The sequence below is a fragment of the Nonomuraea ceibae genome (assembly GCF_019396325.1).
Classification (GTDB): Bacteria; Actinomycetota; Actinomycetes; order Streptosporangiales; family Streptosporangiaceae; genus Nonomuraea; species Nonomuraea ceibae.
Genome location: NZ_JAHKRO010000064.1, coordinates 1 through 54,643, shown reverse-complemented (window position 1 = coordinate 54,643; position 54,643 = coordinate 1). Strand labels below are relative to the sequence as shown.

At 73.9% G+C, this 54,643-nt stretch carries 52 protein-coding genes; 27 read left to right on the top strand and 25 right to left on the bottom strand.

The genetic code is table 11. From position 1 onward, the window contains the following. The coding region (locus tag KME80_RS31360; RefSeq protein WP_219510070.1) for a hypothetical protein at positions 1-309 on the top strand (309 nt) is incomplete at its 5' end. Positions 310-323: 14 nt separating this feature from the next. Here the strand turns inward: KME80_RS31360 and KME80_RS31355 are convergent. Further along, the gene (locus tag KME80_RS31355) at positions 324-1,883 is read right to left on the bottom strand and encodes a carbohydrate binding domain-containing protein (protein WP_219510069.1); all 1,560 of its coding nucleotides are present in this window, start codon (positions 1,881-1,883) and stop codon (positions 324-326) included. Positions 1,884-2,203: 320 nt separating this feature from the next. On the opposite strand from KME80_RS31355, the gene KME80_RS31350 reads away from it, so the two are divergent. Together KME80_RS31350 and KME80_RS31340 are read left to right on the top strand one after the other, a co-directional pair. After that, positions 2,204-3,457, top strand: coding sequence for a serine hydrolase domain-containing protein (locus KME80_RS31350; protein WP_219510068.1), 1,254 nt, complete (start codon positions 2,204-2,206; stop codon positions 3,455-3,457). Positions 3,458-4,108: 651 nt separating this feature from the next. Further along, positions 4,109-4,519 carry a hypothetical protein gene (locus tag KME80_RS31340; RefSeq protein WP_219510067.1) on the top strand — a complete coding sequence of 137 codons (411 nt, stop codon included), beginning with the start codon at positions 4,109-4,111 and terminating at the stop codon, positions 4,517-4,519. A gap of 5 nt (positions 4,520-4,524) precedes the next feature. On the opposite strand, the gene KME80_RS31335 is transcribed toward KME80_RS31340, so the two are convergent. Next, positions 4,525-5,319 (bottom strand): glucose 1-dehydrogenase, encoded by a 795-nt coding sequence (locus KME80_RS31335; RefSeq protein WP_219510066.1) that lies wholly within the window; start codon positions 5,317-5,319, stop codon positions 4,525-4,527. Between the two features lie 113 nt (positions 5,320-5,432). Between KME80_RS31335 and KME80_RS31330 the strand changes: the two genes are divergently transcribed. Further along, complete coding sequence (locus tag KME80_RS31330) at positions 5,433-6,086, top strand: TetR/AcrR family transcriptional regulator (RefSeq protein WP_219510064.1); 654 nt, start codon at positions 5,433-5,435, stop codon at positions 6,084-6,086. 227 nt (positions 6,087-6,313) lie between these two features. Continuing rightward, positions 6,314-7,699, top strand: a complete 1,386-nt coding sequence (locus KME80_RS31325) for an MFS transporter (RefSeq protein WP_219510062.1) — start codon at positions 6,314-6,316, stop codon at positions 7,697-7,699. Positions 7,700-7,714: 15 nt separating this feature from the next. On the opposite strand, the gene KME80_RS31320 is transcribed toward KME80_RS31325, so the two are convergent. Further along, on the bottom strand, positions 7,715-8,692 hold the full coding sequence (locus tag KME80_RS31320; protein ID WP_219510060.1) for an aldo/keto reductase: 978 nt from the start codon (positions 8,690-8,692) through the stop codon (positions 7,715-7,717). A gap of 17 nt (positions 8,693-8,709) precedes the next feature. Between KME80_RS31320 and KME80_RS31315 the strand changes: the two genes are divergently transcribed. Further along, positions 8,710-9,423, top strand: coding sequence for an AMP-binding enzyme (locus KME80_RS31315; RefSeq protein WP_219510059.1), 714 nt, complete (start codon positions 8,710-8,712; stop codon positions 9,421-9,423). On the opposite strand, the gene KME80_RS31310 is transcribed toward KME80_RS31315, so the two are convergent. Beyond that, the gene (locus KME80_RS31310) at positions 9,365-11,071 is read right to left on the bottom strand and encodes a GNAT family N-acetyltransferase (protein ID WP_219510058.1); all 1,707 of its coding nucleotides are present in this window, start codon (positions 11,069-11,071) and stop codon (positions 9,365-9,367) included. The two genes, KME80_RS31315 and KME80_RS31310, sit on opposite strands and share 59 nt — an antisense overlap. A 73-nt stretch (positions 11,072-11,144) precedes the next feature. On the opposite strand from KME80_RS31310, the gene KME80_RS31305 reads away from it, so the two are divergent. Beyond that, entirely contained in the window at positions 11,145-12,158 is a 1,014-nt protein-coding gene (locus KME80_RS31305; protein WP_219510057.1) for a hypothetical protein, read from the top strand. A 154-nt stretch (positions 12,159-12,312) separates the two neighbouring features. On the opposite strand, the gene KME80_RS31300 is transcribed toward KME80_RS31305, so the two are convergent. Further along, positions 12,313-14,118: an ATP-binding cassette domain-containing protein gene (locus KME80_RS31300; protein ID WP_246646065.1), complete on the bottom strand. Its 1,806-nt coding sequence runs from the start codon at positions 14,116-14,118 to the stop codon at positions 12,313-12,315. Between the two features lie 177 nt (positions 14,119-14,295). On the opposite strand from KME80_RS31300, the gene KME80_RS31290 reads away from it, so the two are divergent. Continuing rightward, a complete protein-coding gene (locus KME80_RS31290; protein WP_219510056.1) occupies positions 14,296-15,153 on the top strand; it encodes a tetratricopeptide repeat protein in 858 nt (285 codons plus the stop codon). A gap of 9 nt (positions 15,154-15,162) precedes the next feature. Here the strand turns inward: KME80_RS31290 and KME80_RS31285 are convergent, their stop codons facing one another. Beyond that, positions 15,163-16,326, bottom strand: coding sequence for an acetate/propionate family kinase (locus KME80_RS31285; protein WP_219510055.1), 1,164 nt, complete (start codon positions 16,324-16,326; stop codon positions 15,163-15,165). A gap of 115 nt (positions 16,327-16,441) precedes the next feature. Here KME80_RS31285 and KME80_RS31280 point away from each other — a divergent pair, with 115 nt between their 5' ends. The 5 genes from KME80_RS31280 to KME80_RS31260 are packed head-to-tail and all read left to right on the top strand — an operon-like array spanning position 16,442 to position 21,313. Then, a complete protein-coding gene (locus tag KME80_RS31280; protein ID WP_219510053.1) occupies positions 16,442-17,221 on the top strand; it encodes an alpha/beta fold hydrolase in 780 nt (259 codons plus the stop codon). Positions 17,222-17,256: 35 nt separating this feature from the next. Continuing rightward, positions 17,257-17,745 (top strand): (2Fe-2S)-binding protein, encoded by a 489-nt coding sequence (locus tag KME80_RS31275; RefSeq protein WP_219510051.1) that lies wholly within the window; start codon positions 17,257-17,259, stop codon positions 17,743-17,745. Then, positions 17,742-18,713: an FAD binding domain-containing protein gene (locus tag KME80_RS31270; protein ID WP_219510050.1), complete on the top strand. Its 972-nt coding sequence runs from the start codon at positions 17,742-17,744 to the stop codon at positions 18,711-18,713. The genes KME80_RS31275 and KME80_RS31270 overlap by 4 nt, the downstream gene beginning before the upstream one ends. Next, positions 18,710-20,734, top strand: coding sequence for a xanthine dehydrogenase family protein molybdopterin-binding subunit (locus KME80_RS31265; RefSeq protein ID WP_219510049.1), 2,025 nt, complete (start codon positions 18,710-18,712; stop codon positions 20,732-20,734). The genes KME80_RS31270 and KME80_RS31265 overlap by 4 nt, the downstream gene beginning before the upstream one ends. A 57-nt stretch (positions 20,735-20,791) precedes the next feature. Further along, entirely contained in the window at positions 20,792-21,313 is a 522-nt protein-coding gene (locus tag KME80_RS31260; RefSeq protein WP_219510048.1) for a DUF6328 family protein, read from the top strand. Here the strand turns inward: KME80_RS31260 and KME80_RS31255 are convergent. The 6 genes from KME80_RS31255 to KME80_RS31230 are packed head-to-tail and all read right to left on the bottom strand — an operon-like array spanning position 21,280 to position 27,322. After that, a complete protein-coding gene (locus KME80_RS31255) occupies positions 21,280-21,630 on the bottom strand; it encodes a cation:proton antiporter (protein WP_219510047.1) in 351 nt (116 codons plus the stop codon). The genes KME80_RS31260 and KME80_RS31255 overlap by 34 nt on opposite strands. Then, positions 21,627-21,887 carry an MrpF/PhaF family protein gene (locus KME80_RS31250; RefSeq protein ID WP_219510046.1) on the bottom strand — a complete coding sequence of 87 codons (261 nt, stop codon included), beginning with the start codon at positions 21,885-21,887 and terminating at the stop codon, positions 21,627-21,629. The genes KME80_RS31255 and KME80_RS31250 overlap by 4 nt, the downstream gene beginning before the upstream one ends. Beyond that, positions 21,884-22,423, bottom strand: a complete 540-nt coding sequence (locus tag KME80_RS31245) for a Na+/H+ antiporter subunit E (RefSeq protein WP_308125999.1) — start codon at positions 22,421-22,423, stop codon at positions 21,884-21,886. The genes KME80_RS31250 and KME80_RS31245 overlap by 4 nt, the downstream gene beginning before the upstream one ends. Continuing rightward, positions 22,420-23,970, bottom strand: coding sequence for a Na+/H+ antiporter subunit D (locus KME80_RS31240; protein WP_219510045.1), 1,551 nt, complete (start codon positions 23,968-23,970; stop codon positions 22,420-22,422). Before KME80_RS31240 ends, KME80_RS31245 begins: the two co-directional genes overlap by 4 nt. Continuing rightward, the gene (locus KME80_RS31235; protein WP_219510043.1) at positions 23,970-24,539 is read right to left on the bottom strand and encodes a Na(+)/H(+) antiporter subunit C; all 570 of its coding nucleotides are present in this window, start codon (positions 24,537-24,539) and stop codon (positions 23,970-23,972) included. The genes KME80_RS31240 and KME80_RS31235 overlap by 1 nt, the downstream gene beginning before the upstream one ends. Next, entirely contained in the window at positions 24,536-27,322 is a 2,787-nt protein-coding gene (locus tag KME80_RS31230) for a Na+/H+ antiporter subunit A (protein WP_219510042.1), read from the bottom strand. The genes KME80_RS31235 and KME80_RS31230 overlap by 4 nt, the downstream gene beginning before the upstream one ends. Before the next feature lie 162 nt (positions 27,323-27,484). Between KME80_RS31230 and KME80_RS31225 the strand changes: the two genes are divergently transcribed. Further along, complete coding sequence (locus KME80_RS31225; protein WP_219510041.1) at positions 27,485-27,853, top strand: hypothetical protein; 369 nt, start codon at positions 27,485-27,487, stop codon at positions 27,851-27,853. A 50-nt stretch (positions 27,854-27,903) separates the two neighbouring features. Here KME80_RS31225 and KME80_RS31220 read toward each other — a convergent pair whose 3' ends face one another. Then, positions 27,904-28,332 (bottom strand): hypothetical protein, encoded by a 429-nt coding sequence (locus tag KME80_RS31220; protein ID WP_219510040.1) that lies wholly within the window; start codon positions 28,330-28,332, stop codon positions 27,904-27,906. A 230-nt stretch (positions 28,333-28,562) separates the two neighbouring features. Between KME80_RS31220 and KME80_RS52125 the strand changes: the two genes are divergently transcribed. Next, on the top strand, positions 28,563-30,935 hold the full coding sequence (locus KME80_RS52125; protein WP_281427251.1) for an SNF2-related protein: 2,373 nt from the start codon (positions 28,563-28,565) through the stop codon (positions 30,933-30,935). Here the strand turns inward: KME80_RS52125 and KME80_RS31210 are convergent. From KME80_RS31210 to KME80_RS31200, 3 genes are read right to left on the bottom strand one after another with little or no spacing between them, the layout of a single operon-like run. After that, positions 30,916-31,737, bottom strand: coding sequence for a PIG-L family deacetylase (locus tag KME80_RS31210; RefSeq protein ID WP_219510039.1), 822 nt, complete (start codon positions 31,735-31,737; stop codon positions 30,916-30,918). The genes KME80_RS52125 and KME80_RS31210 overlap by 20 nt on opposite strands. A gap of 10 nt (positions 31,738-31,747) precedes the next feature. Further along, complete coding sequence (locus tag KME80_RS31205; RefSeq protein WP_246646064.1) at positions 31,748-32,851, bottom strand: glycerophosphodiester phosphodiesterase; 1,104 nt, start codon at positions 32,849-32,851, stop codon at positions 31,748-31,750. A gap of 10 nt (positions 32,852-32,861) precedes the next feature. Continuing rightward, positions 32,862-34,082 carry an MFS transporter gene (locus KME80_RS31200; RefSeq protein WP_219510038.1) on the bottom strand — a complete coding sequence of 407 codons (1,221 nt, stop codon included), beginning with the start codon at positions 34,080-34,082 and terminating at the stop codon, positions 32,862-32,864. Between the two features lie 63 nt (positions 34,083-34,145). Here KME80_RS31200 and KME80_RS31195 point away from each other — a divergent pair, with 63 nt between their 5' ends. Both KME80_RS31195 and KME80_RS50860 read left to right on the top strand, forming a co-directional pair. Continuing rightward, complete coding sequence (locus KME80_RS31195) at positions 34,146-35,102, top strand: LysR family transcriptional regulator (protein ID WP_308125998.1); 957 nt, start codon at positions 34,146-34,148, stop codon at positions 35,100-35,102. 73 nt (positions 35,103-35,175) lie between these two features. Then, complete coding sequence (locus KME80_RS50860; protein ID WP_246646063.1) at positions 35,176-35,976, top strand: NUDIX hydrolase; 801 nt, start codon at positions 35,176-35,178, stop codon at positions 35,974-35,976. A 51-nt stretch (positions 35,977-36,027) separates the two neighbouring features. On the opposite strand, the gene KME80_RS31185 is transcribed toward KME80_RS50860, so the two are convergent. From KME80_RS31185 to KME80_RS31170, 4 genes are read right to left on the bottom strand one after another with little or no spacing between them, the layout of a single operon-like run. After that, complete coding sequence (locus tag KME80_RS31185; protein ID WP_219510037.1) at positions 36,028-37,545, bottom strand: acyl-CoA synthetase; 1,518 nt, start codon at positions 37,543-37,545, stop codon at positions 36,028-36,030. Between the two features lie 48 nt (positions 37,546-37,593). Beyond that, entirely contained in the window at positions 37,594-38,109 is a 516-nt protein-coding gene (locus KME80_RS31180; RefSeq protein ID WP_219510036.1) for a GNAT family N-acetyltransferase, read from the bottom strand. A gap of 39 nt (positions 38,110-38,148) precedes the next feature. Continuing rightward, positions 38,149-39,330, bottom strand: a complete 1,182-nt coding sequence (locus KME80_RS31175) for a hypothetical protein (RefSeq protein ID WP_219510035.1) — start codon at positions 39,328-39,330, stop codon at positions 38,149-38,151. A 45-nt stretch (positions 39,331-39,375) separates the two neighbouring features. Then, positions 39,376-40,410 carry a helix-turn-helix domain-containing protein gene (locus tag KME80_RS31170; protein ID WP_219510033.1) on the bottom strand — a complete coding sequence of 345 codons (1,035 nt, stop codon included), beginning with the start codon at positions 40,408-40,410 and terminating at the stop codon, positions 39,376-39,378. Positions 40,411-40,683: 273 nt separating this feature from the next. Here KME80_RS31170 and KME80_RS31165 point away from each other — a divergent pair, with 273 nt between their 5' ends. Beyond that, a complete protein-coding gene (locus tag KME80_RS31165) occupies positions 40,684-40,914 on the top strand; it encodes a hypothetical protein (RefSeq protein WP_219510032.1) in 231 nt (76 codons plus the stop codon). Positions 40,915-40,920: 6 nt separating this feature from the next. Here the strand turns inward: KME80_RS31165 and KME80_RS31160 are convergent, their stop codons facing one another. From KME80_RS31160 to KME80_RS31140, 5 genes are all read right to left on the bottom strand, one after another. Continuing rightward, positions 40,921-41,895 carry an LLM class flavin-dependent oxidoreductase gene (locus tag KME80_RS31160; protein ID WP_219510030.1) on the bottom strand — a complete coding sequence of 325 codons (975 nt, stop codon included), beginning with the start codon at positions 41,893-41,895 and terminating at the stop codon, positions 40,921-40,923. A 34-nt stretch (positions 41,896-41,929) separates the two neighbouring features. After that, positions 41,930-42,955, bottom strand: coding sequence for a hypothetical protein (locus KME80_RS31155; RefSeq protein WP_219510029.1), 1,026 nt, complete (start codon positions 42,953-42,955; stop codon positions 41,930-41,932). Then, entirely contained in the window at positions 42,952-43,419 is a 468-nt protein-coding gene (locus KME80_RS31150) for a SigE family RNA polymerase sigma factor (protein WP_219510073.1), read from the bottom strand. The genes KME80_RS31155 and KME80_RS31150 overlap by 4 nt, the downstream gene beginning before the upstream one ends. A 66-nt stretch (positions 43,420-43,485) precedes the next feature. Further along, on the bottom strand, positions 43,486-44,451 hold the full coding sequence (locus KME80_RS31145) for an adenylate/guanylate cyclase domain-containing protein (protein WP_308125997.1): 966 nt from the start codon (positions 44,449-44,451) through the stop codon (positions 43,486-43,488). A gap of 23 nt (positions 44,452-44,474) precedes the next feature. Then, positions 44,475-45,227, bottom strand: a complete 753-nt coding sequence (locus tag KME80_RS31140) for a FadR/GntR family transcriptional regulator (RefSeq protein ID WP_219510028.1) — start codon at positions 45,225-45,227, stop codon at positions 44,475-44,477. 86 nt (positions 45,228-45,313) lie between these two features. Between KME80_RS31140 and KME80_RS31135 the strand changes: the two genes are divergently transcribed. From KME80_RS31135 to KME80_RS31095, 9 genes are read left to right on the top strand one after another with little or no spacing between them, the layout of a single operon-like run. Next, on the top strand, positions 45,314-46,828 hold the full coding sequence (locus KME80_RS31135) for an ABC transporter substrate-binding protein (RefSeq protein WP_219510027.1): 1,515 nt from the start codon (positions 45,314-45,316) through the stop codon (positions 46,826-46,828). Beyond that, positions 46,825-47,772 (top strand): ABC transporter permease, encoded by a 948-nt coding sequence (locus tag KME80_RS31130; RefSeq protein ID WP_219510026.1) that lies wholly within the window; start codon positions 46,825-46,827, stop codon positions 47,770-47,772. The genes KME80_RS31135 and KME80_RS31130 overlap by 4 nt, the downstream gene beginning before the upstream one ends. Next, positions 47,769-48,602 (top strand): ABC transporter permease, encoded by an 834-nt coding sequence (locus tag KME80_RS31125; RefSeq protein ID WP_219510025.1) that lies wholly within the window; start codon positions 47,769-47,771, stop codon positions 48,600-48,602. The genes KME80_RS31130 and KME80_RS31125 overlap by 4 nt, the downstream gene beginning before the upstream one ends. Further along, positions 48,589-49,509, top strand: a complete 921-nt coding sequence (locus KME80_RS31120) for an ABC transporter ATP-binding protein (RefSeq protein ID WP_219510024.1) — start codon at positions 48,589-48,591, stop codon at positions 49,507-49,509. Before KME80_RS31125 ends, KME80_RS31120 begins: the two co-directional genes overlap by 14 nt. Further along, positions 49,472-50,272 carry an ATP-binding cassette domain-containing protein gene (locus KME80_RS31115; protein WP_219510022.1) on the top strand — a complete coding sequence of 267 codons (801 nt, stop codon included), beginning with the start codon at positions 49,472-49,474 and terminating at the stop codon, positions 50,270-50,272. The genes KME80_RS31120 and KME80_RS31115 overlap by 38 nt, the downstream gene beginning before the upstream one ends. Then, the gene (locus KME80_RS31110) at positions 50,269-51,450 is read left to right on the top strand and encodes a M20 family metallopeptidase (RefSeq protein ID WP_246646062.1); all 1,182 of its coding nucleotides are present in this window, start codon (positions 50,269-50,271) and stop codon (positions 51,448-51,450) included. Before KME80_RS31115 ends, KME80_RS31110 begins: the two co-directional genes overlap by 4 nt. Continuing rightward, positions 51,447-52,493, top strand: a complete 1,047-nt coding sequence (locus KME80_RS31105) for a P1 family peptidase (protein WP_219510020.1) — start codon at positions 51,447-51,449, stop codon at positions 52,491-52,493. The genes KME80_RS31110 and KME80_RS31105 overlap by 4 nt, the downstream gene beginning before the upstream one ends. 22 nt (positions 52,494-52,515) lie before the next feature. Beyond that, positions 52,516-53,946 (top strand): aldehyde dehydrogenase family protein, encoded by a 1,431-nt coding sequence (locus KME80_RS31100; RefSeq protein WP_219510018.1) that lies wholly within the window; start codon positions 52,516-52,518, stop codon positions 53,944-53,946. Positions 53,947-53,994: 48 nt separating this feature from the next. Next, complete coding sequence (locus tag KME80_RS31095; RefSeq protein WP_219510017.1) at positions 53,995-54,594, top strand: YHS domain protein; 600 nt, start codon at positions 53,995-53,997, stop codon at positions 54,592-54,594. The last annotated feature ends 49 nt before the right edge of the window (positions 54,595-54,643 follow it).

Here is a 54,643-nt window from a genome sequence, read left to right as displayed (position 1 = left end):
GCGCTGGCCGCCGCCGCGCTCACGGCCGGGACCGGGCGGCCCCGGCCGGCGTCGGCGGGCCGCGCCGGGGCGCTCGCGGCCCTCGCCACGGTCGCGGGCGGGGCCGCCGGGTGCGTGATCGGCCTGGCGGTCGCCTGGCCGTGGACGGCCTCCAACAGCTGGGACCCGCTGCCGAGGGCGCCGTTCGACACCCCGTGGGCGCTGATCGCCGCCCTGGTCGCGGGCCTGCCGGTGCTCACCGCGACCCTCACCGCCCTGCTCCCGTCAGCCCGCCGGGCCCCCGCGGACGACGCGGGGGCCCGGCTCTGACATGCGCAGGCCGCTCAGCGGCCCTGGAGTGACTTCACGTTGTCGCCGAAGGTCCAGCCCTTGGAGCCGTCCCAGTTGATGGACCAGGTCATCAGGCCCTTGAGCTGGCCGTTGAAGCTGTTCCACGCCTGCGACACGAGCGAGGGCGACATGTGGCCGCCGCCCGCGCCCGGCTGGGCGGGAAGGCCCGGGACCTGCTTGTCGTACGGGACCCGGATCGTGGTGCCCTGGATGACGAGGCCGTCGTTGAGGCACTTGGTCTGGGCCACGAAGCCCTGGACGGTGCCGGCCGAGTAGGAGTCGCCGGAGCAGCCGTACATGCTGCCGTTGTAGTACTGCATGTTCAGCCACCACAGGCGGCCGTTGTCGGCGTACTTCTTGATGATCGGCAGGTACGCGCCCCAGATGGAGCCGTAGACGACGCTGCCGCCGGTGACGTACGCCGTCTCCGGGGCCATGGTGAGGCCGAAGTTCGACGGCATCTGGGCGAGCACGCCGTCGATGATGCGGATGAGGTTGGCCTGCGAGGCGGACAGCTGGTTGATGTTGCCGCTTCCGGCGAGGCCGGTCTCGATGTCGATGTCGATGCCGTCGAAGTTGTAGCGCTTGAGGATCGGCACGATCGTCTGGACGAAGCGGTCGGCGACGGTGCTGGAGCTGAGGTCGATGCCGGCGGTGGCGCCGCCGATGGACATCAGGATCGTCGCCCCGGCCGCCTTGGCCGCGCACATCTCCTCAGGCGTGGCGACCTTGACGGTGCTGTCCATGCCGTCCTCCCACAGCACGGTGCCGTCGGAGCGGATCACGGGGAACGCCGCGTTGTAGACGTTGTAGCCGTGCTGGCGGATGCGCGCGTCGGTGATGGGGGTCCAGCCGAATGGCGGGTGCACGCCGTTGGAGGCGCCGTCCCAGTTCTCCCAGTAGCCCTGCAGGACCTTGCCGGCCGGCTTGCCCTTGACGGCGCAGGTGCTGCCCGTCGGGGTGACGGTCGGGCTGACCGTGGGGCTCACGGTGGGGCTCACCGTGGCGGTGGGCGTCACCGTGGGGGAGACCGTGACCGTGGGGGTCGGCGTCGGGGACGTCGGCGGGTCGCCGGGGCCGTCGAAGACGAGGTCGTCGGCGTGGTACGTGCCCTGCCCGTACCAGCCGTGCAGGTAGATCTCGGCGGTGGTCTGGCTCGCGCCCGTGGTGAACGGGATCGTGAGCTGGGTGTACGCCGACGGCGAGGAGGCCCAGATGGCCCGGCCGCCGGTCACGCCGAGGTAGACGTAGTTGCCGCGGACCCAGGCGGAGATCGTGTAGTCGGAGTTCGGCCGGACCGTCAGCGTCTGGCTGCACCGGGCGATGTCGGAGTTGCCGGCCGCCCCGGCGAGGGCCTTGCCGCCGGACCTGACCGGGGTGTCGACCACCGATCCGAGGCCGCCGGTGCAGTTCCAGGGGGACAGGGAGCCGGACTCGAAGCCGGGGTTGGCCAGCAGGTTGGCGGCGCTCGCCGAGGTCTGGGTGACGATGACGCCCAGGAAGGCGAGCAGTAACGAGGCGGCCAAGATGAGCGGGCGCGGTGTTCGCGTCATGGGGACTACCCTTCTGTGGCCCGGGGGTCCGGGCTCGTACGGGCGCGGCGCAAGGCCGGGGTGCCGCGACGGTTGGGGGGTGCGCGTCACTCCCATTATTGTAAAGAATCTTATCTATTGTCTATGGCGTCCCAGGTGGCAACCCGATCACTCCCTGTGGCATCGTGCCCGGATGACCCTACGCACCGTCGAGGACGCCGTTTTGCGGGCCGGGTCTGGGGGATCGCGCTGATGGCCGTACGGGAGAAGCTGACAGGGTTGACAGCGGATGTCCGAAAAATCGGGACACGGACGCCCGATATCCGTTAGAAATTCCCTTTGTGACCACGCTCAGCAGACGCCGCCTCCTCCAGTCCGGCGCACTCGCCGTCCCCGCCCTCGCCCTCGGCGCCGCCCCCGCGCGGGCCGGGACGGCCGCCCTGCCGGCGACCGGCGTGGTGCCCGCGCAGCTGGCCGGCTTCGACGCGGCGATGAAGAAGTTCATCGCCGAACGCGACATCAGCTGCGCGCAGCTCGCCGTGGCGAAGAACGGCAAGATCCTCCTGGCCCGCGGCTACGGCAGCTACACCTACGGCCGCTACGTCAGGCTCGTGCAGCCGACCTCGCTGTTCCGGATCGCCAGCCTCAGCAAGAGCATCACCGCCGCCGCGATCGCCCGGCTCGCCCAGGACGGCAAGCTGTCCCTCGGCGACACCGTGACCGACCTGCTGGGCCTGTCCGCCGACGCCGACCCGCGCCTGGCGGACGTGACGCTGTGGCGGCTCATGCAGCACACCGGCGGCTGGGACCGGGACGCCACCCTCGACCAGCTCTGGGCCGACCACACCATCTCGGCCGCGCTCGACGTGCCGCTGCCGGTCGGGCACGCGGAGATCATGCGGTACGCCACGGCCAGGAAGCTCGACTTCACGCCCGGCTCCCGCTACGCCTACAGCAACTACGGCTACATGCTGCTCGGCCGCATCATCGCCAAGGTCTCCGGCATGAGCTACGAGTCGTACGTCAGGCAGCGGATCCTGGCGCCGGCCGGGATCACCCGCATGCTGCTCGGCCGGTCGGCGTCCGGCCAGCAGTACGCCGCCGAGGTGCGCTACCAGTCGGTCTACACCCGCAAGAGCGTGCTCGACGACGGCGGCGCGACGGTCCCGTACCCGTACGGCGGCTTCAACATGGCCAACCAGGACGCCAACGGCGGCTGGCTGGGCTCGGCCGTCGACCTGGTCAAGTGGGGCTTCGCCTTCGACCGGGCCGGGCCGGTGCTGAACGCCACCTCGATCGGCCGGGTCTTCGCCAAGCCGGAGATCGGCGTCGGGTCCGGGGGCTCCTGGTACGGGCTCGGCTGGCAGGTCCGCGAGAACAACGTGGGCGGCCTCAACACCTGGCACACCGGCTCGATGCCGGGCACGTTCGGCTTCCTGGCCAGGATCCAGCACGGGGTGAGCTACTGCGCGCTGTTCAACCGCAGGCAGGAGGGCGACGCGCCGTCGTTCGGCGCGATCGACGGGATCCTGGGCACGGCGACGGGCGGCGTGTCCTCCTGGCCGACGACCGACCTGACCCCGCGCTACTTCTAGCCGGCGACGCGGTAGTGCAGGCCGGTGGCCTGCGGGGCTCGTCCAGCATCCCCGCCGCCAGGCACTGGCGGGCCACGTCGGCGCCGATGACGTTGACGTACCGGTCCCGGCGGCCCGCCGGGCCTCGGCCACGGCGGTGCGGAGGTCGCCGACGAACGTGACGCCCGGGACCGGCGCCGAGGGCGGGCGGTGGGTGAGGACGAACTGCGGCCCGTCCCACCCGCCGCCGAACGCCTTGCCCTCCCGCTCGGGATCGCCCCGGTGCGGGTCGTCCCCGCCGAACGAGCGCCTGCCCGCCAGGATCGCCCCGACCCGGCCCACGAGCCTGTCCGCCATCGGGTCGGGACCGAGGTACGGGGTCAGCCAGGACATGTCGCCGCCCGGGCCGGTGATGAAGCCGTCGAGCGACATGGTCGCCGAATAGAGCATCTTCGCCATGATCTGCCTCCTCGGGACACAGACCGGCGGACGGACGAAAATTCATCGCGCCCGCGTACTTGTCCGATGATTCGGGCATGCGGCGAGGGCCGGATCCGGCAAGATGATCAGCCGGTGGTCCCCGGACGGCGGGGACGGTTGAGAAGGGCTGGCCGAATGCGCGGGTCGACGACGATCCTCCTTGCCGCGGCACTGTCGATCGGAGGGGGCCTGGTGACTCCCGCGTACGCGGCCGCCTCCGCCGCCACTCCGGAGCGGGTGTGCGGTTCCGGGTTCGCCCGGGTCGCGCACGGCAAGCAGGCCGTGCGGACGCCCTCCAAGCGGGTCCTCGGGTACGTCTACCTGCTGTACAACCGCAGGACCGGCTACAACTGCGTCACCACGTTCAAGTCCTCGAACCTCGGCGTCCGCACCTTCGTCATGGCCACGATCACGACGCAGACGCGCGGCGCCAACGGGCGCGCGAGCGGCGAGAACGAGGGCCGGAGCGTCAAGCACTACCTGGGGCCGGTGAAGACCTACGGCAAGGGCCGGTGCGTCAGCTACATGGGGTCGATCCAGGATGACGGGCCCCGTGCCGCCGTGGGCAAGTCGCGCTGGAAGTCCTGGGGCAGGTGCGGCTGAACCGCTCATCGGCGCAGGGGGGACGGAGACGCGTGCTGAAGGGCGGGGCCGAGCAGGAGCCCGCCGTCGATGACGTACTCCGAACCGGTGATGAACGACGCGTCCGATGACGTGAGGAAGAGGAGCAGGCTGGTGACGTCGGCCGGCTCTCCGAGGCGGGGGACGGCGAACGGCTCGGGCGAGTAGAAGTCGGCGATCGCCACGGTGGCGCCGGCCGCCGGCTCCTGGATGAAGGGGGTCGCGATCACGCCGGGGTGGATGGCGTTCACCCGGATGCGGTCGCGGCCGAGTTCGAGTGCCGCCGTCCGGGTGAGACCTCGTACCGCCCACTTGCCGGCGACGTACGGCGCGTAGTGAGCCGTGCCGCCCAGGCCCATGGTCGAGCCGATGTTGACGATGGCTCCCCCCGCCGCGCGGCGCAGAGCCGGGGCGGCGGCCTTGATGCCGAGGAAGGTCCCGGTGAGGTTGATGCCGAGGATGCGTGACCAGGTGGCCTGGTCCGTGTCCTCGATCGGCGCCGGCGGGTTCTGTACGCCGGCGTTGTTGACGAGCACGTTCAGGGCGCCGAAGGCGCTTTCGGCGGCCAGCACGGCGGCGGACCACGAGCTCTCGTCGGTGACGTCGAGGCGGGTGAAGTGAGCACGGGGCCCGAGCTCGTCGGCGAGGGCGGCGCCCCGATCGGCGTCGATGTCGCCGATCACCACGTTCGCCCCCTCCGCGTGGAAGGCGCGTACGTGGCTCGAGCCCTGGCCGCCGGTCCCGCCGGTCACGAGCACGGTCTGGTTGTCGAAGCGGTTCATCGGATGTTCCTTCGGTACGAGGGAGGGATGGTGAGCTGAGTGGCTCACCACACTGCTTGACAGTAGATCGGCGGCAATGGTGAGTCAAGCCACTCGTCTTGTATGCTCGGCCCATGAGCAAGGTCGTGACGACGTACCACCAGCGCGTCGCCCAGGAGAAGCGCGCGCTGATCGTGACGGCCGCGACCGAGCTGTTCCTCGAGCTGGGCTACGACCGGACGTCGCTGGCGCGGATCGCGGAGCGCTCGGGCGTTTCGCGGGCCACCCTGTTCAAGCAGTTCCCGACCAAGGCCGCGCTGTTCGACGCCATCGTCACCGAGTCCTGGGCCACCGCTGACGAGCAGGATCCTCCGCCGGCAGGCGACATCGTCGCCGGGCTCGGCGCCATCGGCCGCCGCTACGCCGAGCTGCTGAGCCGCCCCCAGATGACCGACCTGTTCCGCATCGTCATCGCCGAGCTGCCGCGCTTTCCCGAGCTCGCCAATGCGCAGTTCTCGCACGGGAAGCTGCCCTACTTCGAGTCCGTACGCGGCTACCTCCTGGCCGAGCACGAGGCGGGCACGGTGCGGATCGAGGACGTGGAGCTCGCGGCCACCCAGTTCCTGGGCATGATCTCCAACTACGTCTTCTGGCCGGCACTCCTCGTGCCGGGCTGGAAGGTGAGCGCCGAACGCGTCGCTCAGGTGGTCGACGAGGCCGTCCGCACCGTCGCCGCCCGCTACGCCCTGCCCGGATCGGGGACGCGCGCCCGTGGTGGCCGGTCCTGAGGTGCGGCGTCCGGCGTGCCGCGGCGCCTCCCGCGCGGGGAGCTCAGGTCAGCGCAGGTAGCCGGCGCCGTTGAGGTCGAGGATGGCGCACCGGCCCACTCGGCCTCCGGGGAGGCCGGGCGGTCCGCTCATTCCCAGGACGTTACCAGCGGGACGCTCTTGTCATTTAGGTCACACTCCTCTAGAACGGGATTTTAGAAATACCTTCCAATCGTGAGGAGGGCCCGTTGGCCGAGGTCGTTGCGGAGAAGCGCCGGCGCCTGGGAGCGCCACTCAGCCGGGGAATCAGTGCCACCGATCTCGCGCCCTTCGGCTGGGCGCCCCTGGTCGTCCTGTTCCTCGTCGGCCTGGTGGACCGGATCGAGGCCAGCCTGCTGTCCGGCGTGCTGCCCCTGCTCCAGGCGGAATGGGGGATCAGCGACACCGCCGCCGGGTCCATCCCGACCGCCGCCGCGCTGGCCGCCGCCGCCGTGGCGCTGCCCGCCGGGTACCTGTCCGACCGGTTCAACCGGACCCGGATCATCGCCGTCGTCGTGTTCTGCTGGAGCCTGGCCACGCTGGGGTCCGGTCTCGCCACCGGGTTCGCCATCTTCTTCGCGATGCGGGTGTTCCTCGCGGCGGCGGAGAACATCGACAACCCCGCCTCCGGAAGCCTGCTCGCCGACTACTATCCGCCGCTGACCAGGGCCAAGGCGTACGGGCTCGTCCGCATCACCACCTACCTGGGCGGCATCGGCACCGCGCTGGGCGGCATCCTCGGCCAGGCCGTGGGCTGGCGGGCCACGTTCATGATCATGGCGATCCCGGGGGCGCTGACGGCGCTGCTCGTGTGGTGGCTCAGGGAGCCGCCGCGCGGCTTCCTCGACCGGGTGATCGCCCTGCGCTCCGACCAGCCGCAGCCCGTGCCCGAGGCCACCGGGCCGGGCCAGGTCACCGCGCTGTCCGACCGGCTGAGCGAGCGGCTGCGGTTCGGCAGGCAGTTCCGCCTGATGCTGAAGATCCCCACCCTCACCCTGGTCTGCGTCGGCCTGATGTCGCTCACCCTCGGCCTGGCCGGGATCGCGTTCTGGATGCCGACCCTCATGGTCAGGAACCTCGGCGTCGCCGCCGGCACCGCCGCCTCACTGGCCGGCCTGATCAGCGTCGCCGGCGTCGTCGGCGGCACGCTCATCGGCGCCTACTTCGGCCGGCGCATGCACGCCACCCGCAAGGGCGGCCGGCTCCTCGTCGGCGGCACCGGCATCACGCTCGGCGCGCTCACCCAGGCCGCCGCGATCTCCATGGACTCGCTGCCGCTGTTCGTGACGCTGCTGCTGACCTCGTCGCTGCTGTCGGCCACCGCCATCCCGAACATGACGGCCTCGCTCGCCGACGTGGTCGGCGCCGATTCGCGCGGGCTCGGCTTCGCCGTGCTGCAGCTGTTCATCACGGCCGGCGCCGCGTTCGGGCCGCTGCTGGTCGGCGTCTCGTCCGACAGCAGCGGCTCCCTCCTGACCGCCATGTACGTGCTGATCGTCCCGATGGTGCTCGGCGGCCTGCTCTGCCTGGCCGCGCGCGGCTTCTTCGAACGCGACGCCCAGCGCGTGCTCGACGCCGCCCGCGACTCCGCCTGACCAGCCACAGCTCGGCTACCAGCGCCCGTGCACCTGCGGGCGGATCAGCTCGTCGTAGACGTCCCGTACGGCCCCCAGCGTGCTCTCCGGCAGCGGCGGGAGAGCCGCGGCGGCCGCGTTGGCCGCCGCCTGGGCCGGGTTGCGGGCGCCCGGGATGACGACGGACACGCCCGGCTGGTCGAGGATCCAGCGCAGCGCGAACTGCGCCGTCGTCGCCCCCTCCGGCACCAGCGGGGCCAGCCGGCGCACCGCCTCCAGCCCGGTCTCGAACCCGACACCCGAGAACGTCTCGCCCACGTCGAACGCCTCCCCGTGCCGGTTGAAGCTGCGGTGGTCGTCCGGCGCGAACGTGGTCTTCTCGTCGTAGCGGCCCGACAGCAGCCCGCTGGCCAGCGGGACCCGGGCGATGATCCCCACGCCCGCCTCCCGCGCCGCGGGCAGCACGCGCTCCAGCGGCTTGAGCCGGAACGCGTTCAGGATGATCTGCACGCTCGCCACGCCGGGACGGGCGATCGCGGTCAGCGCCTCCTCGCACGTCTCCACGCTCACCCCGTAGGCGGCGATCCGCTCCTCGGCCACCAGCGTGTCGAGCGCGTCGAACACCGCGTCGTCGGAGAACACCGCCGTCGGCGGGCAGTGCAACTGCACCAGGTCGATCGTGTCGACGCCCAGGTTGCGGCGGGAGCGGTCGTTCCAGGCGCGGAAGTTGTCCAGCACGTAGTTCGACGGCACCTGCTCCACCCGGCGGCCCATCTTGGTGGCCACGGTCAGCTCCGGGCGTCCCTGGGCGAAGCGGCCGACGATCCGCTCGCTGCGGCCGTCGCCGTACACGTCGGCCGTGTCGACGAACGTCACGCCCGCCTCCGTGGCGGCAGCCAGCGTCGCGAGCGCCTCGTCCTCGCTCACCTGACCCCAGTCGGCGCCGAGCTGCCAGGCGCCCAGCCCGACCACGCCGACCTGGCGGCCGGTGCGTCCCAATACGCGGTGTTCCATGGGGGTAACCCTGTCATATGACAGTCGAAGAGGAGTTACGACGCCACCCGGCGGTGGCCGACTGCGCCGTCGTCAGCGTCAGGACCGGCTCCGGAGGGCCGAAACTGATCGCGTACGTGGTGCCGGACGGCGAGGTCACCGGCGAGGAGCTGCGGGCCTACCTGGTGGAGCGGCTGCCGGGGCGGCGGCTGCCGCGGTTCGTCACGCTGGTGCGGGCGCTGCCGCGCACGGCCGACGGGCGGGTCGACCACCGCGCGCTGCCGTTGCCGGTGCGCGCCACGGCCACGCCCTCCGGAGGGAAGGGCGGCGACTGGCAGCCCTCGACCGGCGTCGCGATGGCCATCTCCGCCGCGGTCTCCGCGGTCGCCGCCTACCTGCTGACGGACGTGCTGTGGCCGTACTCCACGGACCTGTCGGCCGTGCCGCCGCCGTGGGCGGGCCTGTTCGCGGTGCTCTACCTGTTCGAGTGCGCGGCGTTCGGGCTCGGCGTGGCCTTCCTGCTGTCGGGGCGCACGCTGCTGGCGCGGCTGGACAGGCCGCCAGGGGTGAGCGCGGCGGCGCACCTGGCGATCACGTGGCTGCTGGCCGCCTGGTGGCCGCAGGACAACTTCTACCGGCTCGCCGCCAAGACCGACTGGCCCCTGCAGGCCGCGCTCGTGTACGGGTTCAACGTCACCCTGATGATCGCCGCGGCCGTGGTCGTCGCCTTCGTGGCCGCCCGACCTCGGTGAACGCGAGCGCCTCGTTGGCGGCCCGTACGGCGGCCTCGGCCCGGTCGAGGGCGTCCGCCGTGCGGGCGGCCAGGGCGACGCCCAGGTACGGCCACGGCTCCATCGCGGCCACCGGGATCGTCGGCAGGAACGTCACGCCGAGCCCCCGGCACTCCCGCGCGACCTCGTCCAGATGCCCGCGCAGCGCCGCCGGGGGCAGCCGCGCGCCCAGCGGCAGCCGGTCCAGCGCCCGGACCAGATGCCGCCCGCCGCGCAGCGCGTCGAGCCGGGCTCGCAGGGTGTGGGCGGCCGCCGGGCCGGTCAGGCGCAGGTTGATCTCCGTCGGAGCCAGGCGTCCCGCCGGGTCGGTCACGAAGTCGACGTCGTACCAGCCCCGGTAGCCGTGCTCCGCGAGCGCCCGGCCCACCGCCGTGCCGAACCGGGCGGCCGTGGTCGCCAGCTCTGCGGGCAGCACGCCGGGGCCGGTGGTGACGCCCTGGTAGCGGGGGCCCTCGACCCGCATCAAGCCGGTCCCCACCGGGTGGACCGCGCCGTGGTCGTCGACGACGGCGTCGAACGTCGGGTCGCGGTACGGCCCGGAGCCGGGCACGTACTCCTCCACCAGCACGCCGGCGCGGGCCCACCGCCGCCCGGCCCGGCGCGTGCCGCCGTCGAGGATCAGCGTGCCGGAGCCGCCGACGCCGTACTCGGTCTTCAGCACCAGCGGCACGCCCGAGGCCAGCTCCCGGCGCAGCTCCCGGCGGGAGCCGACCGGCCGCTGCGCCGGCACGACGATCCCCGGATGGTCCGGCGCCAGCGCGCGGAAGAGCTCGTGCGCGCCGCGCTTGGACTCGAACCGGGCGATCGCGGCCAGCACCCGGCCCGGCGTGGGGACGATCCGGGCGAACTGCTCGGTACGGCCCCACGGCAGCACCGGCCCCGGCGCCGACGCCAGCCGCCGCGCCAGCGCGGGCCGCCTCCCGATCGCCGCCGACACCGCGCCGTCCGGGGCGATGCCGTCGTGCACCTCGACCTCGCCCCAGCCGAGCTCGTCCGCCAGCCCGTCGATCCACGCCCGGTCCACCGGCACCGGCAGCACCACGGCCTCCGGCAGCGGCCCAGCGAACACCGCCATGCACGCGTAGTGGTCCGGCCCCGGCGGCGCGCCGTTGAACTCCGCCACGTTCCCCACGTGCACCGCCGGCCGCCCGCCGGTCCACGCCGCCACCCACGACGGCTCCGGCGCCGGCGGCCATGCCACCAGCCGCGCCACCAGCCGCGCCGGACCGCACTCCACCGCGCCCATCGCCGTGTAGAACCCCACCGCGTGCGGGTCGGCCTCGATCACCAGCCGCGCGAACCCGGCCCGGCCCGCCTCCCGCAGCGCGTGCCCGTACAGCGCCCGGCCCACGCCGCCGCCGATCGCCGACGGCTTCACGAACAGCATGCCCAGCACCCCGTCCGGCGGCTCCCCGTCGACCGTGACGAACCCCAGCACCCGGCCGTCCCGCTCGGCCACCGTCACCCGGCGCGCCGCCACCTCCTCCGGCAGCAGCCGCAACTCCTCCCGGAACGTCTCCTCATACCCCCAGTACGCCTTCGACCGCACCGCCAGCTCGCTCAGCCACCCGGCCTCCTCCGCGCGCGCCGCCCTCAGCCGTAACGCCATGCCAGCATGCTGTCAGCGGGTCAACATGGGGAAAACCCGGATGCGGGGCGGAAGACGCCTCTAGTATCGCTGCGTGGGTGATCGAGCACACTTCGTGATCAAATGGCACGGCTCCTGGAGCCTGCGCTACTCCCCGTGGGCCGGCTACGACCTGGAGCTGGAGCTGCTGCCCGGCCCCGCCGCCGGCCTCGCCCACGCCGAACGCCAGCGGGCCGACACCACCTTCATGAACGAGATCCTGTGCACCGGGGCCGCGCTCGTCGACGTGGACGAGCAGCGGCTGCTGTGGTTCTCGCCGTGCCGCGCCGACCCGTCCTACCGGTGGGCGGCGCTGCGCGTGCTGGCCACCACCTGGGCGGGCTGGCGGGTCGAATGGGCCTACGACGGCCTGGCCGACCTGGTCCGCGCCGTCGGCGAGGACCCCGCCGGGGTGGCCGCGCCCCGGTCGATGCCGGTGCCGCCCGGCGTGCGCACGCCCGAGGAGCTCGCGGCCAGGATGCCGATGCTCTGGCTCGACCCCGCCGTCCACCCGCCCGGGAGCCCGCTGCCCGCCTCCCTGCCCACCTGGCCCGACACGCTTCGGCGGGCCGCGCCGGGCGAGCCCGTGTGCCTGGTCACCGTCGCCCGCGCCGGGACCGTGCGCGGCTACCCGGTCAGCCCGCCCGTCGATGCCGTCATCGGCCACGGGCCCGCCTCCCTCGACACGTACGCGGCCTGGGAGCCCGTCCCCGCGTGGCCGGACGCGCCGACGGCGGGGATCCACCTCGACGCCGACACGCGCACGGCGGGCGTGTGGACGACCCGTGACCTCGCCCAGGTCCTCCCCGACGCGCCGCGGCTGTGGCCCGGCTGGCGCTGGGAGCCCTGGCAGGACCGGCACGCCGAGCACCTGCGCCGCTGTGCCCCCGCCGTCACCTTCCCCGGGCCTTCGCTGCGGACCGGCCTGCTCACGCTCGCCGCCGCCTTCCACGAGCACCGCCACGGCGGCCCCGCCACCCGCGGGATCAGCGCCCTGCTCGGCCTCACCGCCTCCGTGATGCTGGACGAGCGCGCCGTCCTGCGCGCCATCGACGACCTGCGCGCCTGACCGGACTGTCGGGGGCCGCCGCTAGGGTCCCCGCCATGTGGAAGGACCTGCTCAAGACCATCAAGACCGGTGACACGGCCGCCGGCTCCACCCGCTTCGCCCAGGAGGCGCGCAGGCTGCACCGGCTGCTCACGGGGTGACGGCGGACCGCTCGTCAGGAGAGTGACACCAGGTCGCGGTAGTCGTCGTTCCACAGGTCCTCCTCCGCGTCCGGCAGCAGCAGGACGCGGTCCGGGCGCAGGGCGTCGACGGCCCCCTCGTCGTGGGTGACCATTACGATCGCCCCCGGGTACGAGCCGACCGCCGCCAGGACCTCGTCCCGGGACGCCGGGTCGAGGTTGTTGGTCGGCTCGTCCAGCAGCAGTACGTTCGCCCCGGAATGCACCAGACCGGCCAGCGCCAGCCGGGTCTTCTCGCCGCCGCTCAGCACCCCGGCCGGCTTGCCGGCGTCGTCGCCCGAGAACAGGAACGCCCCCAGCACCCCCCGCGCCTCGCCGTCCGTCAGATGCGGGGCCGCCGCCGCCAGGTTCTCCCGTACGGTCCGCGCCGGGTCGAGCGTGTCGTGCTCCTGGGCGAAGTAGCCCAGCCGCAGCCCGTGCCCGCGCACCACCCGGCCGCTGTCCGGCTCCTCGTCCCCGGCCAGCAGCCGCAGCAGCGTCGTCTTGCCCGCCCCGTTGAACCCCAGCACGACCAGGCGGCTGCCCCGGTCCACCGCCAGGTCCACGCCGTCCAGCACGCGGTGGCCGTCGTAGGACTTGGTCAGGCTGATCGCGCCGAGCGGCGTGCGCCCGCAGGGGGCCGGGTCGGGCAGCCGGATGCGCGCCACCCGGTCAGCCCGGCGGGCCGGCTCCAGGTCCGCCAGCATGCGGTCGGCGCGGCGGGCCATGCTCCTGGCCATCGTGGCGGTCGCCGAGCGGGCCTTCATCCGGTCCGCCTGGGCGTGCAGCGCGGCGGCCTTGCGTTCGGCGTTCGCCCGCTGCCGGGTGCGCCGCCGCTCGTCGCTCCCGCGCTGCGCCAGGTAGGCACGCCAGCCGGTGTTGTGCACGTCGATCGTGGCGCGGTGCGGGTCCAGGTGGAAGATCCGGTTGGCGACCGCCTCCAGCAGGCCGGTGTCGTGGCTGATCACCACCAGGCCGCCCCGGTGCCCCTGGAGGAAGCCGCGCAGCCAGGTGAGCGAGTCGGCGTCCAGGTGGTTGGTCGGCTCGTCCAGCAGCAGGACGCCGTCGTGGCCGGCGAACAGGATGCGGGCCAGCTCGGCGCGCCGCCGCTGGCCGCCGGACAGCGTCGCGAGCGGCTGGTCCATCAGCCGCGCGGGCAGCCCCAGCCCGGCGGCCACGCGCGCCGCCTCGGCCTCCGCCGCGTAGCCGCCGCCCGCCTGGAACGCCGCCTCGGCCCGCGCGTACTCCGCCATGGCCCGCTCCAGCGCGGCCTCGTCGCGGGCCCCGGCCATCGCGGCCTCGGCTGCCCGCAACCGCCGCACGGCCTCCCCGAGCCCCCGCGCCCCGAGAATCCGCCCCGCCACCGTCAGCGCCGACCCTTCGGGGGAGTGAAACGCGACGCCTCCGCCCTGCCCTGCGGGCGAGCCCGGGGTGGCGGTCCCGCGCGGTCCTTCGGGGGACCGGAGGGGGGCGTCTCCCTTTGTCCCCTCGGGGGAATCCGGGGTGGCGGCATCCCTGCGCCCCTGGGGGGAGGGCGGGGTGGCGGTCCCTCTGGGGCTCCCGGGGGAGGTCCAGGGCCCGTCGGGGCGGGCGTCCTGGGAGAGGTAGGCGGTGGGGCCGGTGGTGGTGATGGTGCCCGCGGCCGGGCGGGCGTGACCGGCGAGCGCGGTCAGCAGGGTGGTCTTGCCCGCTCCGTTGCGGCCGACGAGGCCGATGCGGTCGCCGGGGGAGACGGTGAAGGACACGCCGGACAGCAGCAGGCGGGAACCCGCGCGCAGCTCGACGTCACGAACGGTGATCATGAAATGACGCTCCGAGAAAGCTGAGGACACACTTCTGGCGTGGAAGCGGGTCCTCAGCTAGGAAACTCGGGGCGTCGACATGGCACCAGGTTACGCGATGTTGCCGCACAGCCGCATATCGGGAGATGGTTGCCATGACGTCGGACGATCAGATCGCTGACGGGAAGGGAAGCGCACATGACGGCGCCGGGCGAGCTGGAGCGGGCGGCGTACGCCGCGTGGGACCGCGAGGACTGGGACGGCGCGGTGCGGGGCCTGACCGAGCTGGTGGCGCTGGAGCCCGACGGCGAGCGGAGCCCGGCGTGGTGGTTCGACCTGGCGCTGGCGCACAAGTTCCGCAAGGACTGGGCGCACGCGTACGAGATCGGCAAGGAGGCGGCGGCCCGCTATCCGCGCGGCGAGCAGGAGCCGGCGTTCTGGAACCTCGGCATCGCCGCCACGATCATGCGTGACTGGGCGACCGCCAGGGACGCCTGGGCCGGCTACGGTCTGACGCTGCCGCCGGGCGAGGGGGAGATCGACGCCGATCTCGGCATGGCGTGCGTGCGGCTGGAGCCGGACGGCGAGCCGGAGGTGGTGTGGGTGCGGCGGGTGTGCCCGGCGCGGGCCAGGGTCGTCAGCGTGCCGCTGGCGGCCGACCGCAGGTTCGGCGAGATCGTGCTGCACGACGGCGCGCCCAGCGGCGAGCGGGTGGTGGAGGGGGTGCGCTATCCGGTGTTCGACGAGCTGATGCTGTGGGCGACGTCCGACCTGCCGACGCTGTCGGTCACCGTCACGGGGAGCGGCGCGGACGTGGTGGAGCTGGTGGAGCTGTTCGCGGCGGCCGGGCTGGGCGCCGAGCCGGCCGGGAACGTGCGGGTGCTGTGCGCCTGTTGCAGCGAGGGCAGTGTGGAGCAGGAGCGGCACGCCGCCGAGGGCGGAACCCAGCGGATGTGGCTGGCGGCGCCGCCGTCTCGGGCGGCCGAGCTGCTGGCCGAGTGGCGCGGGCGCGCCCCGGGACGCGACTGGACGGATCTGGGCGAGGCCCACACGTGATCACAGGGTTCACGGGCCGCGGTCGGCCTCCTGCGGCGCGGCGGGCCCGTACAGCTCGCGCAGGCACTCGCGGGCGAGCTGCAGCTCCTCGTGCACCTCGACGACCAGCACCGGGACGGCCGCGCCGGGGGCGCTGACCGGGCCGTCGTCGGCCCGGTTGCCGCGCACCGGCGTCGCCACGCCGAGCAGCCCCAGCCTGCGGCAGACCGCCTCGCGCACCTCCGGCTGGTCCCAGCCGATCTCCCCGGTGAACACCAGCGCGTCCAGGCGGTCCAGCGACGTGGCCGCGGCGGCGATCTCCCGGCTGACCCGGTGGCAGAACACCTCCAGCGCGAGCCCGGCCGCCCGGTCGCCGTCCCGCTCGGCCGCCACCAGGTCGCGGGTGTCACCGGAACGCCCGCCGGACAGCCCCAGCAGCCCCGACTCGCGCTCCAGGCCGCGGCGCAGCTCGTCCGGCGTGAGCCGGCCGTCCTCCAGCAGCCACAGCAGCATCCCGGGGTCGACCGCGCCGGACCGCTTGCTCATCGGCAGCCCGTCGAGCGGCGTGAAGCCCATCGAGGTGTCCAGGCTGCGCCCGCCCGACACCGCGCACACCGACGCCCCGCCGCCCAGGTGCGCCAGCACCAGGCCGAGGTCGGCGACCGGCCGGCCGAGCAGTTCGGCGGCGCGGCCCGACGCCCACGCGTACGACAGGCCGTGGAAGCCGTAGCGGCGCAGCCCGTAGCGCTCCCGCCAGGGCCGCGGCAGCGGGTAGACGGCGGCGGCGTCGGGCAGGGCGGCGTGGAAGGCGGTGTCGGGGCAGAGCACGTGCGGCACGGCGGGCAGCAGCTCGCGGGCCGCGTCCAGCAGCGCCAGCGCGGGCGGCAGGTGCAGCGGCGCCAGCCCGGTCAGCTCGCGCAGCCCGCGCGCCAGCTCGTCGTCGGCGACCACCGGGGCGCGCACCAGGTCGCCGCCGTGCACCAGCCGGTGCGCGACGGCCGCGACGTCGCGGTCCAGGTGGCGGCCGAGGAAGGCGGACAGCTCCTCGCGGGCGGCGTCCGGCTCCATGGCGCGCTCGGCGTGCGCGCTGTCGACGACGCTGCCGCCGTCGACCAGGTCGAGGCGGAGGCTGGACGACCCCGCGTTCACGGTCAGCACCGCCGCCGGGCCGCCGTCCCACACCTGCGCCGTCATGTCCCTCCCCGCCGATCGCCGTCCCCGTCGGCGCTACCCGTGAGGCATGGCGTGACACATGCCCTGGCCCGCCCTTTACGCTGCCGGGGGAGCACGTCGCCAGGAAGGGCCGCGAATGATCGAGTTCGGGTATGCCGGCACGCCGTTCGGACAGATCCACTACGCCTCGTGCGGGCGGGGCGAACCCGTCCTGCTGCTGCACCAGTCACCCCGGTCGTGGGACGAGTACCGCGAGGTGCTGCCGCTGCTCGGGCGCACGCGCCGGGCCGTCGCCATGGACACGCTCGGGTTCGGCGCCTCGGCGTCGCCGCCCGAGCACTCCGTCGAGGCGTACGCGGGCGGCGTGCTCGCCCTGATGGACGCGCTCGGCCTGGAGCGCGCCGCGATCGCCGGGCACCACACCGGTGGCGTGATCGCGATCGAGGCGGCGAGCCGGGCCCCGGAGCGGGTCACCGCGCTGGTGCTGTCGTCCACGCCGCTCGTCGACGCCGAGGGCAGGCGGGTGCGGCGCGAGAGGCCGCCGGTCGACCACGCCGAGGAGAGCGCCGACGGCTCGCACCTGACCGCGCTGTGGGCGGGCCGCGCCGGCTTCTACCCGCCGGAGCGGCCCGACCTGCTGGCCCGGTTCGTGCGTGACGCGCTGGCCGTCTGGCCCGACGTGGAGCTCGGGCACCGGGCGGTCGCCGCGTACCGGATGGAGGACCGGCTCGGGCTGATCCGCTGCCCGGTGCTGGTCGTCGGCGCGTCGGCCGACCCGTACGCCTTCCCGGAGCTGAAGGCGCTGGCGGGGCGGCTGCCCGGCGCGCGGACGGCGGTGATCGAGGGCGGCATGGTGCCGCTGGAGTTTCAGGCCGAGGCGTTCGCCAGGGTCATCCAGAATTTCCTGGACGAGTAGCTTGTCCCCGGCGGCGCCCGGGTAGTCGAGCGGCCATGGAGATCACCCTGCGCGTGAACGGAGACGAGCGCACGCTGCCCGTGGATCCCCGCACCTCGCTGCTCGACCTGCTGCGTGAACGGCTCGGGCTGACCGGCTCGAAGAAGGGCTGTGACCACGGCCAGTGCGGCGCCTGCACGGTGCTGCTGGACGGGCGGCGGGCCAACGCCTGCCTGCTCCTGGCCGTGGCGTGCGACGGGCAGGCCGTGACGACGGTCGAGGGGCTGGCCGGCGACGGCGCGCCGCACCCGCTGCAGGAGGCGTTCATCGCGCACGACGCCTTCCAGTGCGGCTACTGCACCCCCGGGCAGCTCTGCTCGGCCGCCGGGATGCTGGCCGAGCGCGGGCCCAGCGCCGTCACCGAGGACCTGACCGCCGAGCCCGAGCTGACCGCCGGGGAGATCCGCGAGCGGATGAGCGGCAACCTGTGCCGGTGCGGCGCCTACCAGGGCATCGTGGCCGCGATCGCGGAGGTGGCGCGGTGAAGGCGTTCGAGTACACGCGAGCCGCCGACCCGGCCGCCGCGGTGGCGGGTTTCCGGCCTGGCGACATGTACCTGGGCGGCGGCACGAACCTGGTGGACCTCATGCGGCTCGGCGTGGCCGAGCCCGAGCGCCTGGTGGACGTCAGCAGGCTGCCGCTGGACCGCGTCGAGGCGGCCGGCGACGGGCTGCGCGTCGGCGCGGCCGTGCGCAACAGCGACCTCGGCGCGCACCCGCTGGTGCTGGCCCGCTACCCGATGCTCGCCAGGGCCGTGCTGTCGGGCGCGTCCGGGCAGATCCGCAACCTGGCGACCGTCGGCGGCAACCTGCTGCAGCGCACCCGCTGCCCGTACTTCCAGGACGTCTCCAAGCCGTGCAACAAGCGGCGGCCGGGCTCCGGCTGCCCGGCCATCCCCGGCGACCACTCCCACCTGGCCGTGCTCGGCCACTCGGAGGCGTGCGTGGCCACGCACCCGTCGGACATGGCGGTGGCGCTGGCCGCGCTCGACGCCCGCGTGCACGTGACCGGCCCGGCCGGCTCGCGCGTGCTGCCGATGCCCGGCCTGCACCGGCTGCCCGGCGACGAGCCCGAGCGAGACACCGTGCTGGAGCCCGGCGAGCTGATCACCGCCGTGGAGCTGCCGCCCCCGCCGCCCGGCCGCTCGGCCTACCTCAAGGTGCGCGAGCGCGCCTCGTTCGCGTTCGCGCTGGTGTCGGTCGCCGCCGCGCTCGACATCGGCGCCGACGGCATCGTCACCGGCGTCCGGCTCGCGCTCGGCGGCGTCGCCCACGCGCCCTGGCGCGCCGCCCGCGCCGAGGCCGCGCTGCTCGGCGCCCCCGCCGGCGAGGAATCCTACGCCCGCGCCGCCGAGGCCGAGCTCGACCAGGCCAGGCCGCTGCCGCGCAACGCCTACAAGGTGCCGATGGCCCGCAACGTGATCGTGCGCGCGCTGAAGGAGCTGACCCCGTGAACCGTGTCGAAGGCCGGGACAAGGTCACCGGCCGAGCCCTCTACGCCGCCGAGTACCCCGTGGACGGCGTCGCCCACGCCTACGCCGTCCAGTCCGGGATCGCCAAGGGCCGCGTCACCGCGATCGACGCCGAGGCGGCCCGCGCGATGCCCGGCGTGCTGGCCGTGCTGTCCAGCGACGACCCGCCGGACCTGGCCGGCGACGCCGACCCCGAGCTGCGCCTGTTCAGCAGCCGGGACGTCGCCTACCGGGGGCAGATCGTCGCCGCCGTCGTCGCCGACACCTACGAGAACGCCCGCGCCGCCGCCCGCGCCGTCCGCGTCACCTACGCGGCCGAGCCGCACGACGTGCTGCTGCGCGCCGACCACCCCGGCCTCTACCGGCCGGAGAAGGTCAACCCGGCCTTCCCCGCCGACACCGTGAAGGGCGACGTGACCGCCGGGCTCGACGGCGCCGCCGTCACCGTGGACGTCACCTACAGCACGCCGCCGCTGCACAACAACCCGATGGAGCCGCACGCCGCCCTCGCCGTCCTGGACGGCGACCGGCTGACCGTCTACGACTCCACCCAGGGCGCCGCCGCCGACCGCGACACCATCGCGCGCACGCTCGGCCTGCCCCCGGAACGCGTGCGCGTCGTGTCGCGGCACGTCGGCGGCGGCTTCGGGTCCAAGGGCACCACCCGGCCGCACGCGATACTCGCCGCGCTCGCCGCCCGCGCCACCGGCCGCCCGGTCAAGATCGCGCTCACCCGGCAGCAGCTCTTCGACGTCACCGGCTACCGCACGCCCACCATCCACCGGCTGCGCCTCGGCTGCGACGCGACCGGCCGGCTGACCGCGCTCGACCACGAGGTGCGCGTGCAGAGCTCGACGCTCGTCGAGTTCGCCGAGCAGGCCGCCGTGCCCGCCCGCACCATGTACGCCACGCCGGCGCTGCGCACCGCGCACCGGCTGGTCCGCCTGGACGTCGCCAGCCCCTCGTGGATGCGCGCCCCCGGCGAGTGCCCCGGCATGTACGCGCTGGAGTCGGCGATGGACGAGCTGGCCGTGGCCGCCGGGATCGACCCGATCGAGCTGCGCGTGATCAACGAGCCGGACGCCGAGCCGGAGGGCGGGCTGCCGTTCAGCTCCCGCAACCTGGTGGCCTGCCTGCGCGAGGGCGCCCGCCGGTTCGGCTGGGAGGGGCGCGACCCGGCGCCCGGGGTCCGGCGCGACGGCCGCTGGCTGGTCGGCACCGGCGTCGCCGCCTCCACCTACCCGGCCATGACCCGGCCCTCCCAGGCCACCGCCACCGCCGAGGACGGCGCCTTCGTGATCAGGCTCGCCGCCGCCGACATCGGCACCGGCGCCCGCACGGCGCTCACTGCCATCGCCGCCGGCGCCCTCGACGTGCCCGCCGGCCGGGTGCGGGTCGAGCTCGGCGACAGCGACCTGCCCGCCGCGCCGCTCGCCGGCGGCTCGATGGGCCTGGCCTCGTGGGGCTCGGCCGTCGTACGGGCCTGCGAGGAGCTGCTGCGCGACGGGAAGCACGGCGCCGCCGACACCGCCGGGGAGGCGGGGAGGGGCGGCGACTACGCCAGGCACGCGTTCGGCGCGCAGTTCGCCGAGGTGCGCGTCGACCCGGACACCGGCGAGGTGCGGGTGCCGAGGCTGCTCGGCGTGTTCGCCGCCGGCCGGGTCATCGACCCCGACCTGGCCCGCTCCCAGTTCGTCGGCGGCATGACGATGGGGCTGGGCATGGCGCTCATGGAGGAGAGCGTCACCGACGCGGAGTTCGGCGGGTTCGGCAACCACGACCTGGCCCAGTATCACGTCCCGGCGTGCGCCGACGTGCCGGACGTGCGCGCGTACTGGATCGACGAGGACGACCCGCACCTCAACCCGATGGGCGCCAAGGGCATCGGCGAGATCGGCATCGTCGGCACGGCCGCCGCGATCGGCAACGCCGTCCACCACGCCACCGGCGTCCGGGTCCGTGACCTGCCGATCACCCCGGCCAAGCTGCTGGCGGGGTTTTGACCCGCTTCCTCAAGGAAGAGGAGATCCCCGGCAGGCGCGAGGTCAGGGAGGGCGGGTATGGAACAGGTGCCGGAGCAGGACAGGGAGACCCGGCAGGAGCGGGCCGACCGTAATTTCGTCGAGCTGCTGCAGGGCGCCCGCGTGGCGGTCACCGGGGTGCAGGTGCTGTTCGCGTTCCTGTTGACGGTGCCGTTCTCGCAGGGGTTCGTCCGGCTGAGCGCGTTCGACCGGTGGCTGTTCTACGTGGCGCTGGTCAGCGCGGCGATCGCGTCGATCTGCTACATCGCGCCCGCCAACCAGCACCGGGTGCTGTTCCGGCAGGGCATGAAGGAGCGGCTGGTGCGGCGCTCCAACTTCTACGGGATCGCCGGGGCGCTGGCGCTGGCCATGTCGATGACGGCGGCGACGATGCTGGTCGTGGACTTCCTGTTCGACTCGGCGCTCGCCTGGGGCACGGCGGGGGTCGTCGCGGCGCTGGCGGCGTGGGCGTGGTTCGCCCAGCCGGCCATCGACCGGCACAACTCCAACGGGGACGACGGCGGGTCTCAGCGCCGCTCGCGGCCCGGCGCGGGGGAGTGATCGGGCGGCAGCGCGGTGCCGTCGTCGTCCTCGGGGGCTCGGCGGCGGTGGGCCGCCCTGGCGATCACGTACGCGGCCACCGACACCGTGATCACCTGGGACACGCCGACGATCAGCAGCGGCCCGGCGAGCCACAGGGTGGGCTCGCGCAGCCACATCGCCAGCAGCACCAGCAGCACGCTCAGCACCTGCGGCTTGGTGCCGGCGTGCATGCGGTCGAGGGTGTTGCGGAAGCGCATCAGCCCGGCCCCCGCCGACAGTGCCAGCACCGCCCCGGTGAGCAGGCACGCGGCCGCCGCCACGTCCAGCACGCTCACCGCGACCGGCCGGGGAAGAAGCGGGCGATCGACACCGACCCGACGAATCCGAGCAGCGACAGCACCAGCAGGATCGGGACGTCCGAGTAGTCGTCCGTGACCGCCGCGAACGCGCCCAGCCCGCACATCGCCAGCGACGTCAGCACGTCCAGCGACACCGCCCGGTCCAGCATCGACGGCCCGCGCGCCACCCGGTAGAGCGCCGCAGCGGCCCCGCAGGCGAGCAGCGCCAGCGTCACCACATAAACCGCAGTCATCCCAGCTCCTCCCGGTCGGCCGAGGTGCCGAACGCCCGGACGATGCGCGACTCCAGCCCGGCCACCTCCGCCCGGCCGATCTCGTCCAGGTCCCCGCGCCGCCCCAGCAGGTGCAGCACCAGCTCGCGCCGCTCCGGCAGGTACTCCAGCACCAGGCTCCCCGGCACGGTCGACACCGCCACCATCACCATCATGATCATCGACTCGGACGAGGTGCGCAGCGGCGCACGGACCACGCCCGTCGGCGGCGGCCCCGGATGCAGCACCCAGAACACCACCCGCACCGTCGAGGTCACCAGGTCCAGCCCGAACCACGCCGCGAACCGCACGAAAGCGACCGGCCACAGCCGGATGCCCGGGTCGAGCACCGGCAGCGGCAGCAGCCACACCACCAGAGCCCCCGCCACCACCCCGCCCGCCAGCGTGAGCGGCGACACGCTGCCCCACAGCATCACCCAGATCAGCGTCAGCCACGCCACCAGCGGCACCGGCACCGGCCTGCCGAACACCCTCGGCGTGAGCAGCCTCGACGTCACTCGCCCCTCCCCAGCACGGCGGAGACGTACGGCCCCCGGGACATGAGCTCGGCGGCGGCCCGGTCGGTCAGCGCCGACAGCGGCCCGGCGAGCAGCGTGTACGACAGCCCGAGCACCACCAGCGCCGCCGTGGACCCGACGAGCGTCAGCGGCATCGTGGTCGTGGTCACCACCGGGTCCTCGCCGGTGGACTCGTCGCTCTCCACCACCGTCCCGGTGACCGACGGCTCCGGCGCCCGCCAGAACGCCTTGCCCCACACCTTGGCCACCGCGTACAGGGTGAGCAGGCTCGTCGTCAGGCTGCCCGCGACCAGCAGCAGCGCCAGCGGGCTGCCGTCGGCGAGCCCGGCCTGGATGAGCGCCAGCTTGCCCAGGAAGCCCGACATGGGCGGGATGCCCGACAGGTTCAGCGCCGGGATCAGATACAGCAGCGCGATCAGCGGCGTGGCCGTCATCAGCCCGCCCAGCCGCTCCACCCGCGTGGTGCCGGCCCGCCGCTCGATCAGCCCCGCCACCAGGAACAGCCCGGTCGTGACCGTGATGTGGTGCACCACGTAGAAGATCGCCCCGCTGAGCCCCTGCACGGTCGACAGCGCCACGCCGAACACCATGTAGCCGATGTGGCTGACCAGCGTGAAGGAGAACACCCGCTTGATGTCGGTCTGCGCGACCGCGCCCAGCACCCCCACCAGCATCGTCGCCAGCGCCACCCACATCAGCAGCGTCGCCACCGGCCCGCCGGGGAACAGCAGCGCCTCCAGCCGGATGATCGCGTACACGCCGACCTTGGTGAGCAGCCCGGCGAAGACCGCGGTCGCCGGGGCAGGCGCCGTCGGATAGGAGTCCGGCAGCCACGCCGACAGCGGGAAGATCGCCGCCTTGATCGCGAACGCGAGCAGCAGCGTCAGCTCGATCAGCAGCTTCACGTGCGTGTCCAGCGGCCCGAACCGCTCGGCGAGCTGCGCGAACGACAGCGTCCCCGTCGCCGCGTACGTGACGGCCAGCGCGATGAGGAACAGCATCGACGAGGCCAGCCCCATCACCGTGTACGTGGCCCCCGCCCGGATGCGCGACTGGGTGCCGCCGAACGTCAGCAGCACGTACGAGCCGCTCAGCAGCATCTCGAACGCCACGAACAGGTTGAACAGGTCACCCGACAGGAACGCGTCCGCCACCCCCGCCACCATCACCAGGAACGCCGGATTGAAGATCGCCATGGGCGCGTCGTGCTCCTGGTCGGCGTACGCGCCGCCCACCGCGTACACCATCACGCAGAGCGTCACCAGCGTCGAGACCACCAGCATCAACGTCGACAGCCGGTCGGCCACCAGGCAGATGCCCAGCGGCGACTCCCAGCCGCCCAGCTCGGTGACCACCGGCCCGTGCGCGTCCACCTCCACGAGCAGCACCAGCGACACCACGGCCGTGATCGTCAGCGTCACGATGCTGATGAGCGACTGCAGACGGCGCAGCCGCGCGCCGATCGCCAGCTTCACACCGGCCGCCAGCAGCGGCAGCAGCACCGGCACCGCGACGAGGCTCTCCATCAGTCGTCGCCCTCCAGCTCCGGGTCCAGCGCCAGCGCCTGCCGCGCCCGCTCCTGCCGGATGGCGTGCCGCATCAGCCGCAGCGCCTCGCGCCGCCGCAGCCGCAGCCGCCGCCGGGCCTCCTTCTCCGTGGGCCGCTGCACCCGCTCCTCGGCCAGCAGCCGCCGGTACTCCTCCTGCCTGCGCCGCACCGCCTCGCTCAGCTCGCCCGCCCGCGCGCGCAGCCGCACCCGCCGGTCCTCGGTGTCGTCCTGCACCTCGTCGCTGCCGGTGAGCTGCCACGACCGGTGCACCATCGCCAGCAGGAACGCGGTCACGCCCAGCGTGATGACGATCGCGGTCAGCACCATCGCCTGCGGCAGCGGGTCGGCCATCCCCTCCTGCGGGAACCGGCCCAGGATCGGCGGGCTGCCCGGGCTGCCGCTGGAGGTGACGATGAGCAGGTTCACCCCGTTGCCCAGCATCACCACGCCGGCCAGCAGCCGGACCAGGCTCCGCTCCAGCATCAGCGTCACCCCGGTGGCGATCAGCACCCCGGAGGCGGCGAACGGCAGCAGCGGGATCGTCACGAGGCGTTCTCCTTCTCGATCTGACGGTCGAGCTCGGCGCCCAGCGCGCGCAGCACGTCCTGCACCATCCCGATCACGGTCACGTACACGCCGAGGTCGAACAGCAGGCCCGTGGACAGGTGCAGGGTGCCGAGCAGCGGCACCGTCACGTCGGCGGCCAGCATCGTCAGCGCCGCGCCGCTCGACAGCAGCCCTGCCAGCGCGGTGCCGGTCGACAGCGTCAGCCCCGCGCCCAGCAGCACGCCCGCGTGCACCGGCACCGCCGCCGCCAGCTCGTACCGGCCGCCCGCCAGGTAGCGTACGGTGATCGCCAGCCCGGCCACGATGCCGCCCGCGAACCCGCCGCCCACCAGGCTGTGCCCGACGAGCAGCAGGTAGACCGACAGCACCAGCACCGTGTGGAACGTCAGCCGCGCCGCCACCTCGAACGCCAGCGCCCGCTCCCCCCGGGGCAGCGCCGAGCTCAGCCAGTGCGGCCGCCCCGGCGGCCGGGCCGTGCCGCCCTCGTCCCGCTCGATCGTGTACGAGGTGCGCCGCAGGAACACCAGGCTCGTGACGCCCAGCGTGAGCACGACGAGCACGGTGCTCTCGCCCAGCGTGTCCCAGGCGCGGATGTCCAGCAGCAGCGCGCTGACGATGTTGTGCGCCCCGGCCCGCTCGGCCGCCCCCGCCATCAGCCCGCCGACGGGCTCGGCCTGCCGCGCCTCCATCGCCAGCATCCCCGCGCCCGCCGTCACCGTCCCCACCACCAGCCCGATCGCCAGCCGGAACGGGAAGCGCAGCCGCGCCTGGACCGGCTCGATCGGCAGCCGCCGCAGCACCAGCGCGAACACCACCAGGCTCAGCGTCTCGGCCAGGAACTGCGTCAGCGCCAGGTCAGGAGAGCCGTGCGCCAGGAACAGCAGCGCCGTCCCGTACCCGGTCAGCCCGGTCACCACCGCGAGCAGCACGTACGCGCGCGCGGCCAGCGCCAGCGCGGCCGCCGCGACCATCAGCACCACGACGAACGGCTGCTCCGGCTGCTGCCAGGCGACGATCCGCAGATCCAGGTCCGGCGGCGTCACGTACAGGAAGGAGAACAGGCCGAGCGCCGCCACCGACGCCAGCGTGATCAGCAGGTAGTCCGGCACCGAGCCGCGCTGGACGATGCCGGTCGTCTGGATCGCGAACAGGTCCAGCCGCCGCATCACCGTCCAGAACAGCGTGGCCGAGTCGGCGAACTGCAACGCCGCGCCGATCCGCGCCACCGGCCGCCGCGCCCAGAACAGCAGCCCGCCCACGGCGAAGATCAGCAGCGACAGCAGCAGCGGCACCGCCGCGCCCGTCCACAGCGCCAGATGCGTGCCGTGCCCCGCGTCACGGAAGGAGCCCGTGTAGCCCGACATGGCCGCGTCGTACACGCCCGCCAGCGGCGCCAGCGCCAGCCCCAGCGCCGACAGCAGCGCCGTCGGCGCGAACATCGCCGCCGGCGTGCGATGCGCCGGCGACGGCCGCAGCCCCCGCTTCGTGCCGAACGCCCCCCACAGGAACCGCAGCGTGTACGCGACGGTCAGCGCCGAGCCGGCCACCACCCCCGCCAGCGCCAGCGTGTCGAAGGTCTCCCACGTCAGCAGCGACTCCAGCGCCGCCTCCTTCGCCACGAACCCCACCAGCGGCGGCACCCCCGCCATCGACGCGCCCGCCAGCACCGCCGCCGCGCACAGCCACGGCGCCGACCGCCACAGCCCGCTCAGCCGGTTCAGGTCCCGCGTGCCCGCCGCGTGATCCACCGCGCCCACCACCAGGAACAGCGCCGCCTTGAACAGCGCGTGCGCCAGCAGCATCGCCACCCCGGCCAGCGCCGCGTCCCGGGTGCCCATCCCGAACAGGATCGTCAGGAAGCCGAGCTGGCTCACCGTCCCGTACGCGAGCAGCCGCTTCAGATCCGTCTCCCGCAGCGCCCGCCAGCCGCCCAGCACCATCGTCAGCACGCCCAGCGGCACCGCCACCGCCCGCCACACCGGCACGTCCCCGAACGCGGGCGCCAGCCTGGCCAGCAGGTAGACGCCCGCCTTGACCATCGCCGCCGCGTGCAGATACGCCGAGACCGGCGTCGGCGCCGCCATCGCCGCCGGCAGCCACGTGCTGAACGGGAAGATCGCCGACTTCGCCAGCGCCCCCGCCAGCACCAGGACCAGGCCCGCCGCCACCGGCCCGCCCCGCGGCGGGTCCGCCACGATCGCCGAGAGCCGGTACGTGCCCGCCGCCTGCCCGATCACCACGAACCCGGCCAGCATCGCCAGCCCGCCCAGCGTCGTCAGCGTCAGCGCCTTCATCGCCGCCCGCCTGCTCGCCCGGCTCTCCGGGTCGTAGCCGATCAGCAGCCACGAGAAGACCGTCGTCAGCTCCCAGAACACGTACAGCAGGAACAGGTCGTCGGCCATGACCAGCCCCAGCATCGCCCCCGCGAACGCCAGCATGAACCCGCCGAACCTGGCCAGCCCCGCCTCGCCCGCCGGAAAGTAGCGCGAGCTGTAGACCATGACCAGCAGCCCCACCCCCGTCACCAGCGCCATCATCAGCAGGCCCGGCTCGTCGGCGCGGAACGACAGCGACAGCCCCAGCGCCGGCGCCCACGACGAGCTCGACACCTCCGGCACCCCCGAGGCCAGCACCCACAGCGAATAGCAGAAGCCGGCCGCCGGAGCCAGCGCGAGCAGCGGGAACGCGTCCCTCCCCAGCAGCCGGGTCAGCCAAGGAGCGCAGAGGGCGGCTGCCGCGTGCAGGATGAGCAGCGACTCCATGGTCTCCTCGGGACAGGCGTGGGCACTTCCCCCAATCTCCCGCCTGCCGGACCCGGCACGGAGCAGGCGCGACCCGGGTTGACCGGAACCTCACCAGCCCATGAACATGCCGCCCACAGCCACGGGTATCGGGAGGGGCACGACAACAGGGGGAGAAGCGCCATGTCCGAGCAGAACCGCCCCGTCGAGGGCGAGCACAAGTACGAGCAGGAGATCGGCTCCACCGGCGAGCACGAGGAACGGCCCGGCCGCAGCCTCATCACCACCGACCACGACGTGATCCGCAAGTGGGCCGACGAGCGCGGCGCCCGCCCCGCCACCGTCCCCGGCACCGAGCACGACGGGCGGGCCGGGGTGCTCCGGTTCGACTTCCCCGGCTACGGCGGCGACGACCTGGAGGAGATCTCCTGGGACGACTGGTTCCGCACCTTCGACGAGCGCGGGCTCAACTTCATCTACCAGGAGCACAAGAAGGACGGCAAGCAGAGCAACTTCTTCCGGCTGGAGAACCCCGGCCGCGAGGACGCCTGACCGCTGCGCCTGGCCGCTGCCCTCAGCCCGCTGCGCCTGGCCGACGCGCCTCAGCCCGCGTCGGTGACCCGGCGGCCCACCTCGTCCGCCAGCCGGCGCAGCGCGTCCTCCAGCATGGCCTGCACTTCGTCGGCCCGGTCACGCGACGTCTTCTCGCCCGGCTCGTCCATGAGCGAGATGTGCACGGTCACCTCACTGGCGCCGCTCTGCCCGTCGGCCACCTGCAGCCAGCCGGCGTAACCAGGGTGGTCCCGGCCGCCCCACTCCACCCGCAGCTGGTCCGGCGAGGCGCTGAACAGGCCCTCGTGCCTGCCCTCGCCGGGCACCACCTCGCCGCCCGCCTCCAGCGTGTTCGGCCCGCTGTCGCGCACCCACAGGCCGTGCGGCAGCCACCGGTTCACCATCGAGACGTCCGACGCGATCCCGTACACCAGCGTGCTGTCCGCCGGCATCCCCCGCGTGGCCTCGTACTCCGCCATGACCGACCCCCGTTCCCCATCCCGTGCCCGACCGCCTGCCCGCCCGCCCCCTCCCCAAACCGCCCGCCCACCGGCCCGACCTACCCGGCACGCTCCGTACGGGCAGCGTCCGGCCAGGGTCCGGGCGGGGTGCGCGGCACGAGCGGCGGCGCGCCGCACGGGTGCGGGCAGGGAGGCGGGACACTCGGGCGGCGGCGCGGGAGGTGGGGGCGGCGTGGCACAGTGAGGCCATGCCCGACCCCCTTCCCCCGATCGCGCCGGGCCGCGCCGAGGTGCGCGAGCTGCTGCGCCGCGCCGCACGGCTGCTCGGCGAGGCCGGCGCGCTGCGGCAGGAGCACGACGCCGCCCGCCAAGCCGTGCACGCCGCCCTGTCGGTGCTGCGCGGGCGCCAGGCCAGGACGGGGCTCGCCGCCATCCCGATCACCAGGCTCAGGGACGCGACCGGCGGCCGGCTGCGGCTCGGCGCCCTGGAGTCCGCCGGTTACGCCACGGTCCTCGACGTGCTGGACGCGACCCCGTACGAGCTCCAGCGCGTCCCCGGCATCGGCCCCCGCACGCAGGCGCAGGCGCACGCCGCCGCCCGCGAGATCGCCCGCGCGGCGGAGGCGGCCGAGACCGTCCACATCGACGTCGAGCGGCAGGACCCCGAGACCACCGCGCTGCTCACGGCCCTCCACCGGCTCGTCGCCGCCGGCCCCGACCTCCCCCGCGCCCGCCGCACCGCCGACGCCCTCACCGGCATCCCCACCGGCACCCCCGTCGGGCCCTCCAACGCCACCACCGGCACCGGCCCGGCCGACGCTGCGGGGCCCGCCCCCTCCACCGTCGACCGTGAGGGGTTCGTCGGTCCTGGGAGGCCCGCCGGTCCCGGGGTCGCGGCCGGCGGCACCGGCGCCTCCTCTGGTGTCGCCGGTGGGCTCGGGGAGCTGGTCTCGGTGGCGCGGCCGGCCGCGAGCTGGTGGCGGGGGCTGGTGGCCGGCGGGCGGCGGCGGGCGGCGGCCGCGGAGGCCGTGCGGAGGATCGGCGGGCTGCTGGAGGGCGAGACCGAGACGCGGCTGCTGATCAACCAGGCCACCGCCGACCTGCTCCGCCCCGCGCCCGGCGGCATGGAGGCGTGGATCGACTACGAGCTGCGCGCCGCCGAGTATCACAACCTGCTGGCCGAGCTCGCCGCCGTGGAGCCGCGCGACCGCGCCGCCGCCGAGGGGTTCCTGCCCGACGACCTGTCGGCGCGCGTGCGCGGGCAGGAGCTCGACGACACCCTGCTGCGCGTCTCGCTCCGCGGCTACCAGGCGTTCGGCGCCCGGTTCGCGCTCGCGCAGCGGCGGGTCGTCCTGGGCGACGAGATGGGGCTCGGCAAGACCGTCCAGGCCATCGCGGCGCTCGCGCACCTGGCCGCCCGCGGGGAGACGCGCTTCCTCGTCGTCTGCCCGGCGAGCGTCCTGGTCAACTGGGTGCGCGAGGTGGAGACGCGCAGCACGTTGCGCGCCTACCGGCTGCACGGCGGCGAGCGCGCCCTGGCCGAGGCGGAGTGGGCCGAGCGCGGCGGCGTCGCGGTGACGACGTTCGAGGGGCTGCGGCGGCTCGACGGCGAGCGGGCCGGGGGCGGGCCGCCGGTCGGCATGCTCGTGGTCGACGAGGCCCACTACGTGAAAAACCCGGAGGCGCGGCGCTCGCTGGCCGTCGCCGCCTGGTGCGCCCGCGTGGAGCGGGTGCTGTTCGTCACGGGGACGCCCATGGAGAACCGGGTGGAGGAGTTCCGGACGCTCGTCGGCTATCTGCAGCCGGGCGCGCTGGCCGGGCTGAGGGAGAGCGACGCGGTGGCGGGCGCGCGGGCGTTCAGGCGCGCGGTCGCCCCCGTCTATCTGCGGCGCAACCAGGAGGACGTGCTCACCGAGCTGCCCGACCTGGTCCACGTGGACGAGTGGGAGGAGTTCAGCGCCGCCGACGCCGCCGCCTACCGGGAGGCCGTCGAGGCGGGCAGGTTCATGGCCATGCGCCGCGCCGCCTACGCGGTGCCGGAGAAGTCGGCCAAGCTCGAACGGCTGCGCGAGCTCGTCGGCGAGGCCGCCGGCGGCGGGCACAAGGTCGTCGTCTTCTCCTACTTCCGCGACGTGCTCGCCGCCGTGGAGGGGGAGCTCGGCGGCTGCTTCGGGCCGATCTCCGGCAGCGTCCCGGCCGAGCGCCGCCAGGAGATCGTCGACGCGTTCGCGGCGGCGCCCGGCCACGCGGTGCTGCTCAGCCAGATCCAGGCCGGCGGCGTCGGCCTCAACCTCCAGGCCGCCTCCGTGGTGATCCTCTGCGAGCCGCAGATCAAGCCCACGCTGGAGAGCCAGGCCGTGGCCCGCGCCCACCGGATGGGCCAGGCCCGCCGCGTGCAGGCCCACCGCCTGCTGTCGCCCGACAGCGTGGACGAGCGCATGCTGCGGCTGCTGCACGCCAAGACGGCGCTCTTCGACGCCTATGCCCGCCGCAGCGAGCTGGCCGAGTCGACGCCCGAGGCGCTCGACGTGTCGGAGCGCGAGCTGGCCCGCCGCATCGTCGAGGAGGAGCAGCTCCGCCTGGCCACCGGCGGCCCGGCGGCTACGGACGCAGGCCCGTGAACAGGTCCTCCTCGTGCGACGGCGCGCTGACGCGGCTGAACACCCGGGTGAACGCCTCGTGCGAGAACGCCTGCTGCTGTGCCTCCTGAGGCATCTTCAGCAGGAAGATGTTCTCGCCCTGGCTCTCGTGCGAGCGCAGCGCCTTGAGCTTGCGCTCGGTGAACGCGGTGACGTCGACGACGGTCGTCACCAGCTCGTCGGGGGTGCCGAAGTCGTCGGACGGCTCGAAGTCGGTCTCCACGCCGCTGTCGCGCATCAGCTCGAACATGCGCTGGATCGCCGCGCGGGGGATGGCCGTGTGGTAGAGCTTGGCCGGGATGCCGGTCTTCTCGGCCGCCGCCATCGTGACGCGGTGCGTCTGCACGTGGTCGGGGTGGAAGTAGCCGCTGCCGCCGGTCTCGTCGTAGGTGACCACGACCTGCGGCCGGTAGCGCTCCATCAGCTCGCCCAGCCGGGCCGCCGCCACGTCGACCGCGACGTTGGCGAACGCCTCGGGGTGCTCGTTGGTCTCCCAGCCCTGCATGCCGGAGTCGCGGTAGCCGAGCAGCTCCAGGTGCTCCACCCCGAGGTGCTCGACCGACTCGCGCAGCTCGGCCAGGCGGCGCTCGGCGACCTCGTCGGCGTCGTGGCCGGGGTCGCCGGGCTTGACGCCGCCGGGGCCGTCGCCCTGCTCGCCGTTGGTGCAGGTCACCAGCACCGTGCGGATGCCCTCCTCGCCGTAGCGGGCCAGGACGCCGCCGGTGCTGAGGCATTCGTCGTCGGGGTGGGCGTGCACGACCATGAGGGTGAGCTGCTGATCCATGCCTGAGACCCTACTCGCCACGGCTGACAGAACGGCGCGCCACCACCGCCCGGCCGATGCCCGGATCGTCGCAGAACGCGCCGTCCACGCCCGCGTCGAGCAGCCGCGACAGCCAGCCCGCCACGTCGCCCGTCGCGCGTCCGTACACCGGGCTGGCCGGATCGCCGAGCCGGTGATCGGCGGGAAGCTGGGAGTTCTCGTTGCGGACGGTCCACACGTGCACGTCCAGCCGCCTGCGGTGGGCGTCGGCGACCAGCGTCGTGGGCTGCTGCAGCCTGCCGTCCGGGCCGACGGGGATGACGCGGCGGGTGTCGACGCCGATCCCGTCGGCGTAGCGGGCCACCTCGCGCAGCCCCTCGGGCGTCACCATGTCGTCGTAGGTGCGCCCGTTGCCCGCCGCCACCCAGTCGTACGGCGCGCCGCCGTACGTGATGAGCTGGATGAGCGGCAGCCGCGTGCGGCCGCTCAGCTCGCGCAGGTTCGCGGTCTCGAACGACTGGATGTACGCCTTGCGCACCCGGTGGCGCTCCAGCACGTCGAGCAGCGGCTCCTCCAGCGACAGGCCGATGGAGTCGAAGTAGCTCGGGTGCTTGGTCTCGGGGTAGACGCCGACGCCGTGCCGCCGCGCGAGGCGGACGACCTCCTCGAACGTGGGGATCTCCGCCAGCCCGTCGAGCGCCGTGTTGCCCGGGCGCAGGTCGGGCACCCGCTCCTTGGCGCGCAGGGTCTTCAGCTCGGCCAGCGTGAAGTCCTCGGTGAACCAGCCGGTCACCGGGCGGCCGTCGATCGTCTTGGTGGCCCGCCGGGAGGCGAACTCGGGCCGGGCCGCCACGTCGGTCGTGCCGGAGATCTCGTTCTCGTGCCGGGCCACCAGGACGTGGTCCTTGGTGGAGACCAGGTCGGGCTCGATGTAGTCGGCGCCCAGGGCGATGGCCGTCTCGTAGGAGAGCAGCGTGTGCTCGGGACGCAGGGCGCTGGCGCCCCGGTGGGCGATGACAAGGGGGTCGTGGCCGCGGCGCTCGGCGGCGGCGGGAGTCGTCTGGAACACCACGACGGCGACCGTACCGCCGCACAGCACCGCCAGCACACCGGCGATCAACGCGCGCATCGTCATGCGCGCGACGTTAGAGCGCCGAGGTGGCCTGCGGGTTACGCGCCGGCGAACCCCGGCGCCCGCGCGGCGGGCGGCGCGTCACCAGGACGGTGACGAGCGCCAGCAGGAGCCAGCCCGCGATCAGCGCCACCAGAGCCGGCCAGCCCGCGTGCCCGTACACCGCCGTGCCGGCCGTGCCTCCGGCGCCGCTGCCCAGGTAGTAGCAGAGCGTGTAGAGGCCCGCCGCCCGGCCGCGCGCCCTCGGCGGCGCCTCGGCGGCCACCCAGGCGCTGGCCACGGTGTGCGCGGCGAAGAACCCGGCGGTCAGGATCGCGAATCCGGCGGCCACCACGGGCACCGCGTCCGGCAGCGTCAGGAGGGTCCCGGCGACCGTCGTGGCCAGCGCCGCGACGAGCGCGGGCCCGCGTCCCAGCCGGTCCACCAGCCGCCCGGCCGCCGCCGACGACACGGTCCCCGTCGCGTACGCCAGGAACACCAGCGACGCCACCGCCGGGGCCAGGTCGAGCGGCGGCGCGGTCAGCCGGAACCCGGCGGCGTTGTAGACGGCGACGAACGCCCCCATCCCCAGCGAGCCCGCCGCGCACGGCACGGCCATGCGCCGTATCCACCTCCGGTCCGGCGCGGGCCCGCTCCGCGCGGGGGCGGGCGCGGGCCGGACGGTGCGGGGGAGCGTGACGGCGGCGAAGACGGCGCAGGCCGCGGACACGCCCGCCACCACGAGCAGCGCCCCGTGCCAGCCCAGCGGCTCGGCCGTGAAGCCCGCGCCGAGCCGCCCCAGCATGCCGCCCACCGAGTTGCCCGCGATCATCGCCCCGACGGCCGCGGGCAGCCTGGCCGCCCCCACCTGGTCGGCCAGGTACGCCGCCGCCACGCCGGGGAACCCGGCGATCGCCACCCCCTGCAACACCCGCATGACCAGCAGCACCCGGTAGTCGGGAGCCAGCGGCAGCAGCAGCCCGAGCACCGCCGAGCCGATCACGGACCAAACGATGATCTTCCGGCGGTCCACCACCTCCGACAGCGCGGCCAGCGGCAGCACCGCCAGCGCGAGCGCCGTCGTGGCCACCCCCACCGTCAGCGAGGCGCTGCCGGGATCCAGCCCGTACGCCCAGGCGAGCTGCGGCAGCACCGCCTGGGGCGCGTACAGCAGGGCGAAGGACGAGACGCCCGCCGCGGCGACGGCGGCGCTGACCCGCCCGGTGCTCACGAGGGCGCGGAGATCGGTAACCACTCACCCGACGCTAAGCAAAGCTAACAAATACGTCCAATACCGGCATGAGCCATAATTCATACCGTGCTGGATGAATTGATGGACGAATCCGCCGACGCCCGGCTCGCCGCCACGCTCGCCCCCGCCCTCGCGCTGCTCGCCGCCGTCGCCGAGACCGGCCACGTCACCCGGGCCGCCGAACTCCTCGGCATCCCCCAGCCCACCGCCAGCAGACGCCTCTCCGCCCTCGCCGACGCCGTCGGCGCGCCCCTCGTCGTCCCCGCCGGGCGCGGCATCCGCCTCACCGCCGCCGGGCGCACCCTGGCCGCCTCCGCCGCCCGCGCGCTCGCCACCGTCGCCGCCGGGGTGCGGGAGGTGCGCGAGGAGGCCGACCCCGGCAGCGGCCACGTCAGGCTCGGCTTCCTGCACCTGCTCGGCCGCTCCCTCGTGCCGGGCCTCATCCGGAGCTTCCGCCGCCGCCATCCGCGCGTGCGGTTCAGCCTCGTCCAGGGCTCGCGCCAGGACATGCTGCACGGGCTCCGCGAAGGCGACATCGACCTGGTGTTCGTCGCGCCGCTGCCCGACGGCGACCCCGCCCTGGCCTGCCGGGCGCTCACCGACCAGGAGCTCGTCCTGTCGGTGCCGCGCGCCCACCCGCTGGCCGGGCGCTCCAGCGTCCGGGCCGCCGAGCTGGCGGGGGAGGAGCAGATCATGCTGGAGCACGGGTACGGGCTGCGCCGGATCGTCGACGACCTGTGCGCCGCCGCCGGGTTCGAGCCCCGGATCGCCTTCGAAGGCCAGGAGTCCGAGACCGTGCGCGGGCTGGTGGCGGCGGGGCTCGGCGTCGCGATCCTGCCCAGCACCGGCCAGCCCGGCACCGGCCAGCCCACTACCGGGCCCGTGCCGTCCGGGGTGGTCGAGATCCCGCTGTCGCCGCCGGTGTACCGGACGATCGGCGTCGCCTGGCGCGCCGGGGACCCGCTCACCCCGGTCGTCCGCGCCTTCCTCGACCACGCCCGCGCCCCCGCCCCGCAGCCCTGATCTTCCGGGCATCTCAGGCCAAGCCGGGCCTGGGTCGTGCGGGCGAGGGGCGGGCGCGGCACACTTGTCGGCCATGACGCATGACGGTGACGCGGGAGTGCCAGGGTCGCTGGCGAAGGTGCTGGCCGAGGTGGCGGCGGAACGGGCGGCGCAGGACGCGCGGTTCGGCATGCAGGCGCTGCCCGACGGCACCGGTGGCGCGGCGGCGGCCGAGGCGGCCGGCGTGGCGCGGCGGGAGACGGACGAGGCGGCCCGCGACGGCGCGCTGACCTGGCGGCACATCCTCATGGAGGAGGTCCTGGAGGCGGCGGCGGAGAGCGACCCGGAGCCGCTGCGCGCCGAGCTGGTGCAGGTGGCGGCGGTGGCGGTCAAGTGGCTCCAGGCCCTCGACCGCCGCGACGGCCCCGCGACCGAGCCGGGCCACGGGGCGGGAGCCGCTGCGGGCCCGGCGCCCGACCGGTTCCGGGCGATCGTGGACGTGCACGTGATGCTCGTCCGCGACGGCCAGGTGCTGCTGGGCAGGCGGTCGGGCACCGGCTACGCCGACGGGCTGTGGCACCTGCCGTCGGGCCACCTGGAGGCCGGCGAGTCGGTGGTGGCCGCCGCCGTGCGCGAGGCGCGCGAGGAGACCGGCGTCGTCATCGACCCCGCCGACCTGACCTTCGCGCACGTCATGCACCGGGCGCCCGACCGCGTCGGCCTCTTCTACGCCGTCACCCGCTGGCGGGGCGAGCCGCGCAACGCCGAGCCGCACAAGTGCGCGGAGGTCGCCTGGTGGCCGCTCGACCGGCTGCCGGAGGACACCGTCGACTACCCGGCCGCCGCGATCGCCCACATCCGCGACCGGGTCCCGTTCGCCCTGCACGCCTGGTAGCGACCGCCGCCCAGCGCAGGTCAGAACCCCGCGCTGTCAGAACCCGCGCTGTCAGAACGCCTCGCGCAGCTCCCGCTTGAGCACCTTGCCGCTGGCGTTCTTGGGCAGCGCGGTCACGAACTCCACCCGCTTGGGCGTCTTGAACGGCGCCAGCCGCTCCCGCAGGAAGGCGGTCAGCTCGGCGGAGGTGAGGCTCGCGCCGTCGCGCAGCACGACGGCGGCGGTGACGGCCTCGATCCACCGCTCGTCCGGCATCCCGAACACGGCCGCCTCGGCCACGGCGGGATGCTGGTAGATGGCCTCCTCGACCTCGCGGCTGGCGACGTTCTCGCCGCCCGACTTGATCATGTCCTTCTTCCGGTCGACGACCGACAGGTAGCCGTCGGCGTCCATCACGCCCAGGTCGCCGCTGTGGAACCAGCCGCCCCGGAACGCCTCGGCCGTCTTGTCCGGGTCGTTCCAGTAGCCGAGCATGGCGTGCGGGCTGCGGTGCACGATCTCGCCCACGACGCCGGGCGGCACGGGCTCGTCGTTGTCGTCGACGATCCGGGTCTCGACGTTGAGCGCGGGGCGGCCCGCCGAGCCGAGCCGGGTGAGCTGCTCGTCCGGCCCGAGGATGGTGGCGACGGGCGCCATCTCGGTCTGGCCGTAGAAGTTGAACAGCCGCACCTGGGGCAGCCGCGCGGCGATCTCCTTGAGCACCTCGACGGGCATGATGGAGGCGCCGTAGTAGCCCTTGCGCAGCGACGACAGGTCACGGCGGTCGAAGTCGGGGTGGCGCAGCAGCGCGATCCACACGGTCGGCGGGCAGAACAGCTTGGTGGCCCGCTCGCTCTCGATGGCGGCCAGGATCGCCGCCGGGTCGGCGCCGGGCAGCACGATGTTCGTGGCCCCGAGGTAGACGCCGGGCGTCAGGAAGCAGTGGAGCTGCGCGCAGTGGTAGAGCGGCAGCGCGTGCACCTCCACGTCGGCGGCGCTCATCTCGCCGTCGACGACGCAGGTCACGTACTGGGCGATGAGGCTGCGGCTCGACAGCGCCGCGCCCTTGGGCCGCGACTCGGTCCCGCTGGTGTACATGAGCTGGATGGGGTCGTCGTCGCCGATCTCCGCGGCCGGCTCGGTGTCGTCGGCGTGGGCGGCCCAGTCGTCGAACGGCTCCCACCCGCCGGCCCGCCCGATGACGCCGCGCACCGTGACGCGCTCGCCCGCCGCCCGGGCGGCCACCGGCGCCAGCGCCTCCTCCACGAGCATCCCGGTCGCGCCGGAGTGCTCCAGGATGTACGCGACCTCGTCGGCGCCGAGCATGAAGTTGATCGGCACGGAGACGGCGCCCAGCCGGGCGAGGGCGAAGTAGGCGACCACGAAGGCGTGGTGGTTGTGCGAGAACAGCGCGAACCGGTCGCCCTTGCCGACGCCGCGGGCGGCCAGCGCGTTGGCGGTGCGGTTGACCGTGCGGTCGAGGTCGGCGTAGCTCTGCCGCAGGTCTCCGAAGACGATCGCGGTCTTGCCGGGGAAGCGGGCGGCCGAGCGCCGCAACAGGTCACCGATGGCATGCTGGCGAGAGGTCATACCGGCACATCCTCACTAGGCCCGAACTATGTTCGGTGATCCTAACCCTCAGCGCGCCCGGACCTCACGCAGATCCTTGACCAGGATGCGGCAGACGTCCGGCACCTGCTCGACCCGCCCGTCGGCCCGGTAGACGCGGCGCGTGGTCCGGACGGGCGGATGGCCCCACTCCCGATACCCGAGCCGTCCGTACAGCGAGCCGGCGCGGTGGTTGTCGAGGTCGACGCCGAGCGCCACCCGCGCGTGCCCGAGGTCGCGCAGCCACCCTTCGGCGGCCTCGACGAGCCGGGTGCCGATCCGCCGGTTGCGATGCTCCGGCAGCACCTCCAGGTGCGTCAGCAGGGGCACGCCCGGCAGCCGGTCGCGCAGCTCCGGCTCCTCGGCCGAGCCGAGCCACAGGTACACGTCGCCGACCGGCGTGAAGGCGTGCCACGCCACCAGCAGCACCCCGTGCCCCGCCCGCTGCCGCCGGAGCTGGGCGGCGAAGTACGGCCCCTGCCCCAGAGCGCGGACGAGCGCGGAGAGATCCCCATCAGAAGCCACCCTGATCCGGACATGACGCATGACTTCCACGATCAGGGGACGAAACGCCCCATCACAAGCTCACACCGGCAATCTGTCAGATGACGACGAAGGATCGGGCCGGGCTTCGGCAACTTTCGGCAGCCTCAGTTGCAGGTGCGGCGGGGCGTGACCGGGCGCGGTGAGCGCGCGCAGCGCCTCGCGCACGGTCCGGGCCGGGCGCAGGCACGTGACGAAGTCGCGCCAGACCTTCAGGTCGGCCCGCCAGGCGTCGAGGTAGCCCAGGCACAGCTCGGGCGTGATGAGCGTGAGACGGCCCAGCGACGCCTTCAGCGCCTCCTCCATGCGCCGCCTCTCGCCGGGTTCGAGACCGGCGGCGGGGACGCGGTCGAGCACGCTGACGATGAAGCGGCGGCGCCTGGCCAGGAAGTCGACCCAGTGGGACCGGTGCGCGTCGGCGATCGTGCGGCCCTCGTCCAGCAGCCAGAAGACGCCTTCGGCGAGCACGTCGCCGAGCTCCTCGGTGCGGGCCCGGTCGGGGGTGCGGAACGGGTCGTAGCGGGCCTGGCGCACCTGGCCGGTGACGGCGAGCGGCCGCAGCCCGTCCGCTTCGAGGAGATAGAACCAGTCCTCGTTATAAATATCCGGAAAAAAGGCGATATTTCGGGTCGTCTCCACGGCGAGCGCCCCGCCCCCGACGAACGAGTCCTGCTTCCCGCCCACCGCCCGGTACGCATGGCACACCACGGAGTTGTCCGGGAACCCCCCGATGGACAGCCCCACGGCGGCGAACCGGTCGAGCAGCCCGGCGGCCCGCCGCAGGTCGTCAGGCGCGCTCACCTCGATGTCGTCGTCGAGGAAGACGATCCGCGCCCAGCCCAGCATCCGCGCCAGGGCCAGCGCCAGGTTGCGCTTGGCCGCCGTGTCGGTGCCCCGCCGGAAGATCCTCGGCAGCATCTGCGAGGTCTCGAAGCGGGGCAGCGTCAGCCCCTCGGCCCCGCCCACGTCGACGGCCACGACCTCCGCGCCGGGCGGCGCCATGGCCCGCACCTCGGCCGCCGAGGTCCACCTCCCGCTGCAGAGCGCGACCAGCGGGCAGCGCAGGTCCATCGACAGCCGCAGCGCGTGCGCCAGGTAGCGGCTGGGCCGTGCGGTCGGCACGACGACGGCGTCGATCCGGGCCGGTCCCACGGCCGCCCCCGGAGCCGGGAGCAGGTGCCTGTGGGAGCCGTGATGGTCCCCGGATCTCAGCGAAGGCTTCATGGATGGGCTTCACCGTTCGGGATGTGCGAGAAGGGATCGGAGCGGTCACTCCGGCCATTCGACGAGCCTCGACGCGGGGCTCGTCCAGTCGGGTGTGATCACCAGGTTGTTCAGGATGACGACGCGGCTCAGGATGGCGAACGAGGGGCTGTCGCCGAAGCGCTCGCGCAGGAACTCGGTGTTCCTGTCGCGGAAGACGCTGTCGGTGAGCGCCCGGACCACGCCCAGCGTGCCGCGCCCGTACATGCCGTTGCAGATCGTCAGCGTCCGCTCCTTGTTGAGCGGGCTGGGGCCCCGGTAGAACAGCGCGACGTCCTCCTCGAGCCGGCCGTCGGACAGCCGGGGGTGGAAGCGCTCGCTCCCGCTGTCGAAGTACGGGCCGTTCTCGCCCTTCCAGTCGTTGACCTGCTCGACGGGCAGGGAGAGCTGGTGGACGACGCCGGTCGTGATGTCGTTCCAGTCGACGCCGCCCAGGAGCACCAGGTGGGCGGTCAGGTCGTCGGGCTCCAGCTCGCGGGGCGTGCGGCGGCGCACCTCGCTGCCCGGGTTGCAGGCGCGGATGTGGCCGTGCAGCTCGAACAGGGCGTCGAGGTCGGCGTAGGTGTAGAGCTCGATGTAGTCGGGGTCCTCGGGCACGACGTAGGGCATGCGCGTTAACAGCTCCGGCGGCAGCCGGCCGCACACGAGCGTGATCTGCTGGCCGTCGTCGAACTGCCACGGGTTGCGCGTGGCGTGGAAGACCGTGTGGCCGGGCTCGCCGAGCGCGGCGGCGCGCAGCGTGAGCAGCTCGTGCAGCAGCTTCTCGCGCAGCCGCTGCTCCTCGGCGGTCAGCTCGTCCTCGCCGAGCCGGACGAGGTCGTCGCCGCGCAGCGAGCGGGGCGTGCAGAACAGGGCGGCGTAGACCTCCAGGCGGCCGGCCGGCGGGACCTTCGGCGCGGTGGAGGACTCCCACGAGGAGATGAGGGGGACGCTCACGTCGAGCGCGCGTGCCAGCTGGGGCTGGGTGACGCGGGTGCCCGGCCATTGCCGGGTGCGCAGCGAACGGAGCCGGCGTGCAAGGGCCGGACCGGAATCCGTCATGAGGACACCCCCCATCTGAACTTCAGTGTTTTCAGTAAACCTCTACTGATGCCCAGATGCGAGCACATTTTTCCTGTTCAGCGCCGGGTCGCGGATCGCAGGACAGTGGGAGGTCATTCTAGGCCAGGGGACCCTCACTCCGCACGGCGATTAGTGCGACTTTATCGGGGGAATGCAATCTTTAGGAGTTCGATGTAGATCTTCTGAAGGTTAACTGAAGTTTCTGCGAGGTCGTCCACGACCCCATCGGCGCTTCACACAACGGGACCCTACATGCTCGTCGCCACAGTCTTCCCCACCCCTGAGGGCATCGCGATGGCCAGCATGGTCTACGGCCTGCTCGCCATGCTCTCCGTCTGGACCCTGGTCTACGCCGTCCGGCAGATCAGGAAGGTCGTCACCACGCTGTTCCGCATGCTGCTCGTGCTGGTGTTCCTGGCCGCGCTCGGCCTGGCGGCCGTCGGGATCATCGGCCACGTCTGGCTCGCCTACGGGCTCGCCTGACCCGTCTCAGACGAGCCGGGCCAGCCGCCGGTAGGAGTCGAGCCGCTCCTCCAGGTCGTAGGTGTTCATCGTGACCATGACCTCGTCGGCCCCCGTGAGCTCGACGAGGTCGTGCAGCCGCATCGCCACCTCCCGGTCCGTGCCGTGGATCTGGCCCTTGCGCGCCTCCTCGAACAGCGCCCGCTCGCGCGCCGTCATCTCCAGCCGCATCACCGCGCCGGCCGGTTCGAGCGGCGGGAACGAGCCTTCGGTCCGCGAGCGCGCCGTCGCCCACGCCTCCGGCGCCTGAAGCAGCGCCGCCCGCTCGGCGCTCTCGCCGACCGCGACGTTCGCCGCCACCATCACGTACGGGCGCGCCGCCCAGGCCGAGGGGCGGAAGGCGGCGCGGTAGCGGCCGACCGACTCGCGCAGCTTCACGCCGCCCCCGCCGATCACCAGCGGCAGCCCGTGCCCGGCGGCCACGTCCGCGCCCGCCCCCATGGCCAGCACGAACGGCTGCGGGCGCAGCCCCTCGGCCGGCAGCGCGTGCACGCCCGGATGGACGTCCTGCTCGCCGGTGAAGAAGCCGAGCAGCTCCGCCAGCCGGTCGCCGAACGCGTCGGCGTCCTCCTTGCCGTGGCCGAGCGCCCGGCGGATGCCGCCGGTGAAGCCGACGGAGCGGCCCAGGCCCATGTCGATCCGGCCCGGGTACAGCGACTCCAGCACGCCGAACTGCTCGGCCACCACCAGCGGCCGGTGGTTCGGGAGCATCACGCCGCCGGTGCCGACCCGGATCCGGTCCGTGGCCGCCGCGACGGCCGCCGCCAGCACGGTGGGCGCCGAGCCGGCCACGCCGGGCACGCTGTGGTGCTCCGACACCCAGAACCGGTGGTAACCGAGCTCCTCGGCCTGCCGCGCGAACCGCACGGTCTCACGCAGCGCGGCCGAGGGGGAGTGCCCCTGCCGGACGAGGGAACGGTCGAGAATCGCGAGCCTGGTCATGTCAGGGTGCAACGCGGCCAGGCCGGAAATGTTCCTACTCGCCGGAGCCGCCGGTCCTGGTGTAGGCGCCGACCGACCAGCGGACCGGGCGGTTGGTGGTCTCGCCCCACGCCGCCACCTCGCCGGTGATCACCAGGCGCTCGCCCTCGGGCACCTCGACCTCGGTGAGCGCGGCCGGGTACGCGCCCGACTCCCACACGCCGCAGTTCGCGCCGCCCGCCGGCTCCTCGTCGCCCACCCGGTAGGTGAACCGCATCCGCCGCGCCAGCTCGCCCGAGCAGAGCTGGTCGAGCGCGACCTTGCGGCCGTGGCCCTCGATCTCCAGCCGGACGACGGAGTCGCGCGGCCACACCCCGGAGGTGGACCCGGCCAGCTTCCACCCCTCGAACCGGGCCGGGAACTCCTTGACGGGCGCGGGGTCGGCCGGCTCGGCGGGCGGCGTCCACTCGTACACGCCGAGCGTCCAGGCGGCGGGGACCGCCTCGTCGCAGGCCGTCATCCCCGGGCCGCACACGCCGCTGCGGGTGGCGTCGAAGGTGATCTCGACCTGCCCGTCACCCTGGGAGACCACCAGCGGCAGCAGCTCCATCCGGGACGAGCACGCCCCGATCCGGGCGGACGGCGAGGGTGCGCGGCCGACGTACACCATCGGGGTGTTGTCCGCGCGCCCCTCGCCGTCGCACGCCACCGCCACGTCGAGCGGCCTGCCGGTGACCGGGACGGTCAGCGTCTTCTTCTGCTCGCCGGACCGGCCGATCGAGGTGACCGCGAGCCGCCGGTAGGCGGCGCCGTCGGGCGCGGTGAAGGACTCCGGCAGCTCCGGCCCCGGGGCGGTGGCGGCCGTCGTCCGCCCGCCCGGCGTGACAGTGTCCGGGAGCGCGCCCGGAAGCACCGCCGCGCCGGCGGCGACGGCCGCGGCGACGGCCACCCCCGTTGTGATCCGCCTGCGCCGCCGGGTCCTGCTCACCCGGGCCCGCACCTGGGCGAGCCGGGCCGGGTTCGCCGGCGGCGGCCCGTCGGCGCGCTCGCGCAGCAGGTCACGCAGATCCTGTACGGTCATCCCCGCAGCTCCTTCACGATCGACTCGTCCACCCGCAGTGAGGCCAGCGCCTTGGCGGTCTGGCTCTTGACCGTCCCCGCCGCGCAGCCCATCAGCTGGGCCACCTCCGTCACCGCCAGGTCCTCGTAGAACCGCAGCACGATCACCGCCCGCTGCCGCGCCGGCAGCCGGCCCACCGCCCGCCACAGTTCCTCCCGGCCGTCGGCGGGCGGGTCGAGCACCGCCACGTCCGGGATCGTGTCGCTCGGCAGCTCCCTGCGCCACCTCCTGCGCCACCACGACGTGTACGTGGTCACCAGCACCCTGCGGACGTACGACTCCGGCTCGTCGATGCCCGGCCAGGCGGACCACGCCTTGGCCAGCGCCTCCTGCAGCAGGTCCTCGGCGGTGCCCCAGTCGTGGGTGAGCAGGTAGGCGGTGCGTAACAGCCGGTCGGACCTCGCGCTCACGAAGTCCTGAAACATGGCCCTGTCTGCCACCGGTGCGCCTCCCATCAGCTTGCTGACGGTACAGACGCATCGAGGCCTCGATCAGGTTGCCCCGGCGCGGCTCACGGTGAACGGCGACAGCTCGCCCAGCCCGCGCACCGACAGCCGGTCGACCGGCCGCAGCCGGAACGCCCGGTCGCCCTCAAGCTCCTCGGCCAGCTCCGGATCGGCCAGCATGGTGCCCGGCAGGGCCAGCGCGGTGAGCCTGCTGGCCAGGTTGACGGTGGTGCCGAACACGTCGCCCATCCGCCAGATGACCGGCCCGGCGGCCAGCCCCACCCGCAGCTCCGGCATGCCCTTGCCACGGGCGTGCTCCTCCAGCAGCCGCAGCCCGATCTCGGTCGCCACGTGCGCCTTGTCGGCCACGAACAGCACCGAGTCGCCCAGCGTCTTGACGACCCGGCCGCCGCACGAGGTGACGGCGTCGGCGGAGCGGCCCTCGAACCTGTCGATCAGCGCGGCCAGCTCCGTCTCGGTGATCTGCCGGCTCAGCCGGGTGAACCCGACCAGGTCCGCGAACCCGACGGCCAGCCGTACGGTGCTCATGTCCTGGACGGCGAGCCGCCCGGCGGCGGCGGCGAGCTGGCGCTGCCAGGAGTAGACCAGCAGCCGCGCCAGGTCGGGCACCACCCGCTCGGCCCGGCGCCGCCACGCCTTGGGCCGCTCGGCCAGCGGCACCCCGGCCTGGTCGAGCGCCTCGGCGCCGATCTCCGCCTGCGACTCGGCCAGCCGGGCGGCGGCCCGGCCGAGCGAGCGGGCGATCAGCAGCACGTGGTCCTCGTCGTAGACGCCGTCGCTGACCATGCCGAGCAGCGTCTTGAGCGCCACCACGTCCGACTCGGTGAACTCGACGGCGTCGTCGGCCACGTTGGCGAAGCCGAGCGCCCGCCAGAACCGCCGGGCCTTGTAGACCGGCACCCCGGCCATCTCGGCGACCTGGTGACTGGTGTAGCGCCGGGGCTCGCGCAGGAACGCCTCGGCCACCCCGTCCCCATCCTCCTCAGCCACGGAAGTCACACTACCCCGCCCCCCTACTCCAGCAGGGCCCGCAGAGCGGCCCGCTCGCCGGCCGGCACGTAGCCGACGTAGTAGTCGTACATCGTGCGCCGCGACAGCCGGGCGGCCAGCGGCCCGTCACCGGCCCGGACGGCGGCCAGCACCTCCTCGTGGTGGCGGATGCTCTGCAGCATCAGCGCCTCCCGGTCGTCCGAGCCCGCGATCTTCCCGGCGATCAGCCCGAGCACGATCGACCGGACCACGTCGGTGCAGATCTGGATGAGCTTGTTGCGGCTGGCCCGCGCCACCGCGTCGTGGAAGGCCACGTCGGCGGCGCTGAACGCGTCGTAGCCCGCCCCGACCGCCTCGCGCATCCGGCCGATCGCCGCGTCCATCTCGGCCAGCTCGGCGTCGGTGCGCAGCCGCGCCGCCAGCAGGTTGGCCGAGGCGTCCAGCACCATCCTGAACTGCACCAGCTCGCCCAGCGACAGCTCGTCGACCCGGGCGAGCGTGGTCATCGACTTGTGTAATGCGGCGGGGGAGAAGGGCAGCACCTCCGCCCCGTTGGGATCGCCGGGCCGCGACCTGACCAGGCCGCGCGACTGCAGCACCCGCAGCGCCTCGCGCACGGTGGACCGGCTGACGCCGAACTGCGCCATCAGCTCGCGCTCGCTCGGCAGCCGCGCGCCGGGCGGCAGTCCGCCGCTCTCGACGGCCTCCTCGATCTGCTCCACGATGCGCTCGTAGGCGCGTACGGTCCGCACCGGCTCGAAGCGTGGACCACCCATGTAAGCCCCCTTGACCCGAGCCGTCGCGGACTGGCAGTGTGCGTAGCCTACTGGTCAGACCAGTGCACTAGCCAGGAGGCTGAACAATGAGGCGAATCGGGACATGGATCGCCGTGGGCGGTCTCCTGCTGAGCGTAGCCGCCTGTGGCGGCGGGTCCGGCGGGTCCGGCGACGGCGGCACAGGCGGCACCGGCGGCGCCGGGGGCAAGGCCGGGGCGCTGTCGGTCGGGTTCGTGGCCGAGCCGGCCAACCTCGACTTCACCTCCACCGAGGGCGCGGCGATCCCGCAGGCGCTGCTGGTCAACGTCTACGAGGGCCTGGTCAAGCTCGACCAGGCCGGGCAGATCCAGCCGCTGCTCGCCGAGAAGTGGGACGTCTCCGACGACCGCAAGACCTACACCTTCACCCTGCGCAAGGGCGTCACCTTCACCAACGGCGCCCCGTTCACCGCCGACGACGTCGTCTTCTCGCTGGACCGGGTCAGGTCCGACTGGAAGCTCAAGATCAAGTCGCAGCTCGACATGGTCGAGGACGTGGAGAAGAAGGACGACGCCACCGCCGTCGTCACCCTCTCGCGGCCCAGCAACGGCTTCCTCTACACGATGGCCACCAGGCTCGGCGCCATGTTCAGCCGCACCGGCGTCGCCGACCTGGCCAACAAGCCCGTCGGCACCGGCCCCTACCAGCTCGGCGCCTGGCGGCGCGGCGACTCCATCCGCCTCGACGCCAACCCGAAGTACTGGGGCGCCAAGCCGCAGATCTCCACCGTGACGCTCAAGTACTTCAAGGACGCCACGGCCATGAACAACGCGCTGCTCACCGGCGGCATCGACGTCGTCTCCAGCGTCCAGGCGCCCGAGTCGCTGCAGCAGTTCGCCGACACCAACCGCTTCCAGACGATCGAGGGCACCACCAACGGCGAGGTCGTCCTGTCCATGAACAACGGCCGCCCGCCCTTCGACGACAAGAAGGTCCGCCAGGCCGTCCGCCACGCCATCGACCACCAGGCCCTGCTCGACACCGCCTGGGCCGGGCGCGGCCAGCTCATCGGCTCGATGGCCCCGCCCACCGACCCCTGGTACGAGGACCGCACCGGCGACTACCCCCACGACGTCGCCAAGGCCAAGGCGCTGCTCGGCGGCAAGACGTACGACGTGAAGATGCGCATCCCCAACCTGCCCTACGCCGTCGCCTCCGCGCAGGTGGTCAAGTCGCAGCTCGCCCAGGTGGGCATCAACGCCGAGATCGAGCCGCTGGAGTTCCCCGCCCGCTGGCTGGACGTGGTGTTCACCAAGGGCGACTACGACCTGTCGATCATCAACCACGTCGAACCACGCGACATGGGCATCTTCGCTGACAAGGACTACTACTTCCGCTACGACAACCCCGAGTACGGCAAGCTGCTCGCCTCCGCCGACACCGGCACCGAGCAGCAGCAGACCGACGACCTCAAGGCCGCCGCCGCGCTGCTGTCGCAGGACGCCGCCGCCGACTGGCTGTTCCTGTTCCCCAACCTGATCGTCGCCAAGAAGGGCGTCACCGGCCTGCCGGAGAACGCCATCTCCGAGTCCTTCGACTTCACCGGGCTCGCCAAGCAGTGATCCTCTACCTGCTGAAGCGCCTCGGCGTGTTCGTCGCGAGCGTCGCCGTGGCCGGGGTGCTGGTGTTCGCCTTCATGGCGGTGCTGCCCGGCGACCCGGCCGAGGTCGCGCTGGGCGTCAACGCGACGCCCGAGGCGGTGGCGGCGCTGCGCGCCGAGTTCGGCACCGACCGGCCCGCCGCGGCCCAGTTCGCCGACTGGTTCGGCGGGCTCGTCACCGGCGACTTCGGCACCTCGTACGTGACCAGCGCCCCGATCGGGCCGCAGATCGCCGAGCGGCTCAACGTCACGGTGGCGCTGGTGCTCGGCGGCATGGTCATCGCGCTGCTCATCGCCGTCCCGGCGGGCACGTTCGCCGCCGTGCACCACCGCAACCCGCTGGGCGCGGCCATCAGCGCCTTCTCCCAGGTCGGCATCGCGGTCCCGGCGTTCCTGGCGGGCATCCTGCTGGTGTTCGTGTTCGCGGTGAAGGCCCAGGCGCTGCCCTCCGGCGGCTACGTGCCGTTCGCCGACGACCCCGCCGAATGGCTGCGCAGCCTGCTGCTGCCGTGGCTGTCGCTCGGCCTCGTCCAGGGCGCCGTGCTCACCCGCTACGTCCGCTCCGCCGTGCTGGACGTGATGCGCGAGGACTACCTGCGCACCGCCCGCGCCAAGGGCCGGGGCCGGATGGGCGCGCTGTGGCGCCACGGGCTGCGCAACGCCTCCGTCCCCGTCGTCACCGTGCTCGGACTGCAACTGGCCACGCTGCTCATCGGCGCCGTCGTGGTCGAGCGGGTGTTCGTCATCCCCGGCCTCGGCGACCTGCTCCTCAACGGCGTCGCCGGCCGCGACCTGCTGCTCGTCCAGGGCGTCGTCATGGTGCTGGTAGCCGCCGTGCTGCTGATCAACTTCCTGGTGGACGTGGCCTACGCCGCGCTCGACCCGAGGCTGCGGGGGGCGCGATGAGAGGACGGCTCAACGCGAGCCTGGTCACCGGCGGCGTCCTCGTCGGGATCGTCGTGCTGGCCGCGCTGGTGTCGTTCGTGTGGACGCCGCACGACCCCACGCTCGTCGACGCCGCCGGCAAGCTGCGCGAGCCCGGCGACGGCTACCTGCTCGGCGCCGACAAGTTCGGCCGCGACACCTTCAGCCAGCTCATGGTCGGCGCCCGCACCACCCTCTACGTGGGCATCGTGGCCGTCGGCATCGCCGCGGCGATCGGCGTCCCGCTCGGCGTGATCGCCGGGATGACGCCGCTCGGCTGGCTGTCGGAGCTGATCATGCGGGTCAACGACCTCGTGTTCGCCTTCCCGGCGCTGCTCCTGGCCGTCATGCTCGGCGCAGTCTACGGGGCCGGCACGCTCACCGCGATGATCGCCATCGGCGTCGCCACCGTGCCCGCGTTCGCCCGCGTCGCCCGCGCCGCCACCCTCCAGGTCATGGTCACCGACTACATCCTGGCCGCGCGGGCCGCCGGCCGCCGCCGCGCCGCCGTCGCCTTCCGCCACGTGCTGCCCAACATCTCCTCCGTCCTCATCGTCCAGGCGTCGGTGTCGTTCGCGATCGCCATCCTGGCCGAGGCCGCGCTGTCGTTCCTCGGCTTCGGCACCCGGCCGCCCACCCCGTCGTGGGGCCGCATGCTCCAGGAGTCGCAGGAGCTGCTGTTCTCCACCCCCCGCCTGGCGCTGTGGCCCGGCCTGGCCATCGCGCTGGCCGTGCTCGGCTTCAACCTGCTCGGCGACGGGCTGCGCGACTACCTCGACCCCAAGCTCAGGAGGATCCGTGCTGAGCGTTGAGGGCCTCACCGTCGCCGCCGACGGCGTCGAGCTCGTCCACGACGTGTCGTTCACCATCGCCCCCGGCGAACGCGTCGGCCTCATCGGCGAGTCCGGCTCCGGCAAGTCCCTGACCGCCCTGTCGCTCATGGGCCTGCTCCCCGAGGGCGTCACCGCCACCGGCGCCGCCCGGCTGCACGACCGCGACCTCGTCGGCGTCCCCGAGAAACGCCTGAAGGACCTGCGCGGCAGCGAGCTGGCCATGGTCTTCCAGGAGCCGATGACCGCGCTCAACCCGCTCATGCGCGTCGGCGCCCAGGTCGCCGAGGTCATGACCCTGCACGGCGTCCCCCGCGACCGGGCCCGCGCCCGCGCCGCCGAGCTCCTCGGCCGCGTCCGCCTGCCCCACCCCGAGCAGGTCGCCCGCGCCTACCCCCACCAGCTCTCCGGCGGCCAGCGCCAGCGCGTCATGCTCGCCATCGCCCTCGCCAACGGCCCCGACCTGCTCATCTGCGACGAGCCCACCACCGCGCTCGACGTGACCGTGCAGAAGCAGATGCTCGACCTCATCGCCGAGGTCGCCCCCGCGCTGCTGTTCATCACCCACGACCTGGCCGTCGTCGCCTCCGTCTGCGAGCGCGTCCTGGTCATGTACGGGGGCCGCGTCGTCGAGAGCGGTCCCATCCGCGAGGTCTTCACCCGGCCCCGCCACCGCTACACCGAGGGCCTGCTGGCCGCCTCGAAACTCACCCCGCGCGGCACCCGGCTGCCCACCATCGCCGGCAGCGTCCCGGCCGCCGGGACGTTCCCCGGCGGATGCGTCTTCCGCAACCGCTGCCCGCACGCCGACACCACCTGCGAGCAAGCACCGGCGCTGACAGGAGAGGGCCATGCCCACGCATGCTGGCACCCCGCTGATCGAGGCTAGCGGCCTCACCCGCGTCTACCACCGCCCGCGCACCTCGCTCACCAGGCCGGGCGAGCCCGTCCACGCGCTGCGCGGCGTGTCGCTGACCATCCGCAAGGGCGAGCGCTTCGGCATCGTCGGCGAGTCCGGCAGCGGCAAGTCGACGCTGCTGCGCCTGCTGTGCGCGCTCGACCGGCCCACCGCCGGATCCATCCGCTTCGACGGCCGCGAGATCACCGGCCTGCCCGAACGCCGGCTCCGCTTCCTGCGCCACAGCCTGCAGATCGTCTTTCAGGACCCGATGAGCTCGCTCGACCCGCGCATGCGCGTCCGCGACCTGGTCGCCGAACCCCTCGTCGCCCTCGGCGAGCCCGTCGGCGACCGCGTCACCGAACTGCTCGACGCCGTCGGCCTGCCCGCCACCGCCGCCGGCCGCTACCCGCACCAGTTCTCCGGCGGCCAGCGCCAGCGCATCGCCATCGCCCGCGCCCTGGCCCCCCGCCCCAAGGTGCTCGTCGCCGACGAGCCCGTCAGCGCCCTCGACGTCTCCGTCCGCGGGCAGATCCTCAACCTGCTGGCCGATCTCGTCGACGAGCTCGGCCTCACCCTGGTCTTCGTCTCGCACGACCTGTCCGTCGTCCGGCACGTGTGCGAGACGGTCGCCGTCATGAACGACGGCGAGATCGTGGAGACGGGCGCCGTGGACGACGTCTGGGCCGAGCCCCGCCACGCCTACACGCGCACGCTGCTGCAGGCCGTACCGACCTTGGAGGGGTTTCGTTGATCGAGGTAGACGCCCGCGGAGTCGTCGAGTTCACCCAGGCGCTCGTCCGGATCCCGAGCACCAACGACCCGGCGCGCGGCCGCAGCGAGCAGCCCGCCGCCGACCTCGTCGCCGCCAAGATGCGCGAATGGGGCTGGGAGCCCAGCGTGTACGAGGCCGCGCCCGGCAGGCCCAACGTGGTGGCCGTCGTCGAGGGCGGCGGCGGTGACGGGCCGACGCTGATGTTCGAGGGCCACACCGACGTGGTCACCGAGGGCGACCTGTCGGAGTGGACCGTCGACCCGTTCGGCGGCGAGATCCGCGACGGCAAGCTGTGGGGACGCGGCAGCGCCGACATGAAGTCCGGCCTGGCCGCCACCCTCTACGCCACCCGCGCGCTCCAGCTCGCCGGGCCGTTCCCCGGCCGGATCAAGGTGTGCGCGCTCGCCGACGAGGAGGGCCTCATGCTCGGCGCCCACCACTTCGTCGCCGAAGGGCTCGCCGCCGGCGTCGACGGCGCCATCGTCGCCGAGCCCGAGGCCGGCGAGATCTGCGCCGTCGCCAAGGGCGCGCTGCGGCTGCGCGTCGACCTCACCGGCAAGATGGCGCACGGCGCGATGCCGCAGCACGGCCGCAACCCCATCGAGGCCGTCGGCGACCTCCTCACCGCGCTGCGCGACCTCCAGGCCGAGCTCCAGCGCCGTCACCCCGCCCACGAGCACCTCGGCGAGGTGTACGTCACGCCCACCGTGGTCCGGGCCGGCACCGAGGAACAGGTCAACGTCATCCCCGCGACCGCCTCCGTCTTCGTCGACGTGCGCACCGTGCCCGGCGTCTCCCACGACGACGTCGCGGCCCGCGTCGCCACGCTGGCCGCCCGCGACGGCATCACCGCCGACGTGGCCGTCCTCGTCGACCGGCCGCCCGTCGACGTGCCCGTCACCACCCCCGTCGTCGCCGCGCTCGCCGCCGCCCACCGCGACGTCACCGGCGCCGAGCCGGTCTACGGCGGCGTCCCCGGCTCCACCGACGGCACCGTACTCACCCACTGGGGCGGCATCCCGTCCGTCGTGTACGGGCCCGGCGGCAAGTGGATCGCCCACCAGGCCGACGAGCACGTCTCCGTCGACGAGATCGTCCGGTGCACCCGGGTGTTCGCCGAGGCCGCCCGCCGCTTCCTCACCGGGACCCTCACGTGAGACCCGGCCCCGCCAACGCCCTCACCGACGTCCCCGGCCTGCGCGTCGGCCATGCCCACCGCGTCGGCGACGGCTACCGCACCGGCACCACCGTCATCCTCGCCCCGCCGGGCGGCATGGTCGCCGGCGTCGACGTGCGCGGCGCCGCCCCCGGCACCCGCGAGACCGAACTGCTCGACCCGCGCAACCTCGTCGAACGCGTCCACGCCGTCGTCCTGTCGGGCGGCAGCGCGTACGGGCTGAGCGCCGCCTGCGGCGTCATGGACCGCCTCGCGGACGCCGGCGTGGGCTTCCCCGTCGACGGCGGCGTCGTGCCCATCGTCCCGGCCGCCGTCATCTACGACCTAGGCCGGGGCGGCGCCTTCCGCGCGACCCCGGACGCCGCCTTCGGCCACGCCGCCTGCGACGCCGCCCTGCCCTCGACGGGACGCGGCGCCGCAGGTGAGACGCCCGCCGCCGGGTCGGTCGGGGCGGGGGCCGGGGCGGTGGCGGGCGGGCTGGCCGGGGGCGTGGGGATGGCGAGCGCCGTCCTGGACGCCGGGGTGACCGTGGCCGCGCTGGTGGTGGTGAACGCCGCCGGGTCGGTGCTGGACCCGGGCGGCGGGGTGCTGTCGGGCACCCGCTACGGGCTGCCGGGCGAGTTCGATCACCTGGGACCGCCGTCGCCGCGGGACGTGGCCGCCTGGGAGCAGGCGAAGGTCACGTCGCTCAACACCACCATCGGCGTCGTCGCCACCGACGCGACGCTGACCAAGGCGCAGTGCGGCAAGCTGGCCGGGGTGGCGCACGACGGCCTGGCGAGGGCGATCCGCCCGGCGCACACGATGGTCGACGGCGACACCGTCTTCGGCCTGGCGACCTGCGCGCGGCCCGCCCCGGGCGCGGAGCCGGAGGTGTTCGGGACGGGCGAGGCGCACCTGCACGACCTGCTGTCGGCCGGGGCGGACGTGTTCAGCCGGGCCGTCGCGCACGCGATCCTGGCGGCGACGGGCCGCGAGGGCGCCCCGGCGTACCTGGACGCGTTCCCGAGCGCGCTGCGATGAGCGATCAATTGGGGGAAATGAAATGACATTTCAGGCGGAGTGGCCCGCCGGGCTGCCGGTCGGCGACGGCTGGGTGGAAGCCCCGGCCACCTCGGACGTGATCTTCCCGTACGACGGCTCGGTCGTGACCCGCGCGCCCGTCGGCGACGCCGCGCTCGCGGCCCGCGCGGTGGACGAGGCGCTGGCCGTGGCCCCCATCATGGCGGCGCTCCCGTCGCACGCCCGCCGTGCCGCGCTGACGGCCGCGCACGACGCGCTGCGTGAGCGGCGCGAGGAGTTCGAGCGCCTGCTCGTCCTGGAGACCGGCAAGCCGCTGGCCGACTGCAAGGTCGAGGTCGCGCGCACCGTCGTCACCCTGGCCACGGCCGCCGAGGAGGTGGCCAGGCTGCACGGCGAGACGGTGCCGCTCGACCTGCTCCCGTCGGGCGAGGGCCTGATCGGGTTCTGGACGCGGCGGCCGATCGGCGTCGTCGTCGGCATCACCGGCTTCAACTACCCGCTCCTGCTGGCCGCCCACAAGATCGCGCCCGCGGTCGCGGCGGGCTGCCCGGTGATCGTCAAGCCCGCCCCCGCCACCCCGCTGGCCACGCTCTGGCTCGTTCACCTGCTGCGCTCCTCCGGCGCGCTGCCGCCCGCCGCCGTCCAGCTCGTCACCGGAGACGTCGAGGTCGGCCGCACGCTCGTGGAGGACCGGCGGATCGGCGCGGTGTCGTTCACCGGCTCGGCCGCCGCCGGGCACGCCATCGCCCGCGCCGCCGCCCCCACCAAGGTCCTGCTCGAACTCGGCTCCAACGCCGCCCTCGTCGTCGCCGCCGACGCCGACCTGGAGGCCGCCGCCGACGCCGTGGTGCGCGGCGGCTACTACGCCTCCGGCCAGGCGTGCATCTCCGTCCAGCGGGTGCTCGTCGAGGAGGCCGCGCACGAGCAGTTCCTGACGCTGCTGGCCGAGCGGATGAAGGACGTGACCGTGGGCGACCCGCGCTCACCGCACACCCGCGTCGCGCCGCTCATCGACCCGGCCGCCACCGACCGGGTGCTCGACCGGATCGGCGCGTCCGGCGCCCGCGTCGTGACGGGCGGCGTCCGCGACGGCCGCGCCATCGCGCCCACCGTGCTCACCGGCGTCCCGGAGGGGGCCGAGGTGTGGGACGAGGAGATCTTCGGCCCCGTCGTGTGCGTCCGCCCGGTGCCGGACCTCGACGCCGCCTTCGACGCCGTCAACGCCTCCCGGTACGGCCTGCACGCCTCCGTCTACACCCGCTCGCTGGCCACCGCGTTCGCCGCGATCGAGCGCATCGACGCCGGGGGAGTGGTGGTCAACGAGGTGCCGGGCTTCCGGGCGGACAACATGCCGTACGGCGGCGTCAAGGACTCCGGCGCGGGCCGCGAGGGGCCCCGCTTCGCCATCGAGGAGCTGACCGTCACCCGGATGGCCATCATCCGCCCGTCCTGACAGCCACCTGACAGCGGCCCGGCAGGCCCCGGCCGCACGCTGGGCCGCATGATGTTCATCGAACTCTTCGTCCCCAAAGGCGTCCTCGACTCCGACCGCCGCCTCGTCGCCGAACGCCTCGGCTCCCTCCACGAGCTGACCGGGGGAGGCGAGCTGATCGGCGACGGGACCGCCGAGGTGTTCCGGTCCATGTTCCAGGTGGTCGTGCACGAACCGGACGTGTGGGTGGCCGCCGGACGCGCCCTCGGCCCCGCCGACCGGCCCCGCTACCTGGTCCGCGTGTACGTTCCCGGCCCCTGGCGCAAGGACATGAGCGAGGCGGTGGTCTCGTACGCGACCAAGGTCCTCAGGGAGTCCGACGGCCGGGACCCGGACGTGCAGGTACACGTGCTGGGCGTGCCCGAGGGCGGCATCGGCCTCAACGGGCGCGCCACCACGTCCGAGGGCATCGTGGAACTCCTGAACGCGCCGGTCGAAACCGACCTCGCCGAGGGCCGCGCCGCCCGCGACCCGATGTGCGGCGTGATCGTGCCCCTGGACGACGACGCGGTCACGCTGGAGGAGGACGGCGTCCTGCACGCCTTCTGCTGCTCCGGCTGCCGCGACGCCTACGTCGCCAGGCGCGCCAGGCAGGCCGCCCGCTCCTGACGCGCCTCACACCGCCCGCAGGGCGGCGAGCGCGGCCGCCCGGTCCAGG

Coding starts and splice junctions, on each gene's coding strand:
- KME80_RS50860 (WP_246646063.1), top strand. CDS start 35,176: ATGACGCATGACGGTGACGCGGGAGTGCCAGGGTCGCTGGCGAAGGTG.
- KME80_RS31185 (WP_219510037.1), bottom strand. CDS start 37,545: ATGACCTCTCGCCAGCATGCCATCGGTGACCTGTTGCGGCGCTCGGCC.
- KME80_RS31225 (WP_219510041.1), top strand. CDS start 27,485: ATGTCCGAGCAGAACCGCCCCGTCGAGGGCGAGCACAAGTACGAGCAG.
- KME80_RS31230 (WP_219510042.1), bottom strand. CDS start 27,322: ATGGAGTCGCTGCTCATCCTGCACGCGGCAGCCGCCCTCTGCGCTCCT.
- KME80_RS31315 (WP_219510059.1), top strand. CDS start 8,710: ATGACAGTCGAAGAGGAGTTACGACGCCACCCGGCGGTGGCCGACTGC.
- KME80_RS31125 (WP_219510025.1), top strand. CDS start 47,769: ATGAGAGGACGGCTCAACGCGAGCCTGGTCACCGGCGGCGTCCTCGTC.
- KME80_RS52125 (WP_281427251.1), top strand. CDS start 28,563: ATGCCCGACCCCCTTCCCCCGATCGCGCCGGGCCGCGCCGAGGTGCGC.
- KME80_RS31150 (WP_219510073.1), bottom strand. CDS start 43,419: ATGTTTCAGGACTTCGTGAGCGCGAGGTCCGACCGGCTGTTACGCACC.
- KME80_RS31355 (WP_219510069.1), bottom strand. CDS start 1,883: ATGACGCGAACACCGCGCCCGCTCATCTTGGCCGCCTCGTTACTGCTC.
- KME80_RS31290 (WP_219510056.1), top strand. CDS start 14,296: ATGACGGCGCCGGGCGAGCTGGAGCGGGCGGCGTACGCCGCGTGGGAC.
- KME80_RS31140 (WP_219510028.1), bottom strand. CDS start 45,227: ATGGGTGGTCCACGCTTCGAGCCGGTGCGGACCGTACGCGCCTACGAG.
- KME80_RS31320 (WP_219510060.1), bottom strand. CDS start 8,692: ATGGAACACCGCGTATTGGGACGCACCGGCCGCCAGGTCGGCGTGGTC.
- KME80_RS31250 (WP_219510046.1), bottom strand. CDS start 21,887: ATGACTGCGGTTTATGTGGTGACGCTGGCGCTGCTCGCCTGCGGGGCC.
- KME80_RS31180 (WP_219510036.1), bottom strand. CDS start 38,109: ATGCGTCATGTCCGGATCAGGGTGGCTTCTGATGGGGATCTCTCCGCG.
- KME80_RS31280 (WP_219510053.1), top strand. CDS start 16,442: ATGATCGAGTTCGGGTATGCCGGCACGCCGTTCGGACAGATCCACTAC.
- KME80_RS31260 (WP_219510048.1), top strand. CDS start 20,792: ATGGAACAGGTGCCGGAGCAGGACAGGGAGACCCGGCAGGAGCGGGCC.
- KME80_RS31175 (WP_219510035.1), bottom strand. CDS start 39,330: ATGAAGCCTTCGCTGAGATCCGGGGACCATCACGGCTCCCACAGGCAC.
- KME80_RS31205 (WP_246646064.1), bottom strand. CDS start 32,851: ATGACGATGCGCGCGTTGATCGCCGGTGTGCTGGCGGTGCTGTGCGGC.
- KME80_RS31100 (WP_219510018.1), top strand. CDS start 52,516: ATGACATTTCAGGCGGAGTGGCCCGCCGGGCTGCCGGTCGGCGACGGC.
- KME80_RS31275 (WP_219510051.1), top strand. CDS start 17,257: ATGGAGATCACCCTGCGCGTGAACGGAGACGAGCGCACGCTGCCCGTG.
- KME80_RS31160 (WP_219510030.1), bottom strand. CDS start 41,895: ATGACCAGGCTCGCGATTCTCGACCGTTCCCTCGTCCGGCAGGGGCAC.
- KME80_RS31220 (WP_219510040.1), bottom strand. CDS start 28,332: ATGGCGGAGTACGAGGCCACGCGGGGGATGCCGGCGGACAGCACGCTG.
- KME80_RS31210 (WP_219510039.1), bottom strand. CDS start 31,737: ATGGATCAGCAGCTCACCCTCATGGTCGTGCACGCCCACCCCGACGAC.
- KME80_RS31240 (WP_219510045.1), bottom strand. CDS start 23,970: ATGGAGAGCCTCGTCGCGGTGCCGGTGCTGCTGCCGCTGCTGGCGGCC.
- KME80_RS31330 (WP_219510064.1), top strand. CDS start 5,433: ATGAGCAAGGTCGTGACGACGTACCACCAGCGCGTCGCCCAGGAGAAG.
- KME80_RS31115 (WP_219510022.1), top strand. CDS start 49,472: ATGCCCACGCATGCTGGCACCCCGCTGATCGAGGCTAGCGGCCTCACC.
- KME80_RS31095 (WP_219510017.1), top strand. CDS start 53,995: ATGATGTTCATCGAACTCTTCGTCCCCAAAGGCGTCCTCGACTCCGAC.
- KME80_RS31300 (WP_246646065.1), bottom strand. CDS start 14,118: ATGATCACCGTTCGTGACGTCGAGCTGCGCGCGGGTTCCCGCCTGCTG.
- KME80_RS31285 (WP_219510055.1), bottom strand. CDS start 16,326: ATGACGGCGCAGGTGTGGGACGGCGGCCCGGCGGCGGTGCTGACCGTG.
- KME80_RS31310 (WP_219510058.1), bottom strand. CDS start 11,071: ATGGCGTTACGGCTGAGGGCGGCGCGCGCGGAGGAGGCCGGGTGGCTG.
- KME80_RS31135 (WP_219510027.1), top strand. CDS start 45,314: ATGAGGCGAATCGGGACATGGATCGCCGTGGGCGGTCTCCTGCTGAGC.
- KME80_RS31155 (WP_219510029.1), bottom strand. CDS start 42,955: ATGACCGTACAGGATCTGCGTGACCTGCTGCGCGAGCGCGCCGACGGG.
- KME80_RS31170 (WP_219510033.1), bottom strand. CDS start 40,410: ATGACGGATTCCGGTCCGGCCCTTGCACGCCGGCTCCGTTCGCTGCGC.
- KME80_RS31335 (WP_219510066.1), bottom strand. CDS start 5,319: ATGAACCGCTTCGACAACCAGACCGTGCTCGTGACCGGCGGGACCGGC.
- KME80_RS31165 (WP_219510032.1), top strand. CDS start 40,684: ATGCTCGTCGCCACAGTCTTCCCCACCCCTGAGGGCATCGCGATGGCC.